Consider the following 53172-nt stretch of genomic DNA (forward strand, 5'->3'; position numbering starts at 1 on the left):
GGATTCATCGGCGCGCTCGTTTGGGCAAGCGCATTTGCGCCAATGAGCGAAATCAGGACGGACCACGATGCGAGGCGAATCAACCGGCAGAACGATTCTTTGGTGCGCTGGATATTCACTGTCTTACACCGTTCCTGACTATTGACTGACAATTTATCCGACCGGGTAACTATCTAGTTACTAGTAACCACAAATGGGTACTTTACTGCGACTGAGTATTCGACCGAGATTAGCGGAAGTTCCAGTGCTTCGCGTCTGCGTTGAGCGAAAACGACAGCATCAGCATCATGCGGATCGAGCTGTTGGTCGAATAGTTGATGTTCTGGACGTACTCGACCGATGAACGCGCGCGAACCTGGCCGAGCGTGCCGGTCAGCCAGTTCGCCTCGAACGGCAGTTGCATGAAATCGACCGCCCCGCCAAAGCCGTTCTCATTGTGGGTGCCGACGCTCGCGGGCACGAGTTCCGTCATCGAGCGGCGTTCGTAGAAAAACTCAGCGCCCAGCTTGTTGCGATAGTTGAACCAGCGGCCCACTTGCGCCGAGACGCGCCACGCGCCAGAGCCCAGCGAATCGCCCATCAGGGCGTTCTTGTTGGTCCAGTACAGCGAATCGTTATGCACCGAGTAGTTGGCATCGAGCACCGTGTATTCGGCGCGCGCGTCAGTGAGGCCGTCGGCGGTAAGTTGCGGAGCGTAGATACCGAAGGTGTACGAAGGCGATTTGAAGGGTGTCTTGACGGCGAAGCTCTTGCCGAACGGCTGGAAAAAATCCTCGCCCAGGATTTCGTAGTAGAGTTGGGTCCGTCTGAGCCGCGGGATAACTAATGATACGTACGCGCCGACCCGCGAGTTGGTGTTGGCGCCGTTGGAACTGCCGGTATTGAAGCCGGTCGCCCGCCCGAAAAAGCCCAGCGCGCTGTAGTTATCGTTGTGGGCGCCGCCAAACATGATCGTGTGGGTGATGCCGAATTCGAGCGCCGGCAGCGGCTTGAAACTGAATATCTGGCCGTCGATCCACGGGTGCGAGAAATAACGGGCGCCGCCGAGTTGGCCAAAGAATGCCTGGTAACGAAATTGGCCGAGGTACTTGAGAAAGCCCGGCAACAGTTGCGGATGGACATTCTGCACGCGGATCGCGGGAAACGGTTCCGCGTTGTTTCCCTGCGCCAGCAGGCTGAAGCGGCATGGTCCCCACGCCATCTGCTCTTCGCCAAACGAGATTGCCGTGTTGCCGAGATTGATTACCGCCGCGCCGCTGATCAGGCGCAGCCGATTGGTGTCGGGGATGCCGTGGGTCATCGGACCCGCCACCGCGCCTTCGCCGTAGAACGTCAGGATACTGCTGGCGCCAGCCCATCCGGCCATCCGCGCGACTTCGTTGGTGCCGGCCGCGGTCGGGATTCCATCGTTATAGGGGAGCAGCGGCGTGCCTTCCTGGGCGTGGAGGCCGCTGTTGGGCGACTGCGTCTGCCAATAGCGCCGATCACCAGACGAATACAGCGATTCGATCTCGATTCGCGTGAACGGATGAATCGTCGTCGGCCGGCCATTCTCGCGATTCTGTTCGAGCCAGTTGACTTCTTCGGCAAATTGATGACGGAGCGAGCTTATGATCGATTCGGCCAGCAGATTGGGTTGTTCGCTCTCGCGCGAGTTTTTCCCAGCTTCGAGAATCAGCCGGGCCGCCTCGACCCGGCTGATCGGCTTGATCTCATCCAGATAGGTGTTGAGCACGCCGAGGCCGGTCAGCGTCTCGAACTCGTCGTAGGCCGGGTCGTCGAGCGGAATGTAAACGACATAGGTTGAGGCGTGGGCCAGTTCGCCGGTCGCGAGCACGGCGAGGATCAGGATCGCCGCGGCCGTCTGGTGCGCCCGGATCGATTTGAGCGAGTGCTTCACCGCTGCGAGTTCTCCTGGCGCTCGAGCGCGAGTTTTCGCCGCTCGCCGATACTCGAGAGCTGATCCAGAATCTCGCGATCCGACACGCGCCGGGTCGTCGTCTGCCGTGCGCCGCGCGGGATTGCCGCCGCAGCCTCCGGCTTTGGTGTCTTCGGCGTCGCAGGCGGGTTCGACACCCGCTCGACGACCGGCCACGCCGGCGATGGCGTCCCGTCCAGCAGATAGTGCATCAGGACGTCCCGCACGTAGCGGCGCGTTTCGGCCGGCGCGCTGTCAACTCCACGATTGCCGGCGCCTTTTTCGCCCGCGTTATAGGCCGCCAGGATTGCGGGCAGCGCACTCAGCGCCGCGGTTTGCTGATGCCGCCGCAAGTAGTCGATATAGCGGGCCGCACCCAGCGTGTTCTGCACCGGGTCAAAGAGATCGTAGACGCCAAAGTCGGCGGCCGTCGGCGGCTCCAGTTGCATCAGGCCGATCGCGCCAGCGCTCGAGATCGCATTCGGATTGCCCGCCGATTCGACGCGCGCGATAGCGTTTAGGAGATGCGGATCGATGCTGTACATCGTGCCGACCACCGCAAACAGCGACTGGTAGTCGATGTCCTGGCGCGCCTGATAGCTGCCCACTTGTTGAGCGAACACCGGCAGGCCAAGGCTCAGCAGCGCCGGTGGCACGAGCGCTAGCATCATCAAGCAGATCGGCGATCGCATCTTTGCGTGGCGCGGCTTCATGGCTTGGGAAATGAAAGAGTAGCTCGGCGGGATCAATTGAATAGTCAGTCAGTCCGCGACCGGTGACTCGCGAACGCCGTTGGCCTGGTAGGCAATCGCGATACCGTCGGGCTGCGCGGTCATCTCTTCGGACATCAGCCGGAGCGATCGCACGACCAGGCCGTGAGCCTTGGCGAAATTCACGACCTGCAATCTCTCGTCGGCGTTGAGCGCACTGCCGAGCACCACCATTTCCTCGAAGCCCTGATGCGACAGGATCGTTTCGATCTCGCTCAGCGTGCCAAGCACTGGCACGCCGTGAATCCTTCTGCGCTGGAGGAATTCGTTGACGTCGACGAAGCCGACGATCCGCGCCGAGTTCCGGTAGCTCCGGCAGAAATAATCGATCAGAGGCAAATCATGCGCGCCCGAACTGATTCCGACGATCCGCCGCTCGGAACGAGCCAGGTTCGAGAGCATCCCGCTCAGCACACGAAACGAAAGCCGCGTCCCGATCAGCACGTAGGACGCCATCAGCCAGAAGAGCAGCGCGGTCGAGGCGTGCATATCGACCGCGATCATCGAGCGGCCGACCAGCAGCACCAGCGACGCGATCGCGGTCGCGCAGAAAACCCGCAGCGTGTCCTCGAGTCCGGTGTAGTGCCACATCGAGCGGTACACGCCGAACGCGCCGAGCGTGCAGAGCGTCACGACTGCGACCGACGGCGCACTGCGCACGATACCCAGTGGCGAGCCGGCCGCGAGTTCGAAATCGCGCGCAAACAGCACCGCCATCCCGTACGCCGCGACGATCGAAATTCCGTCGAGCACGACTTCGGCGATCCGGCGCTTGTAGCTGATAGTGAGCAGCAGCCGCCCGAGCCCATGCGAATTCACAAAAACATCGCCGGGCGAGACGTTGCGGAACGATTGATCGATCAGAAAGAAGGCCAGCACCAGGAAGATGACCGCGGTGATTGGCAGCACCTCATTGAAATACTGCGCCGGCAGCCTCGAGAGCGCGACTGCAATCGCGGCGGTGCTCGCCGACAGCGCGAACAGCAGCATCGCCGCCTGCCGATCGCTGAGCCCGAGCGCGACCAGCCGATGCGACGAGTGATCGCGCCCGCCGACGCTGATTCGACTGCCGAGCATCAGCCGGCTCGCCGTCACGGTGGTGGTATCGAGGATCGGCGTGAACGCGAGCAGCAGCGCCAGCGACGATCCCATCGGCAGCGAGGTGTTGTCGGAGCCGCCGGCGCGCATCGCCAGCGTCGCGAGCATCAGGCCGAGCGTGAGCGCGCCGCCGTCGCCCATGAAAATCGACGCGGGATTGAAATTGAAGACCAGGAATCCGGCGCACGCTCCCGCGACTGCCGCCGCCACTGCCGCGCTCGGATTGCCGTGCAGATAGAGCAGCACCGACGCGCCCAACGCGCCGAGCGCAGTGGTGCCGGCGCATACCCCGTCAAGATGGTCCAGCATATTGACCGCGTTCACCAGCCCGACGATCCAGAACATCACCACTATGAAGCTGAGCGTCGCGGGCAACTGCGGGAGCCGCCACGGCGACCACGACATCAGCAGCGCCACGATCATGATCTGGAGCACTAACTTGGTGCGCGGCGCGAGCGTGATCACGTCATCGACGAGTCCCACTGCGCACATCATGATGGCCGCGCTCGCGAGCGGCAGATCGAGCGAGCCGGTGATCGCGGATGCCGCGACAAAGCCGACCGTAATCGCGAGCCCGCCGAGCAGTGGAATCGAGCCGCGATGCCATCGGTCCTCGCGCGGGCGCGCCACCACGCCGAACCGCGTCGCGACGACGCGCACGATTGGAATCGCGGCCACCGTGAAGATGAACCCGAGCACGATTCCGAGGTAGCAATTGGTGAGGAGCACTTGCTTTCCAGGGCGGAGGACTAAGGTCGGTATTGAGAATGGTCTAGGACGTCAGCGGCATCCGCGACAGGGAGTCATCGGAATCCACCGATGCTCTACGAAAATGATCGGCGACCAGCTTGACGATCGCGTCGGGCCGGACCAGCGGCTGATGCCCCAGGAGCGACCGAATCTTGTCGAGGCACGGCACGCGCCGATGCATATCCTCGAAGCCGTCGCCGTAAACCTCGCGGTACGGCACGAATTGGATTGGCGAGTTGCTGCCAGTGATTTCACGAACCATCCGAGCGAGTTCCAGCACCGACATCTCGACGTCGTTGCCGACGTTGAACACCTGTCCGACCGCGCGCGGCTCGGCGCTCAGACGCGCCATCGCCTTGACGACGTCGCCGACGTAGCCGAAGCATCGCGTCTGCTTGCCGTCGCCATAAACCAGTATCGGCTGACCCGCGAGCGCCTGCTGAACGAAGCGCGGCAGCACCATCCCGTAGCGGCCGGTCTGGCGCGGCCCGACTGTATTGAAGAGCCGCACGATCGTGACCGGCAGGCCTTCCTCGCGGTAGTAAGCGATCGCGAGAAATTCATCGATCGCTTTCGAGCAGGCGTAGGCCCATCGGCTGCGCGTAGTGGGGCCCATCACGAGGTCGTCGTCCTCGCGGAACGGCAACTTCTCGGATTTTCCGTACACCTCGGAAGTGGACGCCAGCAGCAGCGGACGTTTGTTCGCCGCGGCCACTGACAGCACTAACTCGCTGCCTGCGACGTTGGTGACGATAGTGTGGACGGGCCGCTCGACGATCAATTGAACCCCGACCGCCGCGGCCAGGTGAAACACGAAATCGCATTCCTCGATCAGACCCTCGACCAGTTCGCGATCGAGCACGCTGCCGCGCACGATCCGAAAATTCGCATGCGCGCTTAGGTGCTCGATATTCGACTCGCGGCCGGTGGACAGGTTATCCAGCACGGTGACGCGCTCGCCTTGCAGCAGCAGATGCTCCGCGAGATGCGAGCCGATAAAACCCGCGCCTCCGGTAATCAGGTGATGAATTGCGCTTACGCTGGACATCGTCGATTTCGTTCCCCCTTCGTCGCCCAGGCCGGCTTGCCGCCCGGCCCGCAAATCACGAACTGGATCCAATCCCTCTATCAGCCGAGTGCGGCAACCCGGCGCGCAACTCGAGGATCGCGTCCTCCGTATTCACGCGCGGTTCCCATCCGAGTAGTCGTTTCGCTTGCGAACTATCGGCCAGGGTATGCCGCGCCTCTCCGATCCGGGCCGGCAGATTGACCACCGGACCGCCGATCAGTTGCGCGACCCGGTTGATACTCAAGCTTTGGCCGCGCCCGACGTTCAACGCTCTGCCGTCGGCAACTGCGGCGTCGGCCTCGAGCGCCAGCAGATTCGCCCGCACCACGTCCGAGACATGAGTGAAATCGCGAGTCTGCTCGCCGTCGCCGAAAACGGTCATCGGCAATCCCATCCGGCGCTGGCGCAGGAACAGGCTGATCACGGTGACATATGCGCCCTCGGTCGCCATGTTCGGACCAAAAACGTTGAAGTAGCGCAGCGTCAGCGCCGGCATCCCATAGTGGAGATGAAACAGCCGCACGTATTCTTCCGACGCGAGCTTTTGCAGTCCGTAGGGATTGAGCGGCGCGGTCGGCATGCCCTCCGACAGCGGCAGCCTCTCCTGGTTGCCGTACACCGACGACGATCCGGAATAGATGAAGCGGCGCGCGCCCGCGTCCCGCGCAGCCACCAGCACATTCAGCGTGCCGACCACGTTCACCATGTGCGTTTCGATCGGCTGCTCGATCGAGAGCGGCACCCGCGGCAACGCGGCCGCATGGAACACTGCCTCGACCCCGTCGAAAATCGCGCGGATGTCCGCCAGCGAGCGCAGATCGGCATAGAAAAACTCGGCGCGAGGATCGAGCCGGTCGCGGCTGCCGGTCGATAAGTTGTCGATCGTGCGAACGCGAAACGACGCGTCGAGCAACGCGCGCACCAGGTGCGACCCGATGAATCCGGCGCCGCCGGTTACCAGCACCAATCGATCGTTGCCGCGAGTGCTCGCGTTCATCGCTGCTCGATTCAAATCGGTCGATTGCAAATGGCTGGACACGCTTTGCGAGGGTGGCTACGCCTGCAGAATCGGGGCATCCGAATCCTTCCACGGCGCGGTGACGTTCCTCGTATCCACCACCAGCCGGGCATTTTTCACCAGCATCTCGTAATCGACGTTGCGATGATTGGTGAGCACCACCACGGCGTCGGCCTCGCGGATAATCTCCGCGGTCAGCGGAACCGATTTCATCTCGCGGGTGAGATGGCGCGAGCGCAGGATCGGTACGTGCGGATCGTGAAAGCTTACATTCGCGAGCCGCTCTTCGAGGATCCTGATGATCCGCAACGACGGCGATTCGCGGACGTCATCGACGTCGGCCTTGTACGCCACACCGAGCAGCAGGATTCGCGAGTCCTTCAGCGGCTTGCCGTGCAGATTCAATCCTTGCACCAGCCGATCCACGACGTAGGTGGGCATCACGCCGTTGATCTCGCCGGCCAGCTCGATAAACCGCGTCGGGAAATCATACTGGCGCGCCTTCCAGGTGAGATAGACCGGATCGATCGGGATGCAGTGTCCGCCAAGTCCGGGGCCCGGATAAAATGGCGTGAAGCCGAACGGCTTGGTCGCCGCCGCATCGATCACTTCCCAGATATCGATCCCCATCTTCTGAAACAGCACTTTCAGCTCGTTGACCATCGCGATGTTGACGCATCGATAGATGTTCTCGAGCAGCTTCGACGCCTCTGCCACGCGCGCCGACGAGACCGGCACGACTCGCTTGACCACTTCGCCGTATGCGGCCGCCGCGACGGCGAGGCAATCCTTGGTGACGCCGCCGACCAGCTTGGGAATCGTGCCGGTGTGGAAAGCGTGATTGGCCGGATCCTCGCGCTCCGGCGAGAACGCAAGGAAGTAATCTTTGCCGGGCTGCAGGCCGGTCTCGTCGAGGATGCCGCGCACGACTTCGTCCGTCGTTCCCGGATAGGTCGTGCTTTCGAGCACCACCAACTGCCCCGGATGCAATCGCTGCTTGATCTCGACAGTCGTATCGACAATGTGCCGCAGATCCGGCGATTTGCCTTCGCCGAGCGGCGTCGGCACGCAGATGATCGCCGCGTCGCAGCGCGCCAGTTGATCGAACGAGGTGGTCGCCTTCAAGGCCCCGCTGCTTACGATGCCTTGAATGCGCGCCGCCGGTATGTGTTCGATATAACTGTGTCCGGCGGCCAGCGCCTTGATTTTGGCCGGGTCAACGTCGAAGCCGACCGTTTCGAATCCCGCTTCCGCAAAGCAGCAGCAGAGCGGCAATCCGGCGTAACCCAGTCCGATGAGACCGATCACAGCTTGATGGGATTGAAACTTCTCAACTGCGCGCGCCGCTAGATCATTCATTCCTCGCCCCCCTGGAACGACTTGGCCGTAACACTTTCGGGTTAAGCGCGATGCTTTTGGAAATGCGTCCGCCCTCCCGTGGGAGACGGTCTCCCCGGGCTCGAGCAGCAGTCCCTTTTGCCCCGAGCTTCAAAATCCCTTGCGATCGAATTAACGAACATAGGACGTACCAACATCCCAACTCGACGGTCAAGGGCTGTTCACTCTTAGCCTCATTTTTGATCGGGTCTATGTGCACTATCTGATTATTGTCATCGAGGTGGCTATATCTCTCTATGCATTGCATTAGATAGCTATACTCGCAATGAAGTTATTTTCATGCGCTCGATTATTAACTCGTAGTTATTGGACGAAAATTGGTGCGACAACAAGCTGTCGGCCATCTTGCAGGCTTTAGTACGCTAGCTTCGCGTCTGATTGTCTAGCGAGTTTTTATTTGTCGACGTTGGGAGATGAGGCCGTGCAAAGGTGACACTCAAGAGAGCGTCCGCGAACTAACTTTTGACACGTGCGGAACAAAAATATTCGTTTTTCTGACGCCCGATCAAAAATTTGTGCTCGGTTAAATCGATTTTCATTCGCTCGCGCTTCGCTCGCGGCGCGGCTGACTCAAATACCGTGATTGATCTACACTGCCGATACTCGAAGGCTCGATAACTTTAGCCAGAGCCGTTGGACTGGCGTCGTCAGTTTTGACGAACGAAATGAAAACAAAACTCTTTCGATATTGACTCTGGACTATGGTCAAGGGTGTAGCCTGTGGCGCAGATGAGAATCGGTCGAGTGGCGGACGCGGCGGGCGTGAGCATTGACACCATGCGCTTCTATGAGCGCCAGGGGCTCATCGCGAAGCCGCGGCGGACAGTCGCAGGCTATAGGATTTACGCCGACGAGGTGCTCGATCGCTTGCGCTTTATCCAGGATGCGAAAGCGCTCGGATTCTCGCTCAAGGAAATCCGCGAACTGCTGTCGATGGGCGTAAAATCGACCGCGGAATGCGGACCGGTGACGCGCAAGGCGGAAGCCAAACTGGCCAAGATGAACGACGAAATCCGCCGGCTGCAGCGGATGCGCCGCACGCTCGAGAAGATGGTCCACGATTGCGGCGGATGCGCCGGCGCGCGATGCGCGAAGTGCCGCTCAGCGCGCGATTTCACGCCGCCCATCAAGCTTCACTGAGCGCGCGAAACCGCCCCGACTCGATCGTCATCAAAACAATTTAACGCGGGCTGCGGTAACGCCGCCCATCCAACGGTCCAGCGAGGAGTGAAACCCGCCATGGAAGTAGTGATCTATACCAATCTCGGATGCTCGGCTTGCCAGCAAGCGAAGGAATTCTTTCGCCGCGAACAAAATCGACTTTATCGAAAAGAGCATCGCCAACGATCCAGCCACGCGCGACGAACTGATCAACCTCGGCTACCGCGCGGTGCCGGTAATCAAAGTCGGCGGCGAAACGATGGTCGGATTCAGCGCACCCAAGCTGCGCAAGATGCTTGGGCTCGGCGCTTAAGCGCAGGAGATCGCGATGACCAATTCGGCGCCGTACCAGGTCGCATTCGAAAACGAATACGTGCGAATCGTTCACGTCAATCTAGCGGCGGGCCAGGATGCGCCGAAATATACGCCGGTTGCGATGCCGATGGTCCGGGTCGATCTCAACTCCGGCCAGACGCACTACCTCGAGCATTTGGCGGAAGTCCATGACGATGCGGGCAAGACCGCCGTGCGCGAGATTCGCGTCGAACTCAAATCGGCGCCGAAATCGGAGCCGCTCGAACTCGACGCCGTGCGGCTCGATCCGGCGCGATACACCGTCGATTTCCAAAACGATCGCGTGCGGATCGTGCGCCTCGGTTTCGCGCCGCACGAGCGAGGCCTGATGGTATCGCATCCGCCGCGCGTGCTGGTGACGCTCACTGACGTCGCGGTGAAGCTAAAATTTCTCGACGGACGCACCGACGAGCGCGGCGCGCCGGCGGGCCTCGCGGGATGGCTCGAAACCGAGACCCTGCAGACCGAGAATGCGCGCGATCAGCCCCTGCAAGTCGTGCTGGTGGAACCGAAAAGCGGCGCCTTCTAGCTTGCCGCCTATGCCTCTTAACCCGAGGCTGAAGGCCGCCGTCTTATACCCCCGCCCGTTATTTAGGAGGGGCGAGGGACGGAAGAACGAACGCGCCTGCCGCGATCTCGCGAGCAGGCGCGCTGCACTTTCAGATTCGAACAGTCGGAAGAGCCGTCAGGCGAGCCCTTCCTCTTTCAGCGCCGCCTGGACCTTCGGCCGCGCCGCGATCCGCTCCGAGTAGGCCTTGACCCTCGGCCACTTCGCGAGATCGATTCCGACGAATTTCGTCCACGTCGTCATCACGAACAGGTACGCGTCCGCGACCGTGAACTGCGCGCCCGTCAGGAACGGACCGAGCTTGCCAAGTTGCGCATCGACCAGCGCGAATTGCCTTCCGATCCCTTCAATCGCGATCTTCTTGTAATCGTCGGGGGTCGCCGGATTGAACAACGGCGCGAATCCCTTATGCAGTTCGCTGCTGATGAAGTTGAGCCATTCCTGGACCTTGTAGCGCTCTATCGTTCCCGCCGCAGGCACGAGCTTCGTCTCGGGCTTGCGATCGGCAAGATACTGCACGATCGCGGGGCCCTCGGTGAGCACCTCGCCGCTGTCGAGCACCAGCGTCGGCACCTGCCCCTTTGGATTGATCGCGGTGAAGTCGGCGCCGCTCTTGGTCTTCTTGGTTTTGAGATCGACGGCCTCGAGTTCGGCATTGATTCCTGCCTCTTGCAGCACGATATGCGGCGACAGCGAGCACGCGCCAGGAGAAAAATACAGCTTCATGGTTGAACTCCTTATGAACGGCTTGGGGTTGGGCGTTACAACTGAACTCGATAAGACGTTCGCCTAAGCGATGCAACCAGCGAATCGTGAATTGAAGCTTACGATGCGAAAGCGTCGAGGATTTTCGCGCGGTAATGATCCTGCTCGTCGGCGCTGGTCTGCGTCGAGGGCACCGCGAGGATCACCGTATCGAGCAGGCCTTCGCGCGCTTTCAGCCGCTCGCGAACCCGATCGATCGGGCCGACCGCCGCGAACGCATCGACCATCTCGCGCGGAATCTTGTCGAGCGCGTCGTCAGGTTTGCCGCTCTTCTGCAATGCGCGAACCTCTTCGAGCACGTTGCCAAATCCTTCTGCCGTCATGATGTCGTCGTAGATGCGCGCCCGGATCGAGAACAGGAACGTGCGCGCCGCGACTCGATACGCCGTCGCGAGATCGTTGTCGATCACGGTGAAGCATTGGCCGAGGATCTCGAATTCCGAGCGCCTGCGATTCGATATCGATAGTCCCGCCGCGACCGCCGGTACGACGTTTTCGCGCACGTGGCGCGGCGAAAACATCGGATTACCGATCAGCCCGTCGGCCAGCTCGCCGCTAAGTTGCGCCATCTTCGGTTTCACGCCCGCAACGTAAATCGGAAAGCGCGGACGCGGCTGCGGAGTTCTGCGCGGAGTAAAATCGCGCGCCCGCACGTGATAATACTCGCCCTGAAATTCGATCGGACCGCCGCCCGCCGACTTCTCCGTGATCAGCCGCATCAGTTGCAGATACTCGCGCATCTGGCTGACCGGTTTGCCGGCGTCGTGCCCACCGTACCAATTGTTATTGCGATTCGGATGGGCGACGCCGAGCCCGAGGATGAACCGTCCCTCGCTCAAATAGTCGAGATCGAGCGCCGCAAAAGTCAGCATCACGGGACTGTGCGTGAAGGCGAGCACCACGCCCGCGCCGAGCTTGATCTTCGAGGTGGACGGGGCGACGGCGGCGAGCGGAATCAGCGCGGAATTGACGAACTCGCCTTGCCATATCGAATCGAAGCCGGCTGACTCGATCTTGCGCGCCCATTCGATCATGCGCGGCGCCGGTCCCGACGGGAGAAACATCGCGTGCTTCAATTGCGCACCTCAATCAGCGAGCTTCAATTGCGAATCGTTCACGCCGGACGCACGACTCCCTTCACGACGAACACGGTGCCCGCGGCGACGATCGTGCCGCCCGGCCGCACGCGCTTCACCACGTTGGCGACCGCGCTTTTTGTCCGCAGGATGTCGTGCGTGAAGTGAAACAGGGCCGCATCGACGGTGCGCGGCGGCGACGTGCTCGGCGTTTGCCGCGTCGCTCTGGACCGGGATCGCGATTCCGCCGGCGCCGCGGATTTCGTTCACGACTTTGTTGATGACATCGGCGCTGCGCGCCACCAATGCGACCTTGTAACCTTCGGCGAAGCGGCGACCCAGCGCCGCGCCTAATCCTTCGCCGACTCCGACTACAACTGCGACTTTGCTTTTCGGATCAGACATGGTTTTGATACCTCAGTTGCATATTGCAACTAACGCAGCGGCGCCCGCGAGGCAATGGGCCTGCGCAACCGCGGCGCACGATTAGCCTCGACAGATAGGTGGGGCGCGGTTGTAGAATATCCTCACTTCGCATTAGGAGATTGCCATGAGCGGTGCAAAGGAAAACTGGCGGATCGAGGGCGAGTACTTCGAATCGTGCAACTGCGAGATGCTCTGTCCGTGTCTGCTATCAGGCTCGCAGGCGCGGCCGACCGACGGCCATTGCGACGTGGTGCTCGCGTTCCACGTGAATCGCGGCAGCTACGGCAAGACCGACATCTCGGGCCTTAATGCGGTGCAGGCGCTGACCACGCCGGGACCGATGGCCAAGGGCGGCGGCACGCTCGCGCTCTATATCGACAGCAAGGCGAACGCCGAGCAGCGTGCAGCGCTCGAAGCGATCTTCGACGGCTCGGCCGGAGGCCCGCCGGCGCTGTTCGGACCGATGATCGCGACGCGGCTGCCCACCAAGTCCGCGCCGATCACGTTCACCGCGAACGGCAACGTCAAAAAACTCAGTATCCCGAGCATCACCGAGGTGACGGTCGAGGGCGTCACCGGCGCGGGCAATAAGGTCGTATGGATCGACAATGTCGGCCATCCCGCATCGACGCGGCTCGCGATCGCGAAGGGCACCTCGAGCAGTTTCAAGGACCACAACCTGGTCTTTGAAAATTCGGGACGCAACGGGCACTTCGCGCCGATCAACTGGTCGAACGCTTAGCGCAATCGCGCGACGCGACCCTCGCGATGACGACTGCGAATCCGTCACTGCCTGCGCCGCCGCGATTGCCGGCGCGCGAGCGGATACTCACGCTGGCGGAACTCGGCGGGCTCACGATTCTCGCGTGGCTCTACCTGGTGCGGATGCCGATGACGCCCGCCGATCTCGGCGGTGTCGTCGCGCGACTCGCGTCGCCGATGCCGTCGCAATTGGTGGACGCGTGGCTCACCTTCATGATGTGGGCGGTGATGATGGTCGCGATGATGCTCCCCAGCGCGAGCCCGATGATCCTGATATACGCTCGAATCGCGCACGGGCGCGAGCGCGCTCCGGCGCAATGCACGCGGATGTTCGCGCTCGGCTACGTCGCGGTGTGGACGGCTTACAGCGTCGCGGCGACCGCACTCCAAATCGCGCTGCACGCAACGTCGATCATTTCCAACGCATCGATCGCGACGCCGATCGCAGGCGCCGTGATTCTGATCGCGACGGGAATATATCAACTCACGCCGTACAAGCAGGCGTGCCTCGGCCATTGCCAATCGCCGATCGCATTTTTCATGACGCGATGGCGTGACGGCGCAGCCGGCGCGTTCCGCCTTGGCCTCGAGCACGGCGCGTTCTGCGTCGGATGCTGCTGGATGCTGATGGCGTTGCTGTTCGTCGCGGGCGTGATGAACCTCGCGTGGGTAGCCGCGATCAGCGCGTTCGTGCTGCTGGAAAAGGTGACGCCCTACCCGCGCGCGATCGCGAATATTGCGGGCGCGATCATGCTCGCAGGCGGAATCATCCTCGGCCTGCGCACCGTGATTTCCTGATCGCTACGGGTGAGGACACGGCATGGATGCAAAACTGACGCGCGACGCGACGGCGCTTATCGTCGTCGATATGCAGAACGGATACTTGCATCCGAAAGGATCGTTCGCGCGACTCTACGGCAACGCCGCATCGCCGCAATTCGATCTCACGCTGCTGCGCCGCGCGATTCCCGGATGCGCCAAACTCATCGCCGCCGCGCGCCGGGCGAACGTGCCAGTCATCTATCTCAAATACGTGTATCGTCCCGACTACAAGGACGGCGGCGTGCTGATTCAGGAAATCAATCCCGCATTGAAGACCGTGCAGTACGTCGCGGACGGAACGTGGGACGCCGAAATCGTCGATGAACTCGCGCCGGAGCCCGGTGATTTCATCGTCAAGAAATCGCGCTACAGCGGCTTTCACGCAACGCGGCTCGAGACCGTTTTGCGGAGCCTGCAGGCGCGCTCGCTGGTTATTTGCGGAGTGACCACGCATTTCTGCGTCGAGTGCACGGCGCGCGACGCGCACATGCGCGACTACCGCGTGTTTATCGCCCGCGACGCCACCGACGAAGCGAATCCCGCGTGGAAGGAGATGGCGCTCGCGAGCTTTCAGGTCGGCTTCGGCTGGGTCTTCGACGTGGACGAAATCGCGCAGTCGTGGAGCGTCGCGGACGTGAGGTAGCGAGTAGCTACATCGTCACAACGATCTTGCCGATCTGCGCGTCGCTCAGCATGTATGCGTGCGCGGCGGCGAGCCGGCCGAGCGCAAAGGTCTTATCGACCACGGGCCTCAGCGCGCCAGTCGTGAAGTCGTCGAGAAAATCGGCGGCGAATCGCTCGCCGCATATGAACGATTCCTCCGGACTGCGCGTGCGAAACGTAACCCCGATGATGCTGACGCGCTTGCGCGCAACTTCGTCCAGGTTGCAGTCGCCGACGTTGCCGGCGTTGCGGCCGACGCTCACCAGTCGGCCTTTGATCGCGAGCACGCGGATGTTGCCCTCGAGCATCGGGCCGCCGACCGAATCGATAATCACGTCAACGCCGCGCTTGCCGGTCAGCGCGAGCACCGCGGCGGGCCATCCAGGCGCGCTCGCATCGATCACATCGGTCGCGCCGAGTTCGCGAAGCGCCGCGCTCTTCGACAGCGATCGAGTGGTGGCGATCACCGGCCTCGCTCCGATGCGCCGTGCGATCTGAATCGCCGCGATGCCGACGCCCGACGGCCCCGCGGTGATCACGATTGATTCATCGGGCCGAGTCGCGGCGTTGGTTACGATCGCGTCGTGCGCGGTGATGAAAACGATGGGAATCGACGCAGCCTCGGCGAACGGCATCGCGTCGGGGATTCGCATCAGCGCGCGCGGATGCGCGACCACGTACTCGGCGTAGGAACCCGGCGCGCGGCCCATCACGCGATCGCCAACGCGCCAACCGGAGACGCCATCGCCGAGCGATTCGATCACGCCGGCAAACTCGCCGCCCGCGCGCATCGGGCGCAGCGCCGGATTGTCGGAGCGCATCAGCGGACGCGCGATCAACTCGCCGCGATTCAAGCCGGCGGCGCGAATCGCGATCAGCACCTCGCCGGGTCCGGGACTCGGGCGCGGAACTTCGCGCGGCTCGAATACGCCCCCGTCGGGGCCTGGTACGACAAAAACTGCCTTCATCTGATCACCGCGTGATCGCCGCGCTGAACGGCGCGATCTTACTTCACGTACAAAAAAATTCCCTCGTAGATGAGCGCCGGCTTGTCATTGCCGACCACGTGCACGTTGGTCTCGACCGTCATCTGCGTGCCCTGCGGCTTCGGTTCGACCGCGATGATGCGATTGTGCCCGTGCACCGACGCGCCCGCCGGAACCGGCGAGATGAATCGCAGCTTGTTGGCGCCGTAATTCACCACGTTGCGAAAGCCGGTCACCTGCCAATCGTTCTCAATCTCGAGCGCTGCGACAAAGCCCAGCGTCAGGAATCCGTGTGCGACCGGACCGCCGAACGGACTCTCGCGCTTGCATCGCTCGACGTCGAGATGAATCCACTGATGATCGCCGGTGACGTCGGCGAACTGCTGGATCTTCTCCTGCGTCACCGCGATCGGCTTGCTCCACGCGCCGAAATCCTTGCTGATTTTCGAGCGCAGTTTTTCAACATCGTCAAAACGAATATTTTCCATGCGAACCTCCGGCGTTGATTATAAGATCGATGCGGCGTCGCTTTTTCTCATTCGATCGAGTCAAATTCATCGCGCGTGACGCTTCGCGGCTGGTGCGTCGATTGCTGATGGCTGGCGTGCGCCGAGCCGCCCGAGCGCCGCTGCTCCGCGCTTGCGCAACGCCGGCCCCGGTCGCGCAGTCATCTCGCGCGCGCGAATCGGCTCGTCGCATTCAGGACACTTGAACGCGGGTGCAATTTTCTTTCCACAGGTCCGATGAATCAACTCGACCGGCGGCCCGTCCGCTCCCGCCATCCAGCGGTCGCCCCAATTCAGCATCGACACGATCACCGGATAAAGGTCGATGCCCTTCTCCGTGAGCCGATACTCGAAACGGCGCGGCCGCAATTGATACTGCACGCGCGCGAGCACCTTCTGCGCGACCAGCTTGCGGAGCCGCTCGGACAGCCGATGCCGCGGCATCTGCAGGTCCCGCTCGAAATCCTCGAAGCGGCGCACGCCGAGGAACGCATCGCGCAGGATGAGCATCGTCCAGCGGTCGCCGATCACCGAGAGCGTCCGCGCGAGCGAGCAAGTCATCTGATCGATATCGTTCCAGCGCACAGTTCTTCTCTCTCCGATTACTACTCGATGCCTTGACTCGATAATAAGTTCCAAAATAGAACTTAGTCAAGTTGGCGGGCCGAGTGGATAGTCCGGTTCAAGCAAGGGAGTAATCACATGAACGACCAATGGCACAAAACGGCGTGCATACTCTGCAGCGTGAATTGCGGAGTCGAGGTCAAGCTCGAAGGACGGCACATCACGCGCGTGCGCGGCAATCGCGAGCACGTCGCGTCGCACGGCTACGCCTGCGAGAAAGCGCAGCGCCTCGACTACTATCAAAACGCCAAGGACCGGATTGATTCGCCATTGCGGCGCCGCGCCGACGGCACGTTCGAGAAAATCGACTGGGACACCGCGATCCGCGAGATCGCCGAGCGCCTGGTGCGGGTCCGCGATACCCACGGCGGCGCGAGCATCTTCTATTACGGCGGCGGTGGCCAGGGTAATCATCTGTGCGGCGCATACAGCGTCGCGACGCGGCGCGCGCTCGGCATGGTTTATTCCTCTAATGCGCTCGCGCAGGAAAAGACCGGCGAGTTCTGGGTCGATGCGCGCCTCTATGGCGGACGTCCGGCGCCGGATTTCGAGCACGCCGAAGTTGCGATGTTCGTCGGCAAGAATCCGTGGCAGTCGCATGGCTTCCAGACTGCGCGGCCGATATTGAAGTCGATCGCCGCCGATCCCAATCGTGCGCTGATCGTGATCGATCCGCGCCGCAGCGAGACCGCGGAGATGGCCGATTATCATCTGCAGGTGCGTCCCGGCGCCGACGCCTTCTGCCTGAGCGCGATTCTCGCCACGCTGGTGCAGGAGGATATCGTCAATCACGATTTTCTGCGCGAACACGCGAGCGGTGGCGCGCTGCTGTTCGACGTATTGCGCAACATCCCGATCGCTGAATACTCCGCACGGGCCGGCGTCGCCGAGAATTTAGTGCGGGAAGTCGCGCGCCGAATCGCCCGCGCCGCGAGCGTCTCGATCCTCGAGGATCTCGGAATCGAGATGTCGCCGCATAGCACGCTCAATTCGTACCTGGAAAAATTACTGTTCGTCCTCAGCGGAAATTTCGGCCGCAAGGGCGGCATGAACCTGCACACCAGCATGGGCAAACTGGTTGGCAAAGTGATCGGCAATCGGCGAAGCCCGGTCGGCGGCCATCTGATTATCGGCGGGATGATCCCGTGCAACGTGATCCCCGACGAGATTCTGACCGACCATCCGAGGCGCTTCCGCGCGATGATCGTCGAAAGCGCCAATCCGATTCATTCGCTCGCCGACAGCAAGCGGATGCGCGAGGCCCTCGACGCGCTCGACACCGTCGTCGTGATCGATGTTGCGATGACCGAGACCGCGCGCCACGCGCATTACGTGCTGCCGGCGTCGTCGCAGTTCGAAAAATGGGAGACCACTTTTTTCGCGGGCGAGTTCCCGAGCAATTATTTTTGCTTGCGCGCGCCGATTATCGAGCCGATGCCGGGCACCCTGCCCGAAGCCGAGATTCACGCGCGCCTGGTTCGCGCGATCGGCGCATTGAAGGACGTCGATTTGTCACCGCTGCACGAGGCCGCAGCGATTGGACGCCTCGAATACGCGATCGCGTTTCAGCGCCTGATGTCCTCGCACCCTAAGCTCGGCGCGCTCGCGCCAATCGTGCTGTATGAAACGCTCGGGCCCACGCTCGGCAAGAACAACGAAGTCGCCGCGATCCTGTGGGGTGCGGCGCAGAACTGTGCGACGACTTACGCCGATTCGATCCGCCGCGCCGGGTTCAAGGGCGAAGGGCCCGCGCTCGGCAACGCGCTCTTCGACGCGATCTTCAAGAGCCGCGACGGCGTGACTTTCTCGATCGACGACTATGAAGAAACGTTTCGGCGCATCGAAACTCCGGAAGGCCGAATCCAGATCGACATCCCCGAACTGATCGACGAATTGAAGACGCTGCCGAAGGACAAGCTCGAACGCGATCCCGCATTCCCCTTTATCCTCGCGGCGGGCGAGCGCCGTTCGACCACCGCCAACACCATCATGCGCAATCCCGAGTGGCGGCCCAAGGACCGCGCCGGCTCGCTTAGAATGAGCCCGCGCGACGCGGAGTCGCTCGGCCTCAAGACCGGCGGACGCGTACGTATCACGACTCGGCGCGGCAGCGCGGAGGCCGTCGTCGAGCTGAGCGATCGCTTGCAACCGGGACACGTAACGTTGCCGAATGGCGCCGGCCTGTCTTATCCCGACGCCAATGGCCGCTCAGTTCTGCATGGTGTGGCGCCGAACGAACTCACCGCGTCGGATTATCGCGATTGGCTCGCGGGCACGCCGTTTCATAAGCACGTGCCGGCGCGAATCGAGGCCGTCTGACGCGCTAGCGATGCGGCGATGATCGCTCGATGCTTGGCATCGCGGCGGCGGTCAGGTTTGATAGCAGCAGCGGCGATGCTCGCCAGTGCGTCGCACTTGCCAAATGTATCCGCGCTTCGCTAGACCGATGCTCATGTCGCAAGAGAAATCCATCGAACCGCCGCCGGCCGCCGCCACCTCATCCGAAACGACCTCCTACGACTGGAAGGCCATCATCGACGACCTCAACGCGCTGCTGCGGCTTCGCACCACGCCCATCGGCATGAAGATGTTCCCGACTGTCGAGGAGATGGAGGCGATCCCCAAAATTCGGCGGCCCAAGTCGATTCACACCACCGACCAAATCGTCGCGCAGGCCGCGCGGCTGGGATGGACCGTCGGGATCACGATGAAGGACCTGGCGGGCGCGCAGTGCGGCGCAGTCATCGGGCTTCATCCGCGCGACGAGGACTGGCTCTCCGGCAAGGCGATGGCGGGCGTGTGGTACTCGACGCTGGCCGATTCCTCGGCGCATCAGCATGCGATGGACACCGCGCCGCACGGTCGCTACCTCGCGATGGCGGTGTCTCCGCTCGCCTCGGCGCGCCTCAATCCTCCCGACATCTGCCTCATCTACGGAACGCCGGGTCAGATGATCATCTTCATCAATGGGCTTCAGTGGGCGGGCTACAAGAAGTTCCAATGGAGCGTCGTCGGCGAGTCGGCATGCGCAGATTCATGGGGCCGCGCGCTCAAGTCGGGAGAGCCAAGCCTCTCGATACCGTGCTATGCAGAGCGACGCTACGGCGGCGTGCTCGACGAGGAGATGCTGATGGCGATACCGCCGCACTTCCTGCCGAAGACTATCGAGGGGATGAAGCGGCTGGCGGCGAATGGGCTGCGCTATCCGATCGCGCAATATGGAATCCAATCGGATGCGCGGGCGGGGCTCTCGGTCAGCTATGGATCGAGAGAGAAGTAACCGCTCACCTGTCCCTACCGAATGTTCTCACAGCAGGCCTACTTCGCTGTATATCTGTGCGAACAGCGGCGAGAGTTCCTTGAGTTCCACCTCAGCCAGCGCCTTGATCAGCTTGATCGGATGGTTGGCCAGAACCCGCTGCTCAGCGTTCACCAAGGTCAGCCTCGTGGTCTGCGCGCCACCATGAGCCTCGCGCGGATGCTCGCCGCGCAGAATCGCCGCGACGATGCGCGCGCCGCGCTCGCGCCGATCTATGCCTGGTTCACCGAAGGCTTCGCCTCTCCAGACCTGCTCGCGGCCAAATCGCTCCTCGACGGAGATCTATCCGCATGACTCACGACGCCAAAACCGTACTCGCTTCCGCGCGCGATCTCGCGCCCACCATCAGCGCGCGCGCCGCCGAGATCGAGTCGAATCGCCGCTTGCCGCCCGACTTGCTAGCTCAACTGACTGCCGCCGGATTGTTCCGGATGTTCGTGCCGAAAAGCCACGGCGGCCTCGACCTCGATTACCCCACCAGCATGGAAATCATAGAGGCGCTCGCGACCGCCGACGGCGCCACCGGCTGGGTCGTGATGATCGGATGCGAAACTCCGATGCTGCTCGCGCTGATGCCGCCGCGGCGATTCGATCAACTGTACGCCGACACGCCCGACGTGATCATCGCCGGCGGCTTTGCTCCGCGCGGCGCCGCCGAACCTCAGAGCGATCGCAGCTATCGCGTCAACGGCCGCTGGGCGTTCGCCAGTGGATGCCAGCATAGCAGTTGGCTGCTCGGCAATTGCGTCGTCACTGAAAATGGCAAGCCGCGGCCCGGCCTGATCCCCGGCACTCCCGAGGTCCGCGCGATGCTGTTCAAGGCGGAACGCGCGACGATTCTCGACACCTGGCACGTCGCCGGAATGCGCGGCACCGGCAGCCACGATATCGCGGTCAAGGATATCATCGTGCCGCCCGACGACACCTTCGACATCTTTCTCGGCCGGCCGACGATTCCCGGCCCCGGCCTGTCGGAACCGCTGCTCTACGCGGCGATGCATATCGGCGCGGTCGGAGTTGGAATCGCGGAGCGCGCGCTAAGTGAAATGATCAAGCTCGCGGGCACCGACAAGCAGCGCCTCTATGCGCAGTCGTCGATCGCGGCGTCGCCGCTGTTTCAGTATCGCCTCGGACACGCCGCGACCAGTCTCCGCGCCGCGCGCGGAATCCTGCGCAGCGAGGCCGACGCCGTGTGGGCGATCGCGGTCGCCGAACGCGTCGCGACGCCCGCCGATCGATCGCGCGTGATGGGCACGGTCACGTGGGTCGCGCACACGGCGGCGTCGGTCGTCGATGCCTGCTACACCGCGGGCGGCGGCACTTCGCCGTACGACGCGTCGCCGCTGCAGCGATGCCTCCGCGATATCCATACGCTGACGCAGCACGCCGCAGTCGCCGAATCGTGGCTGAGCGGTGCAGGCGCATCGGTCCTCGGCGCCGATTCCGGTTTCGCGCTCTAAAAACCTCTTCGCCGGCCTTTTTTTGATTTGGATCGAACGCCAAACTTGCGGTATGCAGGTGATCGCACGATCTCACACAAGGCAGGTGATTCCGATGGGCGCATCCGAAAACAAGCAAGCGATCAAGACCATGTTCGCCGAACTCGCCAAAGGCAACGCGCAGGCTTTCCTCGGCGCGATGACCGACGATGTCCGCTTCACTCTCATCGGCACGACCAAATACTCGCGCGTCTTCAATGGCAAGCAGGAGTTGCTCGAAAAACTGCTCGGGCCGCTGAACGCGGAACTGGTCGATGGCATCACGATCACGCCCGACAATCTGATCGCCGACGGCGATTACGTCGCGATGCAGGCGCACGGCAAAGCGATGGGCAAAAACGGCAAGCCGTACAACAACACTTATTGCCAGGTGTTCAAATTCACCAATGGCAAAATTTGCGAAGTGACCGAATATCTCGACACCGAGCTGGTGACTACTGTCTTCGGCAGATAACAGCGACCGCCGAGCAATTTTCGCCACGGGTGCCTGATCGAAAAAGGATTACCTAGTTCACGCGGGCGTCGAAAACTGCGGTCTCGATTCGGCCGCCGCGCTTGAACTGAAAGAAGATTCGGTACAAGCCCGGCTTCGGAAATCCATACGGCATCGAGATGTTCGGCGCGATCGCGACGCTCGCCGGCGCCATCTCGCGCATCGCCATCCCGGCCGGCATCTTCATCGCGCCGATCGCGCCCGGAGCCTTCGCGGCATCGGCGCTCGCCATCATCAACGCAGCCATCGGCACCGATCCCGACGGATGGATATGCGCGAACACGCTCAGATCGCTCGCGACGATTTCCGCATGCGCCGCCATTCCCATGTACGGCTCGAGGTCGCGCGCCGGCTCACCATTTTTGTCCTGCACGATGAACTGTAGCAGCATCGGGATTTTCGCTCGCAGCGGTTCATGCCGCCAGAGCACGCGCGTCCCGTCGGCAAGCACATCGGTCGCGATGCCCGACTCACTGACCTTGGCGATCGGGCCCGACGAATTCGCCGCGAGCGCCTCCGCCCTTCCTGACGAATCGTCGCCGCTCAGCGGCGCGCCAGAAATCTGCGGCAGATCGATCGCGCCGACGAGCGTCCACGGAAAACCGGATTTGTCCACCACGTCGGCGAACACCTGGTAATGCCCCGCCTCGATCGACGGCAGGTTCTCCGCGAACGCGCCCTCCTTGTCGATCGCCTCGGGATGCAGATGCCACATCCGATCGAGTCCCGGCGCCCGCACCATGAACAGATGCATCAGATGGCCGTGGTCCGGGATCAACTGCGGCATCACCTTCTCGCGTATAACGGGCTCGTTCGAATCGGCGGCCCGAATCGCCAGATGATTTGCGCCGTCGAGCATCAGCGCCAGTTTGGGCGGTTTGAACAGCCGCGTGATGCGCGCGAATTGCGCGTCGTCGGCGCCCCACCACACAAAGGCGAAGTAGTACACCATCGATACGATCACCGCCGCAACGAGCATCGCGCGACGTCCGCTGCGCCGCGCCTCGGCCGTGACCGGCGAGCCCTTCGGCAGTTTCGAGTCGCGCGCCGCCGCGCCAATTATCGAGATCGCGCCAAGCGCGAGTCCCGTAACCAGCGCCAGCAGCAGCGCGCCAAGCCAGCGCGGCATCGGCAGCATCTGGCGAGCGAACGACGGCACCGGCACCGACATCTCTGCGCCGCCGCGCGCGCCGCTCACCGCGAGCCGCACCCGCATCGAGCCGTACTCCATCAGCCACAAACTCGACGTGAACAGATGCGGATCGATCGGCGAGCGCAGTGCGAGGTCCGGCACCGGCGTCAGATTTGAACCCGGTCCGCTGAGCCTCGTCACCGACGTGCTGATCGATTTGACGTCGTTGGACTGCGACCGAACCTGCACCTCGGCGACGCCCGGAATCACCTGCGGCACCACCACCGTCACAATAAGATGGTACGGGCCCGCATCGCCCTCGTAGAAAACGTCGGCACTGCCGACATGCGCGAGCGCGGCCGTTGGCGCCGCAAGCGGGATCGCGGTGAAGAGGACGACGAGCGCGATCCGAAGGGCATTTCGCGCGGTCATGATCATATCGCGCAGACGGGCATCACGCGTCGTGTCAGCGCTGGACCTTGCGCATCCAGTTCCCGAGCGCGATTCCGATCGAACAAAAGATGATCGAGACGAACACGGCCATCAGGAGTCCCTGCACCAGCGCGGCCCGCGTCGGATCGAGACGCGCAAAAGTGTACGGATCGTACAGCAGGTTCGCCGGATCGCTGTAACCGAAGTAGATCGTGCCGAAGATTCGGTTGCGCGCCGCCGGCGATAGCAGGAAATTCGCGAACGGCCACTGCGCCGCGATAAACGCTGCCATGAACACCACGCCCGCGTTGATCGCCGACTGCCATCCTCCCCATCGCGCGCCCATCCTCTGCCGCAGCAGATCGAGCGCGAACGCCGGCACGATCAGCAGCACCGGAAACCACAGCGGCACCATGCCCGTCACGTTCTGATAGACCGGCCCCAGCTTGGGCGCCGCCGGGAACAGCGGAAAGATCCACAACGCCGCCAGGAACAGCGCGGTGTAGATCGCGGCCATCGTCGTGGCCGGCCATCGCGATGACGACACCAGCGATATCGACAGCAGCACGATCGGAAATGCCTTCGCCACCGCCAGATAAAACGACGAACTATGCATGAACTCCATCGGCGTCGATTCGAGGATAAATAGCGCCGCGCCGAACACCTCGATCCCGCCGATATACAGCAACAAGCGATCGAGCTTGTCGCGGTACGCCCCCGACGCGCGATTCAGATGCGCGCATACCAGCAGCATCGCGCCCAGCGTGATCATCCCCTCGCCGAACGCGAGGATCGAATGCGGCAGGCTCACGATCTTCACGTCGAGCCCGTAGGCCGCGTGCCACCAATTGTCGAACGGCGCCGAGGTGAGCATCGCGATTCCGCCCCACGCTGCGATAAAGCATCCGAGCGGTCCGCGAAATCCCCACACCGACACGGAACTCTCGCGCGCTTCATCCGACGCGCTGTAGGTCGTCGCGAGAATCGTATAGCCGCTTGCGATCCCGGCGAGCGTGCCCGCGAGATAAACCGCCATGTGCGCCGGCGTCCAGAAGGTGTCGCGCCCGATCGAGATATGCCACGAGATATCCCAGTAGCCGCCTAGCGCGTCGAAGGTTACCGCCGCCGCAAGGCACCAGATGTACCACGGGATCGAGGCGACCCGCGTCGCGGCGACCGTCCGATCGGCTACCCGCGCTGCGCTCTCAAATGCAATATCCGGATACGCAGCATTCCCCATATTAACTACCTGCGCGCAATTCTAGTCGCCGTCGGCGCGCGATCGTAGCCCCAAAATCGCTCAACTCTGCGTGATGCCCAGACGAAACTGCGCGCTCTGCTCCTTGATTCGCTTGCTGACCTCGGGATCGCCGAGGCCCGTCTGTCCGAGGTCGGGCCGCACGATTTCGATCGGGTCGCGCAAGTCATCCACGTATCCGAGCGCATACGCGCCGCGCCGATATCCGATCAGGCGCAGCAACTCGACCGGCAGCGTCTTCGCAATCTCGAGCGGCACCGCGAGATACTGATTCTCCTCCTGCCGGAGCCACGAAAGATTGTACGTGATGTTGATCCCCGCCCGCATCGCGTTCGATCGATTGGCGCCCCCGCCATGATACAAGCTCCCCGAATAGAGCAGCACCGATCCCTTCGTCATCTCCGCCGGCTCGGTGTCCTTCAGCTCGAATTTCAGCTTGTCGTCGAAATGATTGCTCCCCGGGATCACGCGCGTCGCGCCGTTTTCCTCGGTGAAATCCGTCATCGCCCACAGCGTGTTGCACTGCACCTCGTAGCCTTTCGGAAACGTGAAAAAATCGAACGCCCACTGATCGCGATGTATCGGCTGCGCCGGCTCGCCCGGCCCGATCGCGATCACCTGCGTCAGATGCAACTGGTAGCTGGTCGCGTGACTCAAGAATTTCCCGCACGTCGCAAGCACGGTCGGATTCATCACCAGGTCGCGGCAACGCTGCGATCGCGCAACCAGGCCGCCGGTCCGCCGCGTGCGCCTGCCGGCGAAATCATCGGGACCGAAGGCCGTCGCGTCGAGCCACGGCCGCAACTCCTCGGCAACCGAATCCATCTCGGCAGCGCTGATCAGGTTATCGACCACGACTGCGCCGTCTTCGCTCAGAATCGCCGCGACTTGCTCGCCAGACGCGGTGGCCGGCAGATGCTGGATGCTCATCGATTTGTCCTCCGGGGTTCTGTTCTGCGCGAGATTTCCCGGCTCCCGCGTCTCGGCCGTGCAAATTTCGGAATCTGGATTTGAGCGGCGCTCATCGAGGCGACCGCCGGTTGGCGTTTTCCGACCAGCGCGCCGATCACCACGCTCAAGCGATAGCGAAGATCGTCGATCGGATCGGACGGACGCGCGAGACGCTCGAGCTCGAAGCCGCGCACCAGCTCGATTATCGTGCGCGCCGCCGCGATCGGCCGCGGCGCGCCGAGCGCTTCGAGAATCGCCCCCAGGCGCGCTTCGAGCCCGCGTTCCCACGCGACAAACTCGCGCGACACCACCTCGTCCCGCGCGGCGTAGAGGATCATCTCGTACTCCGCACGCAGCATCGCCGGCTCCATGAACTCCCGCCGCGTCATCTCGATTATCAGCTCGACCAGGTCATCGGCGCTGCCCGGCGGAATCTCGGTCTCGAGTGCGATCAGAAGTTCGCTGCTGCGCTGCAAATAATAGCGAAACGCTTCGCGCACCAAATCGTCGCGCGACTCGAAGTAGTAGGTCAGCGATCCGAGCCCCACGCCCGCTTCCGCCGCGACCCGCCGATGCGTAATCGCGTCGGGGCCGCCGGCGCCGATCACGCGCACCGCCGCCGCCAGGATTTCGCGCCGCCGCCCTTCCGCCGAAGTCACCGCTCGTTCTTCCGTTTCGAATCGCATTTGTACGTTTGTACAAATGATGCGTTCATATGTCAACAAGCAACGCGCGGCACTTCGCTCATCGCAACAAAGGGAGCGCCGCTGCCACCCTTGACCATCGCGATTTCCGCGCCCGACGTCTTCACCGTGCTATCACGCCATTCCGGGTCGTACACACCCATCAGCGATGAAGTCACCTGGCCGGTGAAGGACAGGATTATCGCCGAGAAACTCGCGAGCCAGAACGGAATCCGCAGCAGCGGATTCACGGACGACGACGCCAGTTGCATCAGCGTGTACGCGGCGTTTCGCGACCGTGATCGACTTCATTATCCCGCTAAGCAGGATTGTGCTTTCGTGGCCGTGCTCGCGGATTCGATCGCGCATGTCCGCGATCGTGATCGGCGGCGCGCTAACCGGGGTTTCTTGCTCTTTCAGATGCTCTCCTTCCCGATGGACTCGTCGTCCGCGACATCCATGCCTACCCGTGCTACAAGAACAGCGACATTATGCGAAGAGGTTCGCGAAGTGAACATCAACCCAAAAGCAGCCGGCCTGTCGCCGCTACGCCTCGAGACGCTCGATCGTTTCATCCAGGCGCGATACATCGATGAAGGCAAGATCGCCGGCGCGTTGACCGTAATCGCGCGCCGCGGAGAGGTCGGGCATTTCAGCCCGCTCGGCCTCGCCGACGTCGAGCGCAAGACTCCCGTGCGCGAGGACACCATATTTCGCCTCTACTCGATGACCAAGCCACTCACCAGCGTCGCATTCATGACGCTGGTCGAACAAGGCATGGTTGCGCTCGACGATCCCGTGCATCGCGTGATCCCGGAGTGGAGGAACCTCGGCGTCTATCGGGGCGGCTTCATGGAGACGTTTCGCACCGTCCGTCCTGAGCGCCCGATGCTCATGATCGATCTGCTTCGCCACACTTCGGGTCTGACCTACGGCTTTCAGCAGACGACCAACGTCGATGCAGCCTATCGCAAGCTGCAAGTGGGCGAACGTACACGGGATAGCACTCTCGATGACATGGTTCGACAGCTATCCACGCTACCGCTGGAGTTTTCACCTGGCACGGCATGGAACTACTCGGTCTCGACCGACGTGCTGGGATACCTGGTCGGTAAAATCTCCGGACAGCCATTCGACCAATACCTGCATTCGCGCATTCTGCAACCGCTCGGCATGAACGACACCGCCTTTTATGTCCCTGCCAGCAAGCAGTCGCGACTTGGTTCTTGCTACTCAGCTACTCCCAAGGGTGGGATGGCGCTCTTCGACGATTGTGCGAAGAGCACCTACTTGCAGGAACCGAGCTTACTGTCGGGTGGAGGAGGTTTGGCTTCAACTGCCGGAGACTACCTTCGCTTTTGCCGGATGCTGCTGAATGGCGGCACGCTCGACGGCGTACAGATTCTAAGTCCTAAGACCATCCAGTTGATGACTCTTAACCACCTTCCAGGCGGCAAGGACTTGCCAGCGCTGTCCCGCTCGCTATTTAGCGAGGTGACTTACAACGGTGTTGGTTTCGGGATGGGATTCGCGATTACGCTCGACAATACCTTTACCATGCTGCCCGGCAGCGTCGGCGACTATTCATGGGGCGGCGCCGCCTCCACTTACTTCTGGATCGATCCTAAGGAAGACCTGATTACTATCTTCATGGCCCAACTACTGCCATCAACCACCTATCCGATTCGCCGCGAACTTAGGACCTTGGTCTACTCTGCCTTTGCCGAATCGAATAGCTAGCAGCTATGGAACCATCTAATAGCTTCTCCAATCGCTTGGCTGAGAAGATCTCGGCGCGGCTTCGATTGCCGTTGATCGCCGCGCCGATGCTATCAGTCTCCGGACCCGACCTTGTCATTGCTGCATCGCGCGCCGGAGTGATCGGCTCCTTTCCGCTTGCTAATGCGCGCACGCCTGAACAACTCGAGGAATGGCTGACTCGTATCGAGACCGCGCTCGACGCTGATACTAACTCGGGCAAAGCACCGGCGCCCTTTTGCCCCAACTTGATCATCAAGCGTCCTCAGATGCGCGCCGAGCTTGCCGCGTTGGTGAAGCATCGAGTCGAGATGGTGATCACCAGCGTCGGTTCTCCCGTTGAGGCGATAGGTCCGCTGCATGACGCCGGATGTATCGTCTTCGCCGACGTCGCCAGCGTGCATCATGCTGAGCGCGCGATCGCGGCCGGCGTCGATGGATTGGTACTTCTCACCGCGGGCGCCGGCGGCCAGACCGGATGGCTCAATCCGCTCGCGTTCATCCGCGCAGTGCGCGCGTTTTACGACGGTCCGATCGTGCTGGCCGGCGGCATCTCGGACGGCGCCGCGCTGTTCGCCGCGCAGGTGCTCGGATGCGATCTCGCTTACATGGGCACCAAGTTCATCGCGACGCACGAAAGCATGGCCGCGCCTGAATACAAGCAGATGCTGGTCGATTCAGGCATGGACGACGTGATGCTCACGCAGGCCTTCACCGGCCTCGACACCAACATGCTGAAGCCGTCGATGATTCGCGCTGGACTCGATCCGCAGACGTTGCCCCCGCGCGTCTCGATCGAGGAAGCGGCGCGCCGATTCAGCAGCAAGGGCGAGTCTGCAATCGACAGTGCGCGCCGCTACAAGGACATCTGGAGCGCAGGACATTCCATTTCGGGAGTGACGCGCATTCAAAGCGCCGCAGAACTCGTCGAGCAGACCTTTATCGAGTTTCAGGCCGCGCGGCGCGCCGTCGCCCGCGCTTTGACTGCGAGCGGCGCTTTCACTGAATGAGCGCGGCGGCCAATTTCAAGGCTTGGCGATTACGTCGTTGGCGATTTTCTCGAGCCCGGCGCCCAGTTCGTCCGCCACCATCGACGGCGGCCGCATTCCGCTGAAACACCCTCACTTTCGCGCGAATGCACCGATGCGAACTCACGCCGCCTTCGCGATGCGATTCACTTCCGCTTCCACCGCAGTGCCTTTGAAAAAATCCGGATTGGTCGAAGTCCAGAATTGCACCGGCGTCGCAAACACGAAGTCGCGCAACTCGTCTGATGTCATCAGGCCGTGCTCGACCAGTTCGTACGCCTCGTCGAGTATCAGCCGCATGTCGGGCACGTCCCAGTGCCCGATATCCGAGCCGTAAAACGCGCGCAGTCGCGAATTGAAGCGGGTGCCCATCGGGCGGAACGCCATCATAGTGAGCGGGTCGTCGCCCTCACAGCCAAAATAAAAACGCTCGGTGAAAATGTCGCGGATGTCCTCGGCGCTGCGGACGCCGCTCTGCGCCCATTCGTCGATCTGCGCCGGATCAGTGTTGGCGACGATCGAATCGATCGACGCCGCAATCTGCTCAGCGTCCGCCGTCATCGACTTTGCGCCGTAGCGCCGAATCAAATCGGCCATCATTTTGCGATCGATGTTTGCCGGGTTGTAATTCTGCACGGATTTGCCGTTGCGCTTCTCCCAGTGCGAGATCAATTCGCAGTAGAGAATTCGCGCCCACGCCGCGCCGCCTTCCAGAAAGCCGAATCGAAGCCGCGGGAATCGCATCGGCACGCCGCCCATGAACAGCGATTTGCATACGGCTTCCGCGCTCGCCGCAAAATTTCCGATGTGATTATAGATGTAGTTCGAAATCGAGCGCCGGCTGCCCCATCCATAACCTACCGAATGGAAGGTTGGAGCGATTCCGAGCTCGACGCATTTCGCCCAGAACGGATCGTAGTCGTATTCGCTATCCAGCCCGAAGGTGTCCATCCAGTAGGTGTAGCGCGCCGCTTCCGGAAATTCGCGCGCGACCCGCGGAATCGGCCGCCGCACGTAACTCGCCACCATCGCCGTCTTGAGTCCCAGCTTGACCGCGAATTCCAGCTCCGCGATCGCTTCCTCCGGCGTATGCATCGGGATCGTCGCCGCCGCCGTCAGCCGATCGGAAAACTCGCCGAACAAGTCGGCTTTCATCGTATTGATCGCACGCGCGCAGGCCTGGCGCATCTCCGCGTCTTCGATCGCGATCGTCGCGAGCCCTATGGTTGGATACACCACCGAAAAATCGAGCCCCAACTCGCCGAGCCGCTCGTGCATCAATTTCGGCAATACCGCCGTCGCGAGGTCGCGCGTGTTCGCCGCGTTGGCCCACCACACCGGTTTCATCCCGCGCTGGTAGCGCCGCTCCTCGTTCGAAAAACTGGTCCATCGCGGATCGATAATCGTGTCGTAAAAGACGGTGCGGAATTTTTCGACCAGGCCGGCGCCGCCAACCGATTTGAGATATTCGAGAAACACCGGGATCGACTCGATACTGTGTCCGTCCGAATCGATTACAGGATGTCCGAGGCGCGCCCGGATTTTCGCCGACTGCGATTCCTTTTTTGCGTCCATTGGCTGCCCTCCCCGATTGCTCCCTTGATATTCCACCAATCCGCGCGAATCGCAAAAGGCTGCCCGCGCGATAGGACTTTTCTGATGGCGCCGGCGACCTTTCCCTCATGAGTCAGCCGCGGGATGCGACAAGCGCTGATACGCCTGATCTTTTTCGCGCGTCATCACCACAGCTTGAAGGATCATCCCGGCCGCCATCGCGATCACGAATACAAACACCGGCGCCTGACCCGACGCCATCGACGTAATCGCCGGTCCCGGACAAAATCCCCCGAGTCCCCAGCCGATGCCGAATAGCGCTGCGCCTGCAATCAGACGTCCATCCAGATTGGATTGCGCCGGAATCGCGAACGAGGTGCTTAGCAGTGGCGCACCCATCCTCCTGCTGGCTTGATACGCGATCGCGTAAACGCCCATCGCGCCCGCCATCACCAGTCCCAGGCTGGGATCCCAATCTCCGGCGAAATCGAGAAAGCCGATTACCTTGCTCGGCCGCGTCATGCCCGAAATTCCAAGTCCCAGCGCGAACACCACTCCTGAGGCGAGCGACACCAAATATTTTTTCATCGTGGCCCCCCGAGGACGTGGTCGGTTATGAAGACCGTCGCGGCGCCGCAGGCCATGAAAGTCGCGGTCGCAAAGATCGAACGCGCGGACAGCCGGCTGACGCCGCAGACGCCGTGCCCGCTGGTGCATCCATTGCCGAGCCGCGTCCCGAAGCCCACCAGCAAGCCGGCCGCCGCGAGCACCGCGCTCGATTTCAGCGCGCCGAAATCGAACGCCGCCGGAATCCAGAATCGAAGCATCGCGCCGCCCGCGAGCAGTCCGGCGACGAAGCACGCTCGCCAGAGCGTCTCGTTCCTGGCCGGCATCAGGAGGCCCGCGCAAATTCCGCTGACTCCGGCGATTTTTCCGTTGAGCAGAAGCATCGCGGCAGACGCGAGACCTATGAGTATGCCGCCGGCGAGGGACGCCACAGGGGTAAAATTCTGCATTTGATCCGCTTCCTCGAAAGCCTCTTTTTTGGCCGGTCTTGCCTTCAGTCGCATATAACCATATGATTATATCCAGATGAATTCAACCACCTTCAAGGAGTCCAGCGCCACGATGCCGCCCGAGGCATTGGAGATGGTCGCCGCGCGCTTCCGCGCCCTCGGCGAGCCGATCCGTTTGCGCATCCTGCAAACTCTCGAGCGCGGCGAACTGAGCGTCACGCGGCTGACGGCCGCGATCGGCTCGACTCAGCCCAACGTCAGCAGGCATCTGCGGGTCCTGCAGGAGTGCGGCCTGGTCAAGCGCCGCCACGAAGGCAGCACCGCAAACTATTCGATCGCGGACCAGATGGTTTTTGAGCTGTGTGAGCTGGTTTGCTCCGGAATCCGCGCGCGGCTCGCGGGGCAGGCCGGGGCGCTGAACATGACCACGCCGCTCAGCCGCCGCGCCCGCGCGCTCCGGCAAACCGCGGGTCCGCGCACAGCGATTGGCTCGGTATCATCTCCGGCTCAGCCGAAAAAACGGGCTGCACGCGAATTACCGGTCTTTCACGGGAGGACAATGTAAATAGCGTTCGAGGTTCTGATCCTGTTCGCGATTGGAGCTGCCGCCGGCATCCTGGGCGGATTTTTCGGCCTTGCCGGCGGAATTTTGATCGTGCCCGCACTGGTGCTGCTCCTCGCGATGCCGCAGCAGACCGCGGTCGGCACCACGCTGGCCGCGCTCCTGCCGCCGGTCGGACTGCTGGGTGCGATCGAGTACAATCGCCACGGGCAGGTCAATTTCACTTATGCGATGATCATTGCGGCCGGCTTGCTGGTCGGCGCATACTTCGGCGCGTTTGCAGCAGTCAGAATTTCGAGCGAGATATTGCGCCGCGCGTTCGCGATTTTCCTCGCGCTGCTGTCAGTTCAGCTTTTCATGAAATAGGCGCAGCACCATTTCGAGTGAGGCCGGTATGAATCGACGACTTTCAGCCGCGATAGTTCTCGCGATAGCGCTAATCAGCTCACTTCTCGTGACCGACGGCGCAGCGCGCTCTGAAACCTCCAGGCGCGACGTCGACGCGCTCGCCAAGGCTGAACTCATCTACGTCGCGACGGTTCGCAAGGACGGCAACCAAAGCACCGCCGCTCCAGTCTGGTTCACCGTCACGCCCGATCACCTGGTCCTCATCCAGACCGGGCCGAATACCTGGAAGTCGAAACGCATTCGGCGCGGCAGCCCGGTCCTCGTCTGGATCGACGACGAAAAAGGGCCCGCGTTTATCGGCAAGGCCGAGATCACCAGCGATGCCGCCGCACGGAGCCAGATCATCGAGGACTTTCCGAAAAAGTACCTGCAGGCGCGCATCGGATTGCACAAGCCCTCGCAGGAATCGTTCGACAAGGGCGATCGCGTCGCGATAAAAATCACCCCGGTCCGCGATCTGCCCGACGGATTCGCCTCCAGGCCTGGCACTCCCCCACCCGCGCTTGACGTGCAACACTAGGGCGCCTGGACGTATCGCGACATTTACCCCGACGATCGCGATTCTCGATAGCCGCGGCCACGTCGTTTACGATCGCGCCGGCGAGACCGCCTCGCGGCGTGGCGACACTTCGAAGCTCGAGGCACTCATAAATTCCGCTAATAAACTTTTTTGCGTCGTTAGAGGTTTTCTGCCGCTCGACGCGCGTCGATTTGACTTGCGCGGCGGCGCGCCGAACTGCAACCGCACGAGGACGCGGTGCGCGCGCTTCCATCAACTCGCCTCGCGCGACCAGCGTGGTCCAGAGGCTTTTCGGATCGCTGAAAACCAGTTCCGACTTGGCCGGCACGGCGTACCACGCTCCCGCGACGATCTCGGAATGAAGCTGCTCCTTGAGCCATTGCGCGCGGCCGAGGATCAGCCGCATCTCGCCGCCGTCGCGGCTTTTCAGCAGCCGCGCGATCGCGTCGGTATCCGTGGTCAGGTAGATATCGTCGATCAACGAACTGCTTTTCTCCGGCGGAGTCGCCGCGCGCAGAATCAACGAAGGAGTATCCGTTTCCACCGGCCCGCCAAAGAAAGCCGTTTCGCTCTTGCTCCTCGCCGCGTCCTGATAAAGCTTCACCAGCGGTACTTGCGTCGGCTGATTGATTATGACGCCAGCGACCAGCGGCACTTGCGGCGAGGGAATCATCAGAATCACGGTACGCCGGAACATCGCGTCGGGCATATCGCGAGTCGCCACCAGGAAGGTTGCAGTCATGTCTGCGCTGCGAGCGTCGCGCGCGGCGGCAAACAACACGATCAAAATCGCAAATGAAGCGATGATGCTCGTTTTCAATCGCGCGTTTACTTTGCGGAGATGTCCGCGCATGTCCTTTTATGAATCCAAACGGCGCCGCGAATCCAAAGTCGCCTCCGCGCTCAGGCGCTTCAAAATTGCGCGATCGAGAGACGCCGCCGCTCGGTGGATTCCCGCAACTCGTTCCAGATTGCAACTTCGACCCGGCGCGCCTCGGCCGATTCCTTCGACTCGACGCAGACGTGCAACTCGATCAACGCCGCACGAAGCGCGCTGTTGTTCGACGTCAGCGCCGAAATCCGCAGATCGTCGTCGCGCGTTTCGATCAGCGCCTCCAGCTTTTCGCGTAGCTCGCCGTGTGTGACCGGCAAGCTCTCGCGGAACAATTCGCGCAGACGCCGGTTCTCCTCGACGCGCCAACTGGCTGCGCGATCCCATTCCTCGCCCGCTATCGCGAGCATCGTGGCGATCATCCCGATCGTCCCCTGATGATAAGCCGGCGCGATCGCAGGCGCGACTCGCATCACGAGGTCAGCGGCGAAAGTCGCAAACACGCTGGGAATTTCCGGCCTCATTGCAATCGTCCCATCAGTTCCAGCGCCGCGCGATCCTGGCTGTTCATCAGGCTCCACGAACTCAGCACCAGGATCGGATCCTTGTTCTCGCCCGTCTCCCATGCATGCGCGCTCGAGACCCAGATCCCCTGCCCCTTCACCGTCGCGAACAATTCCCACCAATGAATCGCCGCCGGGTCGGCCTTGAGCCCGCTCGCCCGCTCCCAGATTGCGATCGCATCTTCACGGGGGATCAGACCGCCGCGGCGATCGTCGTGCGCCCAGCACCACACGCGATTCAGGCTCCATCCCAGGTCCTCGAGCGGGTCGCCGAGATGCGACATCTCCCAATCGAGAATCGCGTGGATACGTCCGCTTTCGTCGAAAAGAAAATTCCCCGTGCGATAGTCGCCATGCACGACGCTGATCTTTTGCGCCGGCGGCGGCGGATTGCGCCGGAGCCATCGAATCGCCGCGCGCATGATCGGCTGCGGAATCAGTTCGTCGGAATCGAGAACGCCTTCCCAATAATCGAGTTCGCGCTTCCACGATTGATCTCGCTCAACCCATTCCATCGTTCCGACGAGACCGAGTTGAGTTGGATCTTGTTTCGCGATTTCGCCCAGAATCGACCATTTCTGCTCGGCGATTTTCCTGTGATGAGACGCGTAGGGCTCCATCAGGATTTTTGCCGGCGCGGCCTGCAAGCCGGTCAGTTCGACGCCAATAAAAAACGGGCTGCCCAGATGCCGCGGGTCGTCCTCGAGCCACAAGACTTCGGGAACCGGCACCGGCGTGTTGAAGAAGGCCCGATACGCCGCAAATTCGATCTTGCGATCGGTATCGATCAGGCTGGCCGCCGGATCGCGCCGCAGTATCAGATTACGTTCACGCTCCGCGCCGCCCTCGCGATACCGCAGGCGAAAGCGATAGGTCTGGCGCGACGCGCCGCCGGAAATCTGCTCGAGTCGGTCGATGCGGGTATCGCCCGCCGCCAGCACTTTCAGCCTAACGTAGTCGGCTAACTGTTCTTCCAATGATGTCATCGTCGGTCGTCGCACTCATCGTCAAGGGCGATGCGCACCTCGTCGCCGATAGCCCATATCTGTCTTTTACGCGACCCCGCGAGGATAGCAAGCGACTCTTCGGATCGCGTCCGCGTGGCGCGTCGGCATACCGGCTCTAACCTGCATCGATAGACTACCTGCAAAGCCTCATCCAGCATTTGCGCGCGGATGCGATCGTCGGCGGCAGTCACGAAAGTACTTAACTCGCCGAAGTAGTCCATGCCGAGTCCGGCGCGCCTTGCGCATGTGAGCGCGCCGCCAATCGCTCGCGTTGCTTCGGCCTGGTGAATCAGCGAGCGACTGTGCTTAGTCGGCGGACAGCGTCGATGCTGCCGGCGTCTCGGCCGGTACTGGAACTTCGGCCTTCGCGAACCTCGCACTGACGCTTTGCATCGCGATGAAAAACACCGGCACAAACGGTATCGCGAGCAGCGACGACGCGAGCATCCCGCCGAAGACCACCGTGCCCAACGCCTGCTGGCTCGCCGAGCCGGCGCCTTTCGCCGTCATCAGTGGCACCACGCTCAGGATGAATGCGATCGACGTCATCACGATAGGTCGAAAGCGCCGTCGCGTCGCCTCGACCGCGGCGTCGATCGATGACATCCCGCTCGCTTTGAGTTCGCGCGCAAATTCTACAATCAGGATCGCGTTTTTGGCTGCTAGCGCGATCATGAGAACCAAGCCTATCTGGGTGTAGAGGTCACTGGGAAATTTGCGAATAAATAGTGCTATCACGATCCCTACTAACGCCATTGGCACCGTCAGCACCACCGCCGCCGGGTCGGTCCAGCTTTCGTATTGTGCCGCCAGCACCAGGAACACCAGCGTGATCGAAAGCGCGAAGATATAGAACGCCTGGTTGCCGATCAGCTTTTCCTGGTATGAAAGCCCGGTCCATTCGTAGTCCATGCCCTGCGGCAGCGTGTCATCCGCGATTTGTTGCATCAGTGTAAGAGCTTGTCCCGAACTGAATCCCGGATTTGGGATGCCGGTAATAGAAGCGGCCGGATAAAGGTTGTAGCGCGTTACCAGTTCCGACCCCAGTGTGCGCTGGATATGCAGCAACGCACCTAGCGGAACCATTTGAGCCTCGTGATTGGCTACGTACAGATTTCCTATGTCGTCCATCTGGCGCCGATAGTCGGATGCTGCCTGCACGCGTACCTGGAAGCTTTGATTGAACTTGTTGAACAGATTGATATAGCTAGAGCCGAGATAGGTTTGCAGCGTCATGAATACGTCGTTGACAGCGACGCCAAGCGACTTTGCCTGGGTACGATCGATGTCGAGGTAAAGTTGCGGACTGCTAGCGCTGAAGGTGGTAAAGCCGGTGCGCAAGAATCCCTTCTCAGCGTTGGCCTTGCGCAGTATCTCCTGCACCGCCCTCTGCAATTGGCCAAGCCCCAGATCGCCGCGCGTCTCAACCATCATCTGAAAGCCAAAAGCACTCCCAAGACCCGGTATCGGCGACGGAGGCAGCACTGCAAACTGCGCCTTGGGTACTGCTCTGAATTTGCTGATTAGCTCGCCGATTATCTGCGGCTGCGAGAATCCCGGCGGCCGCTTGTCCCAATCGTCATACATTACGAAAGTAGTGATGACATTCGACAACTTGGCAGTGTCAAGCGCCGAATAACCACCGATAGTCACCCATCCCTTAAGCCCTTTCGTAGCTCCAAGGACCTTGTCGATATCTGCCGCAACTCCGCGCACTCGCGGCTGCGAGGAGCCCGGCGGCAATTGCGCCGACACTATGCAATATCCCTGGTCCTCCAGCGGCAGCAATGCCGTCGGATACACCGCAAAGAATGATCCCGCCGCGCCGACCACCACGAAAAAGATGGATATCATCAGCTTAGGATGATGCGCCATGCGAGCTACCAGTCCGATGTAGCTATTTTCGACAGCAAGGTACCCGCGATTGAAGCCGCGATAGAACCAATTGACCTTTTTATCCTTGGGCTGCTGCTTCAGGTAGAGCGCGCACTGCGTCGGTTTCAAAGTCAGCGCATTGAGCGCACTTATGATCGCCGTCGCAGCTATAACCAGCGCAAATTGCCGAAACATCTGCCCGGTTATTCCGGGCAAAAAAGAAGCCGGCACAAATACCGAGGTCAGCACCAGCGTGATCCCGAGTATCGGACCGGTAAGCTCGCTCATCGCCTTGATCGCCGCGTCCTTGGGCGTCAGTCCTTGCTCGATATAATGCGAGGCGTTCTCGACGATTACGATCGCGTCGTCCACGACAATGCCGATAGCCAGAATCAAAGCGAACAGCGTCATCAGGTTCACGGTGAATCCAAGCAACGCCATCGCGGCGAACGCGCCGATAATCGTCACCGGCACGGTCGTCGCCGGCACCAGCATCGCGCGAAAATTCTGCAGGAACAGCATGATCACGATCAGCACCAGGATTCCTGCTTCGATCAGCGCCGAGTACACTCCTGAGATCGACTGGTTGATAAAGATGGTCGTGTCGTAGAGAGTCGTGAATTTGAGCCCCTGCGGAAACGACTTGCTCATCTGCTTCATAAGCAGCCGCGTATCTTCCGCGACCTGCAAGGCATTCGCTCCGGGAAGCGCATAGACCGCAACATGCGCCGTCTTCTTTCCGCTAAGACCCGAGAACACCGTGAACACCTGCTGGCTCAGTTGAACCTTCGCGACGTCCTTGATTCGCACCAGCTCGGCTGTCGGGTTCGTCTGTATCGTTTGTGTCGGCCGATTCGAAGCGGGATTGCTTTTGACGATAATGTTTTCGAACTGCTCGACCTTTGACAGACGTCCGAGCGTGTTGACCGTAAACTGGTAAAGCTGGTTCGCCGGCGCCGGCGCTCCTCCAATCTGCCCCGCAGCCACCTGGATGTTCTGTGCCTGGATCGCATTCTGAACGTCGCTTACCGTCAATCCGTATGCCTTGAGCTTGTCCGGATCGAGCCAGATACGCATGCCATAGGGGCCTGCGCCAAGAACGTTGACCTGCCCGACGCCTGGCAGGCGAGCGATAGGGTTCTGAAGGTTGATGATCGCGTAGTTGGCAAGGAATACTTCGTCGAAATGGTCGTCGTCCGAGTAAAGGCTTTCGATTAGAAGGATGTTCGTGCTTACTTTCTTGACGTTGACGCCTTGCGACCGCACCTGCTGCGGCAACTGCGGCAATGCGGTGTTGACGGCATTCTGCACCAATGACAGCGACGTCGTCAGATCAGTGCCTACCGCAAACGTGACTGTCAGGGTGTAGCTGCCGTCGCTGCCGCTCGTCGATTGCATGTAGATCGAGTTCTCGACCCCATTTACAGCCTGCTCGATCGGAATACCAACCGTGTTAGCAACCACTTCGGCATTGGCGCCAGTGTAAGTGGTGGTCACCTGTATGGTAGGTGGTACGATCTGCGGGTACTGCGAGACTGGTAGAGTGTAAAGGCAGACGGCGCCAAGCAAAACCGTAATGATCGCGATTACGTTCGCGAGAATCGGTCGCTCGATGAAAAACTTGGACATCCCGGCTGGTCTTCTTTAGTCCGCCGGTTGCGATGCTGCTTCGCAACTGACCGGTACTACGCCTCGCCGCCGCATGCCCCACTCCGAAACATCCTGCATCAGGATGTAAAAGACCGGCACAAACGGTATCGCGACCAATGTCGAAGCGACCATTCCGCCGAACACGACCGTGCCCAATGCTTGCTGACTGGCGGCGCCGGCGCCGGTGGCCGTGAGCAATGGGACGACGCTTAGTATGAATGCAATCGATGTCATCACTATCGGACGGAAGCGCCGCCGCGTCGCTTCGACCGCCGCGTCGACCGTCGCCATCCCCTCTGCTTTAAGCTCGCGCGCGAACTCAACTACCAGGATCGCGTTCTTAGCTGCCAGCGCAATCATCAGCACGAGGCCGATTTGCGTATAAAGGTCGGTGGGAAAGCCGCGCACGATCAACGCAATGATGACGCCAGCCAGCGCCATCGGCACGCTAAGCACGACCGCCGCCGGATCGGTCCAACTCTCGTACTGCGCCGCCAGCACCAGGAAGACGAGCGTTATCGACAACGCAAAGATGAAGTAGGATTGATTGCTGATCAGCTTCTGCTGGTAGGAAAGGCCCGTCCAGTCGTAACCCATGCCCAAAGGCAGATCGTCTTGCGCCACCCTTTCCATCACGTCAAGCGCCTGGCCCGAACTATAACCAGGCGCCGGACTCCCTATAACCGACGCCGCCGGATACATGTTGTAACGGGTCAGCAGTTCCGACCCTAGCACGCGCCGTACGTGCAGCAGCGCCCCGAGCGGGACCATCTCTCCGGCCTTGTTGGCGACGTATAGGTTTCCGATGTCAGCGAGTTGCGTGCGATAGTCGGCTCCCGCCTGCAAGCGGACCTGGAAACTCTGATTGAACTTAGTAAATAAATTAACGTACGTCGAGCCAAGGTACGTCTGTAGCGTCTGAAACACATCGCTGATGGTGACTCCTAGCGATTCCACCATCGTTCTGTTGATCTCAAGCTCGAGCTGAGGACTCTTGGCGCTGAAGGTGGTTGTTACGTTCCGGAGCGCCTTCTCGTTGCTTGCCTTGCTGATGATCTCCTGGACGCCCTTCTGCAACTCATTCAGGCCTACACCGACCCTGTCCTCGACCATCATCTGAAAGCCGCCAGCCTGACCGAGGCCCGGTATCGGCGGCGGGATCAACACGTCGAATCGAGCTTTGCGAATCGGCTCGAGACGCTCGCGCAAGCTGGCAACAATGGCCGCTTGAGTAAGGTCGTCAGGCCGCTTGCCCCAGTCTTCGTACATCACGTACTCGGTTACCACGTTGGCTAGATTCGCCGCATCAAGTGCGGATACCCCGCCGCTCGTGACCCAACCTTTAATACCCGGCGTCTGTTTCAGCACCTTATCGATATCCGCGGAGACCTCGCGCACGCGGGCTTGCGAGGCTCCGGGCGGAAGCTCGGCTGACACGAGGCAATATCCTTGATCTTCGATAGGAAGAAACGCCGTAGGATGCATCCCGAACAGCAACCCTGCGACCGTAACCACCGCGAAGAACACTACTGCCATCCGGCCCGGTTGCTGAGCCATCCTGTGAACCAGTCCGACATAACCATCTTCAACCGCGGTGTAGACCCGGTTGAATGTCTGATAGAAGCGGTTGACCTTGCGATCCTTGGGGATCGGCTTGATGTAGAGTGCGCATTGCGTGGGATTGAGGGTCAACGCATTCAGCGCACTTATGATCGCGGTGGCAGCTATAACCAGCGCAAACTGCCGAAACATTTGGCCGGTAATGCCTGGCAGGAACGAAGCCGGCAGAAAGACCGAAGTAAGCACCAGCGTGATGCCTAATATCGGGCCGGTCAGCTCGCCCATCGCCTTGATCGACGCGTCCTTGGGCGTCATACCTTCCTCGATATAGTGAGAAGTGTTCTCGACTATGACAATCGCATCGTCTACGACGATGCCGATCGCGAGGATCAACGCAAAGAGCGTCATCAGATTTACCGTGAACCCTAGCACCGCCATCGCCGCAAAGGCGCCGATTATCGTAACTGGCACCGTCGTGGCCGGCACCAGCATCGCGCGAAAGTTTTGCAAGAACAGCATGATGACGATCAGCACCAGGATGCCCGCCTCGATCAATGCCGCATACACGCCGTGTATCGAGTCCTGGATGAACAGCGAACTATCCAGCAGCGACGTGTACTTGAGCCCTAGGGGAAACTTCTGGCTCATCTGCGCCATCAAGGCTTTCACTTCCTGCGACACCTTGAGCGCGTTGGCCCCCGGCAGCGTGTACACGTTCATCTGCGCCGCCTTCTTCCCATTCAGACCGGAAAAATTCGAATAAGCCTCCTGGCTGAGCTGTACCTTCGCGACGTCCTTCATCCGAACTATAGCTGCGGTCTGAGCAATGTCACCGGGCTCTGGCGGCTTCCCGCCTTGATCGGTCGCCGGAGGATGCGTCTTGATTATAATATTCTCGAACTGCTTCACGTCCGACAGCCGGCCTAGTGTATTGACCGTAAACTGGAACACCTGATCGGATGGCACGGGCGGCCCACCTAGCTGGCCCGCAGCAACCTGGATATTCTGATTCTTGATCGCCTCCTGGACTTCCAGGACGGTCAGGCCGTAGGCCTTCAGCTTGATGGGGTCGAGCCAGATTCGCATGCTGTACGGACCAGCGCCAAGAATCTGCACCTGTCCGACACCTGGCAGCCGCGCGATCGGGTTCTGCAGATTGATGATCGCGTAGTTGCTGAGAAAAGTCTCATCAAAGCGGTTGTCGTCCGAATACAGGCTACCTATCAGCAGGATGTTGGTGCTGACCTTCTGCACCGTGACGCCTTGTGTCTGAACTTCCTGCGGAAGCTGCGACAGTGCGCCATTGACGGCGTTCTGCACCAAGGCAATCGCAGCGTTGAGATCGGTGCCGACCGAGAATGTCACCGTCAGCGTGTAGGTGCCGTCGCTGCCGCTGGTCGATTGCATGTAGATCGAGTCTTCGACGCCATTGACGCCCTGTTCGATCGGAATGCCGACGGTAGTTGCGACGACTTCCGCGCTAGCGCCCGGATAGTTGGTGCTGACCTGGATCGTCGGCGGCACGACTTCCGGATACTGCGCCACCGGTAAGTTGAACAAGCAGACGAAGCCGAGCAAAACCGTGATGATTGCAATCACGTTGGCGAGAATCGGCCGTTCGATAAAGAACTTGGACACGCCGGACCTCTTCCTGTTTCAGCTCGACTCTAGGAAACTCGGATTCTAGGATTTGGAACCCGCTTGCGAACCAGTCTGCGCTCGTTGTGGATTCACTTCACGTCCCGGAATAGCCTGTAGCAGCCCTTCTACAATCACATTGTCGTCAGGCTTAAGACCGCTTTCGATAGTCATCATATCGCCTACCTGAAAGCCCGTCTTCACTCCGCGCCGCTCTACAACATTCTTGTTATTGACGAGCAGCACGTACTCGCCCTGCTGATCGAAACTAACCGCATCGCCGGGGACCAGCAACGCCGCGCGCTTCTCAGGATCGGGCACCCGCACCCGTACGAACAATCCCGGCAATACGCTTAGATCCTTGTTGGGAAAGATGCCACGCAATTGCAAGGTGCCGGTTGTAGGAGTGACGCTAATCGAGGCAAAGTCGAGACGCCCCTCATGCGGAAACCCCTCCTCGTTCGCCAAACCAAAGAATACTGGCAGCGGCCTCGGATTACCGCGCTTACCCGCGTCGCGCTGCCCCGCCATCACGCGCAGCAAATCTCTCTCATTGATAGTGAAGTAGGCATAGATCGGATCGATCTGATCGATTTCCGCCAGCGCCGTCTGCTTTCCCAGCGAACCAACTAGGTTGCCCGGATTAACCAGATGCCTGCCTATTCGCCCGTTGAACGGCGCTCTTACCAGCGTGTAGCCGAGATTCAACTGAGCTATCTGAACCTGCGCTTGCGCCGCCAGGAGCCCCGCAGCAGCGCTGTCCCTCTCATAGTGCCAGTGATCCACTTCAACTTGAGAAGTAGCATCTTCCTTGAGCAAGCCGGAATAACGTGCGAATTCGGTCTTGGCGTGAAACAAGGCCGCTTGCTGCGCCTTAACCTGAGCCTCTGCCTGCTGTAATTGCGCCTGGTACTGACTCTGCTGAATCGTAAATAACGAATCGCCTTTTTTCACCCGCGCGCCGTCGGTGAAATGGATCTTCTCGAGAAATCCTTCGACGCGTGCTACCAGCGTGACAGAGTCGATCGCGACCGTGTTGCCGGTAAAGTCCATGTGGTCATTGACCAGCTTTGAAACTGGCTTGGCGACAGCAACGATCGGCGCGACCGATGCGGGCGCATTCTTGTTGCCGCAGCCGCTGGCAGAAACCAGTAGCGCAAGAGCAGCTAAAGCGATCGCCGATCGCAACAACCTTTTCATCGTGGACTACTCCCTGTCCGCGAAGCTGACTGCTTCACCTTGATCTGCTCTCCCGGCAAAAGCACTGCCGCAAACCTCACCATTCCGGAAGCCCCGGGTTCGGCGATACATCCTTGGATGCCGGCAGTCCAGGCGCTTTAGGTCGCAGCTCCTTGTCCGGCGAAAGCAAGCCGCCCCAGTAAGTGCGCTTCGCCATCGTGTCCCTGGTTTGCGCCGGTACAAAATCATTGCCTTGCCGAATCTGCCATCCACCACCTAAGGCTCGATAGCTAGCGATCAATCCCAGCGGGATGTTGCCACGAGCCACGGCGAGGCTGTTCTGCGCCTGATATAGATTCTGTTCAGCGGTAAGTACCGTGGTGAAATCCAGGATGCCTTGCCGATACTGTATCGTCGCGATTCTGAGTGCGCCTTCTGCCGCCTTCACGCTCTCCTGCAGGAAGACAACCTGGTTGCGCGATTCCACGAACACTACCAGACCGTTCTCGACTTCCTGCTGAGCCTGCAGCACCGCGTTCTGATAAGTGATCTGGAGTTCCTGAAACCTGGCATCCTGCACACGCACGTTGTTGGTTATCTGCCCGTAGTTAAAAATGTTCCACTGCAAGGTTGGACCGACGCTGTAGAGCAGGCTCTTGGCCGTAAACACGTCAGACAGACTAGCCGAGCCAACGTTGCTCGATAAAGTTCCCACGTTGCCAATCAAACTAAAGGTAGGGAGCAGATCGGCTTTCGCAAACCCAATCTGCGCGCATTGCGCCTCCGCCTCAAGTTCCGCCTTCCTTAAATCCGGTCGCCGCAGGAGCAGGTCCGATGGAATTCCGGCAGCGACCTCGGTCGGCGCCGTAGGAATATCGGACGAACCCGCCAGCAGTTGACTCAGATTCCCTGGCGGCATCCCGAGCAGCACTGAAAGCGCGTTCTCGGCCTGTGCAAGCTGGATACTAAGTTGCGGAATCGTCGCCTCGGTAGCGCCAAGCACGTTCTGCGCCTGATATACGTCGCGCTTGCTGACCGCTCCGCCTTGAAACTTGGCAACCGTGATCTTGTAGGCCTGGCGCTGCCGCACGACGTTGTCGCGGGCTATCTTGATCTGAGTTTGCAGAGTCCGTATCTGCACGTAAGTACTGGCTACGTCTCCCGTGAGCGTAACCAGCACGTCATCGTAGTTCGCGACCGATGCCAAAAATGCGCTGTCAGCCGATTCGATACCGCGCCGCAGCTTGCCCCAGATATCGAGTTCCCATGATGCCTGTGCGCCGAACTGGTCCGCCCAGTAGGTGTTGTTGACTATGTTGTAAGGCAACGAGATTGGAATTCGATTGTAGCTTACCTGAGCATTTAGCAGTTGTTGCTGCGGAAAAAATTCGCCGATCGCGATACCTAGTTGCGCGCGTGCTTCCAGTACCCGCACGCCGGCGGTCAGCAATGTGAGATTCTGCTGGTAGGCTCGCTGGATCAAGCCGGTCAAGACCGGGTCCTTGAAGAGAGTCCACCAGTCCCGATAGTCCTGCCGGTCCGGCGCGACCGCGACATTGCCAGCCTCGTTCCACTTCACCGCGATCGGCGCTGGCGGACGCTTATAGTCTGGGCCAAGCATGCATCCAGCGATCAGCAGCGCGATTGCCGCGAGCGGTAGATCAAACTTCCTGCCCAATGACATCAGCTATCCCGCCCTATGCGCCCCCAAGTACGACTCTCTATAGCGGGATTGCTTCCGTCGCGACGAGCGGAACTCACCTCGCAGCCATCGCAGCGCCCCCCACATTGAACGCGGAATGCGATCCGCCGAAGAGCGCGGTATTGCCTCATCAACCAGTAGATTCATGCTCTCGGCCGCGCCACTCGATTGCTCGCACGCATTGCGCGCGCCTTGCGATCATTGAGCACGCTGCCAGCTTCCATCCGGATCGTAGCTCGTCATCGAGCTCACCAGATCCTTGGTCTCATCGCCCAGGTCTTTTTGCAGAATGAGCCCGTCAGCGTTCGCCATAAAAGTCATCACGCCTGATTGCCGATAGCTTGCCGGATAAGCCAGCACCGCGAATCCGCCGCTCATCTTGCCGTCAACGAGATACTCCTTGGCGCCGCCCGGTGCGGCCTTGCCTTGCCTGGTAAGTATCTTGAAGATGTAACCATGTATCGGCACTGGTTTCCCTTCAGGATTTGCGCGATAACCTTCCTCTGACGCCGTCGCTACCAGCGGCCCGATTGGACTCTCCTGTTCGCCTGCGCTGACTTTCCAGAAGAGACCGTTACGCTTGCCCGGATCGCTCAAAAACTTCTGCGCGTACTGATTGGTGATATCGTCGTCGTGCGACTGCCCAAAGTATTCATGCTCCCCGACTACTATGGCATTGAGAATTCTGATTGCGCTGGACTCATTCTCGCCGATCCGCCGGTATAGAAGCTCCTGCTTCGCTGACGGCGTATCGAAATACCATCCTGAAGAGTTCTTTGCGACCGGTATCGGCGCCGGCCAGTTTTCCGCACCTACCAACAGCACCAGCTTGACATCGGACCCGCCGCTGAATCGATGCATCTGGTCGTAAGCTTTGAGAAAGTTCGCGATTGCGTTTTTGTCAGCTACCGGATCGCCCGAGTCAAGCAGCCCTTTGCCTTCGTCACCGAAGATAACCAGCAGCGCGTCCCGATTGTCGGCTCTAAGCGCATCGACCATCGCCTTGGCGGCTTCCTCGGGAGTGCCGAACGTCTTCGGCTCTGCTGCAAGTGCGATCCCGCCAAGTAGTTGCGTCGCGATAGCTGCCGCCAACAATCTGACGCCCCAATCCTTTGCCAGCTTTGATAGCCACTGCCCGATAGTTCGGCTTCGATGGTAATTCATGCTAGTCCCTTTCATCGCCGTCGACCTCCACCACCGCCGAAACTACGTCCTCCGCCGCCGCCAAAACCGCGACCGCCGCCTCCGCCGCCGCCGCCCCAACTCGACTTACCGCGATCGCTGCTGGCCCATGCGTCGCCACCGGATTTATACCCGCCGAACGCATTCGATTGCCCTCCGCCTTTGTTGCCGCCGTAGCCGCGATCGCTCCGATTGACGTTGCCGCCGTTCTTATTGTAATTGCTCTTTGCCTGGCTATTGTTCCAGTTGTTCTGCGCTTGATTCTTGTTGTAGTCGTTCTTCGCCTGATTCTTGTTCCAATTGTTGTTGTTCCAGTTATTGTTCTTATTCCAGCTGTTCCAATTGTTGTTGTGATAGATATTGTTGTTGGAGACGTACACGTTCTTGTTGTAACTTACGTTGCCGCCATGCCAGTTACTGTTCCAGTTGTTGTATCCCCACCCATCGCTGGAAGATACCAACGCCCCCACCGCAACGCCGGCCCCGAATGCGAGCACTCCGGTGAGCGCCAGGTCAGCGCCCGAATAGCCCGGATAAGTAGCTACTGGCGCCCCATATACTACGGTCGGATTGTATGCTGGTACGTACACGACCTCCGGGCTCGCAGGCTGGATGATGATAGTCGATCCCTCCTGCACTACCGTTTGCTGCGCGTTCGATTGCAGCGTACCAGCCGCTTTCGCCTGCGCCCGCATTGTCTGGATCGTCTTCATGACGTCCTGCGGGTAGGTGTAGTAGGCCTCTCCCAGCGCCGAGGTCCACGACAGGTTGCTATTCATGTTGTTAAGGACCGATGGAAATGCGGTCAGCGACTTGACGCTCGGGTCCCACGGTTGATTGTTAGCTGCTTGTGCGAGCGCCGCCCCTGTCAGGCTTGAGTTCTGTTGAAGCCACCTTGCCGCCTCAACTATGTCCGTCGGATGAGTCGAAGCTGCGACAATCTGCGCGACCAGCGCGTCGGGGTACAGCGCGATCGGCGCGACTAGCTGCTCCATCTCCTGCCTGGTCGGCTTCGGCAGAGCCGCCGCTTGTTGCGCTTCGAGTTGTGCGAATGCCGGCATAGCGAACCACGGCGCCGACGCGACGATCTGGGCGCAGGTCAGCGCTAATGCTATCGCCCGCTTGAGTCCTCTCATGCGTACCCTCCAAAATCGGTGTGCAGGGCCATTCTTTACCCTCGCGATTTTCATTTGTCCCCCGCGGCTACCGTTCGATGCCTACTCGCCATCCGCCAGATTATCGAGTGTACCGGACAGTTTTCGGGCCGAATCTGCTACAGCGTTCTTACACGATTCGTTTCGTTTTCGATAGAGATTCGCACGCATTCGGCGGCCGAAAGTACCGTTCACGGCTGTATTGGCCTGGGTGTGGCATCCCGCAAATATCTTGCCGAAGCCCGTCGAGTAAGAGTCTTAGTTGTTCAAGGCAGAATCAGCCGGGGAGCCGAGCAAAAAACCTTTCGCGACGCTCCGATCACATCGAGCGCAAACGGCCTAGAATGTCATCGGAAAACATTTCCGCCGGCATCACTTCCGGCCCCAGGAACGTCGTCGCCCCGATATCCGGCAGAGCGCTCTGCCCGCGCAGTTCGCGAACCTTGATTCGCCGATTGAGCGCCCGCTTACCGAACTCTGCATTCAGGATCGACAATGTCGACGCGGTCAGCCGCAGCCGCCGCATCCGTTCGCGGCGCTCCTCGGCATACGGCTGAAAAATCGACGACCGCCACTCGCGATTCTCGAGCATCAGATCGCGCACGATCCGCACATCGCGATACGTGATCGATAGCCCCTGCCCGATTATCGGATCGTTGTGGCCCGCCGCATCGCCGATCAGCACGACCCCGTCGGCGTATGGCGCGTCCGTCCAGCTATCCTCATTGCCGTACGAAAAGCATGGCCCCGCGGGCGTACCGCTCGCCAGGTACTGGCTGCCCGGCACCGTCGAGAGCCGAAACGCCTCGAGAAACCGCGCCTGGTTGTCTTCGCCGACGAAGCGGCGCTTGTCCTCCAGCCCGTAACAGATGTACAGCCGCACCCGACTCGCCGATTGTGGAAACGCGAGATAGTTGATGCTGCCTTCGGTGCCGAAAATTTGCAGGTCCTCCGGCCACCCGTTGGTGTCATCGACCAGCATCCCAGCCATCAGGTGATGCGTGGGATCGCGATGCTGCTCGATGCGCGCCTGCCCGCGCACGATCGAATTGCGGCCATCCGCGCCGATCACGATACGCGGCCGCAATCTATGCTCGCGTCCTTCGTGGCGGAATCGCACCTCCGGCGCGACACCCGGCGTGACTTCCACGTCCGCGACTCCTCGGATCAATTCGACGCCGCTCTTGATCGCCTCGGCGTTCAGGACGTCGCACATGTGCGGATGCCGCATGCAGAGCGGCGGCTTCAGTCCCGCTCCTTCGAACGCGCATAGATCGAGTGTTTGCGCCGCCGCCTGTATCGTGTCGATATCGTCGCCGAACGAAATGTGCCGCTTCAGATGATGACCACCGGCCGCGATCAGCGTGTCGTACAAGCCGAGGCGCTCGGTCTCCTTGACGCCCCACGGCGCGATCCACTCGCCGCGCACGTGATCGACGTGCTCCGTCGATTTCTCGAGAATCGTGATCGCAAAGCCCTCGCGCGCCAGCACCGCCGCCAATGCGCTGCCGCCGACTCCTCCGCCGATCACGACGATATCCGGATTGATCGTCTCTGCCATGTCGAGCAGCTTAGCCACGACGGTCAGGAAAACCCAAGATTCGTATTGACGGCGACAACGCGCACTCGATCTATAAAAATGTAGATGTCCGAAAATGGCGAGCTTCCGCGCCGCGTCGATCTTATAATCCTCGCATGATGCTCGAGCCCGACACCTGTTATCGTGCCGCCAAGGCGCACGACCCCCGCTTCGACGGCCGCTTTTTCATCGGCGTCTCGTCCACCGGCATCTACTGTCGTCCGATCTGCACCGTCAAAATGCCCAAGCGCGAGAACTGCACTTTTTTTCCGAGCGCCGCCGCCGCCGAATCCGAAGGTTACCGCCCCTGTCTGCGATGCCGCCCCGAGCTCGCCCCCGGCAACGCCAGCGTCGATTCCAGCCACCGCATCGCGCAGGCCGCCGCCAGCTTAATCGAAGATGGCACGCTCTCCGAAAACAGCCTCGATACTCTCGCCGCGCGCCTCGGCGTCACCGATCGCCATCTGCGCCGCGTGTTCCAGGGCGAATTCGGTGTATGCCCGGTCGCCTTCGCGCAAACGCAGCGCCTGCTGCTCGCCAAGCGCCTTCTCACCGACACCGATTCCGCGTTGACCGACATCGCGTTCGCCAGCGGCTTCGGCAGCCTGCGTCGATTCAATGCGCTGTTCAAGGATCGTTATCGTCTGAGTCCGAAACAATTGCGCAAGACTCCGCGGCCAGCCGCTGCGCCCGATACCCTGACCTTCGAGCTAAGCTTCCGCCCGCCCTACGATTGGGCATCGATGCTCGCGTTTCTCCGCGCCCGCTGCGTCACGGGAGTCGAAGAGGTCGGCGACGCCTCGTACCGGCGAATCGTTCGAATCGCGCACGGCGGCGAGCAACACGTCGGATGGCTCGAGGTCGCGATGTCGCCGAAAAAACCCGCGCTCCGAATCCTAATCAGCGCATCGTTGATGAAAGTGCTCCCCGCAGTTCTCGCGCGCATCAAGCATCTGATGGACTTGTCAGCCAACCCTTCCGAGATCGCCGAAACCCTGGGCGATCTCGCCGCGCGAAATCCGGGACTCCGCGTCCCAGGCGCCTTCGACGGATTCGAGATCGCGGTCCGCGCAATTCTCGGTCAGCAGATCACCGTCGCCGCGGCGCGCACGCTCGCGAGCCGATTCGCCAAAGCTTTCGGATGTCCCGTCGAATCGCCGTTCCCCGCGCTCTCGATCGCATTTCCGTCACCGGAACGAATCGCACAATTGAGCCTCAACGATGTCGCGAGCCTCGGCGTGATCGCGTCGCGCGCCCGCGCCATCATCCAGATGGCTGGATTGATCACGGAGCGAGATCTCTCACTCACGCCCGGCGTGAACGTTGACTCGACCCTGCAAAAGCTCCGCTCGATTCCGGGCGTCGGCGAATGGACCGTGCAGTACCTCGCGATGCGCACGCTCGCATGGCCCGACGCGTTCCTCCACACCGATCTCATCGTGATGAGAGCGCTCGCCGAAAAAAATCCGCGCCGCGTGCTCGCGCGCAGCGAGGCGTGGCGGCCGTGGCGCGCCTACGCCGTGATGCATCTATGGGCCGCCGAAAAATCACGCCGCGCCAAACTGGAGACCGCCAATGGAACTGTTTATTGATCGAATCCCGTCGCCAATCGGCACCGTTTTGATCGTGTCCGACGGCACCGCGCTGAATGGCCTCGACTTCGGCGATCACGAAGATCGCATGATGCGATTGATGCGCTTGCACTACGGCGCATGCACGCTCAAACCGATGCGCAATCCCGCCGGCTTGCGCGATCGCATCGAGGCCTATTTCGCGCGCGACTTCGCCGCACTCGACGACATCATCGTCCAAACGGGCGGCACGCCGTTCCAAAAAGAAGTGTGGGCCGAGCTGCGCCGGATTCCGCTCGGCGCCACGACCACCTACGGCGAACTGGCTGCAAAGATCGGCCGGCCGAAATCCAGCCGCGCAGTCGGGATGGCCAACGGATCGAATCCCGTCGGAATCGTCGTGCCGTGCCATCGCGTGATTGGCGCGGGCGGCGCGCTCACCGGCTACGGCGGCGGCATCGATCGCAAACGCTGGCTCCTCGAGCACGAGGGCGCGCATCTGCGCCTGCACTCTCCCCCCGCCCCGATCGCCGAGCATCTGATCTGCAATCTACGTCAGACCGAAGAACTGTGTACTTTCCCTAACCCCGATCTTTCAGACCCGTTGAGTAAAGATCTGACCCATGAGCAATGATCACCCGCACGTGTTTAGCTACCTTCTTCGGGAGTATTACGCCAAGTTACGTCGGCACGAAACTCGGAACACTAGCGGCCGACTGGACGACTCACGCGCGCAGGTGCTCGAATGAGAACAGCCCCAACCGAGCTGTTGGGGCCTCTTTTCAGCAGACGATTCTAGTCACTCCAACCGTAGGTCGGGGTCGACTCGAATCTCAATTCTGTGAGTGTGGGAAGGAAGATCGGACTCATCGAAGTAAGTGACCAACTCAATCTCTCCGACGTCAACTACGTCCAATGGCGCGAACACTATCATCACGTTGGCGCGCTTGACGTCGGGATTGTAATGCTCAAGATCTCGCGCGCCGTGTGCAACGAAGGACCCCGAGAGCGCACTGCCGCGCAATAGCACTCTCGCCTTCTGCGGCTGGTCTGACCCGCTCCAGCGCTGGTACATGCAAAGCTTAGCTAACCTGGCGGGCACTCTTTTGAAGATGATCGCCTCATCGTACATGCCCATTAGGCTCAGTTTCCGACCTATCTCCTGGCGGATGTCTTCACAGATAATTGTGAAATCGTGCTGCATTGTCTGCGGGGTCCTGATTTCCAAAGTCTTTTGAACTCGGTTTGTTCGCGGTACTTTCGGAATTGACCCGCTCAATAGCCTGAATATCCGAGGCGGCCCAGACCGTCGCCGCAAAACTGCTGACCACGCGGTTGTTCGTCGCGGTCGCTTCGGCGGAAGCCGTCGCATCAATCATTGACATCAATTGCGGGTCAGATGCAGCACTGGAGGCCTGGAGTTCGACTTCGCTGGTGATGTCCCCAAAAAACTGCATTACCTTTAGACCAAAAGCCGTGGCTCTATGAAAACCACCACCGCTTCTCACAACTCCAACGTCTGAAAGTTGCCGAAGAATCTCCACGATGAGTATCGGTTCTCTGCGAAGTAGACCCGCAAGTCTCCCAATGTTCAAAGGCTCCGATGACGTGGCAATATTGTGGAAGACGATGAATGCGTCGCGGTCTGCCAGCAATTTGCCAATTCGGCGAAAATCGGCCTCGCGAAAGAAATATAGATGACGATCCTTCATGCTTAAGAGGCTCCACGCGTCGGCGCCATCTCGTTGAGACGCTTACGTTCTTCTTCTATCGCATAAATGTTCATTCGAATCTGCTCGACCCATTCGGCAGAGGCTGCGGCGATCACACAGGAGCCCAAATCTCGGTCTTCGAACATGATTGGCGCGAGACGCGCCTGTCGTAGTTGTTGCGCCAATCCGCTATCTGTATAAGTGCCGCGAGCTCTACTGCTAATCCACAGCAGAAATTCTTTTGCCTGCTTACCAAATTCCTGAGCTTCCTGCATCGGTCCGAAATCTGAAGCTAGGCATATGACTGCGTCCATCTCGCCGACCTGCACGCGCTCTTGTAGATTGGCAGGAACCTTGTAGGTTTTGTCGAAGATTAGGTCCTCGCTAAAAAAAACATGATGACCGAGTTTATCGAGCGACTTACGGACTTCCTTCCTCTTCTTGGCAACCGGACTATCCGAAGTCGGATCCGGACCCCAAACTAGTGGCCTGTAACAGTGACATTGGTATCGGGTTAGTGTATCGTAAGGGATGCTTGATGGAGAGCTTGGATTGGCCCCGAGGGAGCGCAAGGAACTGAGGGATAGAGTGCGCTCGCGCACCCTGCCAGCCGAGGATGTG

Annotated in this window: 53 protein-coding genes and 1 pseudogene; 19 read left to right on the forward strand and 35 right to left on the reverse strand. The window is 60.8% G+C overall.

From position 1 onward, the window contains the following. Positions 1 to 229: 229 nt before the first annotated feature. The 6 genes from Q7S58_RS10325 to Q7S58_RS10350 form a co-directional block, all read right to left on the reverse strand. Positions 230 to 1900: a capsule assembly Wzi family protein gene (locus Q7S58_RS10325; RefSeq protein WP_304824582.1), complete on the reverse strand. Its 1671-nt coding sequence runs from the start codon at positions 1898 to 1900 to the stop codon at positions 230 to 232. Beyond that, positions 1897 to 2589 carry a lytic transglycosylase domain-containing protein gene (locus Q7S58_RS10330; protein ID WP_304824585.1) on the reverse strand — a complete coding sequence of 231 codons (693 nt, stop codon included), beginning with the start codon at positions 2587 to 2589 and terminating at the stop codon, positions 1897 to 1899. The genes Q7S58_RS10325 and Q7S58_RS10330 overlap by 4 nt, the downstream gene beginning before the upstream one ends. 90 nt (positions 2590 to 2679) lie before the next feature. Continuing rightward, positions 2680 to 4515, reverse strand: a complete 1836-nt coding sequence (locus Q7S58_RS10335; RefSeq protein WP_304824588.1) for a hypothetical protein — start codon at positions 4513 to 4515, stop codon at positions 2680 to 2682. A 43-nt stretch (positions 4516 to 4558) separates the two neighbouring features. Next, positions 4559 to 5584: an NAD-dependent epimerase/dehydratase family protein gene (locus Q7S58_RS10340; protein ID WP_304824591.1), complete on the reverse strand. Its 1026-nt coding sequence runs from the start codon at positions 5582 to 5584 to the stop codon at positions 4559 to 4561. A gap of 55 nt (positions 5585 to 5639) precedes the next feature. Next, positions 5640 to 6602, reverse strand: coding sequence for an NAD-dependent epimerase/dehydratase family protein (locus Q7S58_RS10345; RefSeq protein ID WP_304824594.1), 963 nt, complete (start codon positions 6600 to 6602; stop codon positions 5640 to 5642). A 57-nt stretch (positions 6603 to 6659) separates the two neighbouring features. Further along, positions 6660 to 7982: a nucleotide sugar dehydrogenase gene (locus Q7S58_RS10350; protein WP_304824597.1), complete on the reverse strand. Its 1323-nt coding sequence runs from the start codon at positions 7980 to 7982 to the stop codon at positions 6660 to 6662. A 768-nt stretch (positions 7983 to 8750) separates the two neighbouring features. Between Q7S58_RS10350 and Q7S58_RS10355 the strand changes: the two genes are divergently transcribed. From Q7S58_RS10355 to Q7S58_RS10360, 3 genes are all read left to right on the forward strand, one after another. Then, positions 8751 to 9161 (forward strand): heavy metal-responsive transcriptional regulator, encoded by a 411-nt coding sequence (locus Q7S58_RS10355; RefSeq protein WP_304824748.1) that lies wholly within the window; start codon positions 8751 to 8753, stop codon positions 9159 to 9161. A 121-nt stretch (positions 9162 to 9282) separates the two neighbouring features. Next, a complete protein-coding gene (locus tag Q7S58_RS22150) occupies positions 9283 to 9495 on the forward strand; it encodes a glutaredoxin family protein (protein ID WP_370655498.1) in 213 nt (70 codons plus the stop codon). A gap of 15 nt (positions 9496 to 9510) precedes the next feature. Then, on the forward strand, positions 9511 to 10065 hold the full coding sequence (locus tag Q7S58_RS10360) for a hypothetical protein (RefSeq protein WP_304824607.1): 555 nt from the start codon (positions 9511 to 9513) through the stop codon (positions 10063 to 10065). 156 nt (positions 10066 to 10221) lie between these two features. Here the strand turns inward: Q7S58_RS10360 and gstA are convergent, their stop codons facing one another. Further along, on the reverse strand, positions 10222 to 10830 hold the full coding sequence (gstA, locus tag Q7S58_RS10365; RefSeq protein ID WP_304824612.1) for a glutathione transferase GstA: 609 nt from the start codon (positions 10828 to 10830) through the stop codon (positions 10222 to 10224). Positions 10831 to 10928: 98 nt separating this feature from the next. Beyond that, positions 10929 to 11945, reverse strand: coding sequence for an LLM class flavin-dependent oxidoreductase (locus Q7S58_RS10370; RefSeq protein WP_304824615.1), 1017 nt, complete (start codon positions 11943 to 11945; stop codon positions 10929 to 10931). Between Q7S58_RS10370 and Q7S58_RS10375 the strand changes: the two genes are divergently transcribed. Further along, complete coding sequence (locus Q7S58_RS10375; protein ID WP_304824618.1) at positions 11937 to 12113, forward strand: hypothetical protein; 177 nt, start codon at positions 11937 to 11939, stop codon at positions 12111 to 12113. The genes Q7S58_RS10370 and Q7S58_RS10375 overlap by 9 nt on opposite strands. 72 nt (positions 12114 to 12185) lie before the next feature. On the opposite strand, the pseudogene Q7S58_RS22155 reads toward Q7S58_RS10375, so the two are convergent. Next, positions 12186 to 12350, reverse strand: a pseudogene (locus Q7S58_RS22155) (short-chain dehydrogenase); the annotation flags it as partial. Between the two features lie 145 nt (positions 12351 to 12495). On the opposite strand from Q7S58_RS22155, the gene Q7S58_RS10385 reads away from it, so the two are divergent. Genes Q7S58_RS10385 through Q7S58_RS10395 form a run of 3 tightly spaced genes read left to right on the forward strand, consistent with a single transcriptional unit; the run spans position 12496 to position 14598 of the window. Beyond that, positions 12496 to 13113: a DUF1326 domain-containing protein gene (locus Q7S58_RS10385; RefSeq protein ID WP_304824625.1), complete on the forward strand. Its 618-nt coding sequence runs from the start codon at positions 12496 to 12498 to the stop codon at positions 13111 to 13113. A 26-nt stretch (positions 13114 to 13139) separates the two neighbouring features. Next, positions 13140 to 13931: a DUF2182 domain-containing protein gene (locus Q7S58_RS10390; protein WP_304824628.1), complete on the forward strand. Its 792-nt coding sequence runs from the start codon at positions 13140 to 13142 to the stop codon at positions 13929 to 13931. A gap of 22 nt (positions 13932 to 13953) precedes the next feature. Next, positions 13954 to 14598 carry a cysteine hydrolase family protein gene (locus Q7S58_RS10395; protein ID WP_304824631.1) on the forward strand — a complete coding sequence of 215 codons (645 nt, stop codon included), beginning with the start codon at positions 13954 to 13956 and terminating at the stop codon, positions 14596 to 14598. A gap of 7 nt (positions 14599 to 14605) precedes the next feature. Here the strand turns inward: Q7S58_RS10395 and Q7S58_RS10400 are convergent, their stop codons facing one another. The 3 genes from Q7S58_RS10400 to Q7S58_RS10410 form a co-directional block, all read right to left on the reverse strand. Next, positions 14606 to 15586 (reverse strand): zinc-binding dehydrogenase, encoded by a 981-nt coding sequence (locus Q7S58_RS10400; protein WP_304824635.1) that lies wholly within the window; start codon positions 15584 to 15586, stop codon positions 14606 to 14608. Positions 15587 to 15624: 38 nt separating this feature from the next. Then, positions 15625 to 16092, reverse strand: coding sequence for a MaoC family dehydratase (locus tag Q7S58_RS10405; protein ID WP_304824638.1), 468 nt, complete (start codon positions 16090 to 16092; stop codon positions 15625 to 15627). Between the two features lie 66 nt (positions 16093 to 16158). Beyond that, positions 16159 to 16695, reverse strand: coding sequence for a helix-turn-helix domain-containing protein (locus tag Q7S58_RS10410; RefSeq protein ID WP_304824641.1), 537 nt, complete (start codon positions 16693 to 16695; stop codon positions 16159 to 16161). 117 nt (positions 16696 to 16812) lie between these two features. On the opposite strand from Q7S58_RS10410, the gene Q7S58_RS10415 reads away from it, so the two are divergent. Together Q7S58_RS10415 and Q7S58_RS10420 are read left to right on the forward strand one after the other, a co-directional pair. After that, positions 16813 to 19053, forward strand: coding sequence for a molybdopterin-dependent oxidoreductase (locus tag Q7S58_RS10415; RefSeq protein WP_304824644.1), 2241 nt, complete (start codon positions 16813 to 16815; stop codon positions 19051 to 19053). Positions 19054 to 19180: 127 nt separating this feature from the next. Next, on the forward strand, positions 19181 to 20014 hold the full coding sequence (locus Q7S58_RS10420; RefSeq protein ID WP_304824648.1) for a DUF169 domain-containing protein: 834 nt from the start codon (positions 19181 to 19183) through the stop codon (positions 20012 to 20014). Positions 20015 to 20041: 27 nt separating this feature from the next. On the opposite strand, the gene Q7S58_RS10425 is transcribed toward Q7S58_RS10420, so the two are convergent. Continuing rightward, the gene (locus tag Q7S58_RS10425; RefSeq protein WP_304824652.1) at positions 20042 to 20167 is read right to left on the reverse strand and encodes a hypothetical protein; all 126 of its coding nucleotides are present in this window, start codon (positions 20165 to 20167) and stop codon (positions 20042 to 20044) included. A gap of 30 nt (positions 20168 to 20197) precedes the next feature. On the opposite strand from Q7S58_RS10425, the gene Q7S58_RS10430 reads away from it, so the two are divergent. From Q7S58_RS10430 to Q7S58_RS10440, 3 genes are all read left to right on the forward strand, one after another. Then, positions 20198 to 20347: a hypothetical protein gene (locus tag Q7S58_RS10430; protein ID WP_304824655.1), complete on the forward strand. Its 150-nt coding sequence runs from the start codon at positions 20198 to 20200 to the stop codon at positions 20345 to 20347. Further along, positions 20344 to 21513 carry an acyl-CoA dehydrogenase family protein gene (locus tag Q7S58_RS10435; RefSeq protein ID WP_304824658.1) on the forward strand — a complete coding sequence of 390 codons (1170 nt, stop codon included), beginning with the start codon at positions 20344 to 20346 and terminating at the stop codon, positions 21511 to 21513. Before Q7S58_RS10430 ends, Q7S58_RS10435 begins: the two co-directional genes overlap by 4 nt. Before the next feature lie 94 nt (positions 21514 to 21607). Beyond that, the gene (locus tag Q7S58_RS10440; RefSeq protein WP_304824661.1) at positions 21608 to 22006 is read left to right on the forward strand and encodes a nuclear transport factor 2 family protein; all 399 of its coding nucleotides are present in this window, start codon (positions 21608 to 21610) and stop codon (positions 22004 to 22006) included. Positions 22007 to 22058: 52 nt separating this feature from the next. On the opposite strand, the gene Q7S58_RS10445 is transcribed toward Q7S58_RS10440, so the two are convergent. Genes Q7S58_RS10445 through Q7S58_RS10465 form a run of 5 tightly spaced genes read right to left on the reverse strand, consistent with a single transcriptional unit; the run spans position 22059 to position 26773 of the window. Beyond that, positions 22059 to 23609: a hypothetical protein gene (locus tag Q7S58_RS10445; RefSeq protein ID WP_304824664.1), complete on the reverse strand. Its 1551-nt coding sequence runs from the start codon at positions 23607 to 23609 to the stop codon at positions 22059 to 22061. Between the two features lie 34 nt (positions 23610 to 23643). After that, entirely contained in the window at positions 23644 to 24849 is a 1206-nt protein-coding gene (locus Q7S58_RS10450; RefSeq protein WP_304824667.1) for a hypothetical protein, read from the reverse strand. Positions 24850 to 24909: 60 nt separating this feature from the next. Beyond that, positions 24910 to 25797: a phytanoyl-CoA dioxygenase family protein gene (locus Q7S58_RS10455; RefSeq protein WP_304824670.1), complete on the reverse strand. Its 888-nt coding sequence runs from the start codon at positions 25795 to 25797 to the stop codon at positions 24910 to 24912. Next, entirely contained in the window at positions 25794 to 26504 is a 711-nt protein-coding gene (locus tag Q7S58_RS10460) for a TetR/AcrR family transcriptional regulator (protein WP_304824673.1), read from the reverse strand. The genes Q7S58_RS10455 and Q7S58_RS10460 overlap by 4 nt, the downstream gene beginning before the upstream one ends. A gap of 32 nt (positions 26505 to 26536) precedes the next feature. After that, positions 26537 to 26773, reverse strand: coding sequence for a hypothetical protein (locus Q7S58_RS10465; protein WP_304824676.1), 237 nt, complete (start codon positions 26771 to 26773; stop codon positions 26537 to 26539). Between the two features lie 238 nt (positions 26774 to 27011). On the opposite strand from Q7S58_RS10465, the gene Q7S58_RS10470 reads away from it, so the two are divergent. Further along, on the forward strand, positions 27012 to 28241 hold the full coding sequence (locus Q7S58_RS10470; RefSeq protein ID WP_304824680.1) for a serine hydrolase: 1230 nt from the start codon (positions 27012 to 27014) through the stop codon (positions 28239 to 28241). A 5-nt stretch (positions 28242 to 28246) separates the two neighbouring features. Continuing rightward, positions 28247 to 29269 (forward strand): NAD(P)H-dependent flavin oxidoreductase, encoded by a 1023-nt coding sequence (locus tag Q7S58_RS10475; RefSeq protein ID WP_370655497.1) that lies wholly within the window; start codon positions 28247 to 28249, stop codon positions 29267 to 29269. A gap of 141 nt (positions 29270 to 29410) precedes the next feature. Here the strand turns inward: Q7S58_RS10475 and Q7S58_RS10480 are convergent, their stop codons facing one another. The 3 genes from Q7S58_RS10480 to Q7S58_RS10490 all read right to left on the reverse strand — a co-directional run bounded on the left by Q7S58_RS10480 (position 29411) and on the right by Q7S58_RS10490 (position 31857). Next, positions 29411 to 30862, reverse strand: coding sequence for an amidohydrolase family protein (locus tag Q7S58_RS10480; RefSeq protein ID WP_304824686.1), 1452 nt, complete (start codon positions 30860 to 30862; stop codon positions 29411 to 29413). Between the two features lie 105 nt (positions 30863 to 30967). Continuing rightward, on the reverse strand, positions 30968 to 31429 hold the full coding sequence (locus Q7S58_RS10485; RefSeq protein ID WP_304824689.1) for a YeeE/YedE family protein: 462 nt from the start codon (positions 31427 to 31429) through the stop codon (positions 30968 to 30970). Continuing rightward, a complete protein-coding gene (locus tag Q7S58_RS10490; RefSeq protein WP_304824692.1) occupies positions 31426 to 31857 on the reverse strand; it encodes a YeeE/YedE family protein in 432 nt (143 codons plus the stop codon). The genes Q7S58_RS10485 and Q7S58_RS10490 overlap by 4 nt, the downstream gene beginning before the upstream one ends. 76 nt (positions 31858 to 31933) lie before the next feature. On the opposite strand from Q7S58_RS10490, the gene Q7S58_RS10495 reads away from it, so the two are divergent. From Q7S58_RS10495 to Q7S58_RS10505, 3 genes are read left to right on the forward strand one after another with little or no spacing between them, the layout of a single operon-like run. Continuing rightward, positions 31934 to 32422 carry a helix-turn-helix transcriptional regulator gene (locus tag Q7S58_RS10495; protein ID WP_304824695.1) on the forward strand — a complete coding sequence of 163 codons (489 nt, stop codon included), beginning with the start codon at positions 31934 to 31936 and terminating at the stop codon, positions 32420 to 32422. 21 nt (positions 32423 to 32443) lie between these two features. Then, positions 32444 to 32785: a sulfite exporter TauE/SafE family protein gene (locus Q7S58_RS10500; protein WP_304824751.1), complete on the forward strand. Its 342-nt coding sequence runs from the start codon at positions 32444 to 32446 to the stop codon at positions 32783 to 32785. Positions 32786 to 32813: 28 nt separating this feature from the next. Further along, positions 32814 to 33347 carry a pyridoxamine 5'-phosphate oxidase family protein gene (locus Q7S58_RS10505; RefSeq protein WP_304824698.1) on the forward strand — a complete coding sequence of 178 codons (534 nt, stop codon included), beginning with the start codon at positions 32814 to 32816 and terminating at the stop codon, positions 33345 to 33347. Here Q7S58_RS10505 and Q7S58_RS10510 read toward each other — a convergent pair. The 11 genes from Q7S58_RS10510 to Q7S58_RS10560 all read right to left on the reverse strand — a co-directional run bounded on the left by Q7S58_RS10510 (position 33268) and on the right by Q7S58_RS10560 (position 49268). Continuing rightward, positions 33268 to 34200, reverse strand: coding sequence for a YqgE/AlgH family protein (locus Q7S58_RS10510; protein WP_304824701.1), 933 nt, complete (start codon positions 34198 to 34200; stop codon positions 33268 to 33270). The two genes, Q7S58_RS10505 and Q7S58_RS10510, sit on opposite strands and share 80 nt — an antisense overlap. 59 nt (positions 34201 to 34259) lie before the next feature. After that, positions 34260 to 34703, reverse strand: a complete 444-nt coding sequence (locus Q7S58_RS10515; protein ID WP_304824704.1) for a hypothetical protein — start codon at positions 34701 to 34703, stop codon at positions 34260 to 34262. Next, positions 34700 to 35719 (reverse strand): phosphotransferase family protein, encoded by a 1020-nt coding sequence (locus Q7S58_RS10520; protein WP_304824707.1) that lies wholly within the window; start codon positions 35717 to 35719, stop codon positions 34700 to 34702. The genes Q7S58_RS10515 and Q7S58_RS10520 overlap by 4 nt, the downstream gene beginning before the upstream one ends. A gap of 5 nt (positions 35720 to 35724) precedes the next feature. After that, entirely contained in the window at positions 35725 to 35970 is a 246-nt protein-coding gene (locus Q7S58_RS10525) for a hypothetical protein (protein ID WP_304824709.1), read from the reverse strand. Between the two features lie 85 nt (positions 35971 to 36055). Further along, complete coding sequence (locus tag Q7S58_RS10530) at positions 36056 to 39253, reverse strand: efflux RND transporter permease subunit (protein ID WP_304824712.1); 3198 nt, start codon at positions 39251 to 39253, stop codon at positions 36056 to 36058. 15 nt (positions 39254 to 39268) lie between these two features. Next, the gene (locus tag Q7S58_RS10535) at positions 39269 to 42472 is read right to left on the reverse strand and encodes an efflux RND transporter permease subunit (protein ID WP_304824715.1); all 3204 of its coding nucleotides are present in this window, start codon (positions 42470 to 42472) and stop codon (positions 39269 to 39271) included. A 45-nt stretch (positions 42473 to 42517) separates the two neighbouring features. Further along, positions 42518 to 43672 (reverse strand): efflux RND transporter periplasmic adaptor subunit, encoded by a 1155-nt coding sequence (locus Q7S58_RS10540; protein WP_304824718.1) that lies wholly within the window; start codon positions 43670 to 43672, stop codon positions 42518 to 42520. Positions 43673 to 43748: 76 nt separating this feature from the next. Continuing rightward, positions 43749 to 45335, reverse strand: a complete 1587-nt coding sequence (locus Q7S58_RS10545; RefSeq protein ID WP_304824721.1) for an efflux transporter outer membrane subunit — start codon at positions 45333 to 45335, stop codon at positions 43749 to 43751. A gap of 216 nt (positions 45336 to 45551) precedes the next feature. Further along, positions 45552 to 46532, reverse strand: coding sequence for a DUF2950 domain-containing protein (locus Q7S58_RS10550; RefSeq protein WP_304824724.1), 981 nt, complete (start codon positions 46530 to 46532; stop codon positions 45552 to 45554). Further along, entirely contained in the window at positions 46529 to 47671 is a 1143-nt protein-coding gene (locus Q7S58_RS10555) for a DUF3300 domain-containing protein (protein WP_304824727.1), read from the reverse strand. Before Q7S58_RS10555 ends, Q7S58_RS10550 begins: the two co-directional genes overlap by 4 nt. A gap of 337 nt (positions 47672 to 48008) precedes the next feature. After that, positions 48009 to 49268, reverse strand: a complete 1260-nt coding sequence (locus tag Q7S58_RS10560) for an NAD(P)/FAD-dependent oxidoreductase (protein WP_304824730.1) — start codon at positions 49266 to 49268, stop codon at positions 48009 to 48011. A 116-nt stretch (positions 49269 to 49384) separates the two neighbouring features. On the opposite strand from Q7S58_RS10560, the gene alkA reads away from it, so the two are divergent. Further along, the gene (gene alkA, locus Q7S58_RS10565; protein ID WP_304824733.1) at positions 49385 to 50860 is read left to right on the forward strand and encodes a DNA-3-methyladenine glycosylase 2; all 1476 of its coding nucleotides are present in this window, start codon (positions 49385 to 49387) and stop codon (positions 50858 to 50860) included. Further along, on the forward strand, positions 50844 to 51473 hold the full coding sequence (locus tag Q7S58_RS10570) for a methylated-DNA--[protein]-cysteine S-methyltransferase (protein ID WP_304824736.1): 630 nt from the start codon (positions 50844 to 50846) through the stop codon (positions 51471 to 51473). Before alkA ends, Q7S58_RS10570 begins: the two co-directional genes overlap by 17 nt. Before the next feature lie 165 nt (positions 51474 to 51638). On the opposite strand, the gene Q7S58_RS10575 is transcribed toward Q7S58_RS10570, so the two are convergent. From Q7S58_RS10575 to Q7S58_RS10585, 3 genes are all read right to left on the reverse strand, one after another. Then, positions 51639 to 52043 carry a hypothetical protein gene (locus Q7S58_RS10575; protein ID WP_304824739.1) on the reverse strand — a complete coding sequence of 135 codons (405 nt, stop codon included), beginning with the start codon at positions 52041 to 52043 and terminating at the stop codon, positions 51639 to 51641. Further along, complete coding sequence (locus tag Q7S58_RS10580; RefSeq protein ID WP_304824742.1) at positions 52015 to 52551, reverse strand: hypothetical protein; 537 nt, start codon at positions 52549 to 52551, stop codon at positions 52015 to 52017. Before Q7S58_RS10580 ends, Q7S58_RS10575 begins: the two co-directional genes overlap by 29 nt. A gap of 2 nt (positions 52552 to 52553) precedes the next feature. Next, positions 52554 to 53172: hypothetical protein (locus tag Q7S58_RS10585; RefSeq protein WP_304824745.1), on the reverse strand; the 619-nt coding region annotated here is incomplete at its 5' end.

The sequence above is a fragment of the Candidatus Binatus sp. genome (assembly GCF_030646925.1).
Lineage (GTDB): Bacteria > Desulfobacterota > Binatia > Binatales > Binataceae > Binatus.

Coding starts and splice junctions, on each gene's coding strand:
- Q7S58_RS10330 (WP_304824585.1), bottom strand. CDS start 2,589: ATGATGCTAGCGCTCGTGCCACCGGCGCTGCTGAGCCTTGGCCTGCCG.
- Q7S58_RS10340 (WP_304824591.1), bottom strand. CDS start 5,584: ATGTCCAGCGTAAGCGCAATTCATCACCTGATTACCGGAGGCGCGGGT.
- Q7S58_RS10345 (WP_304824594.1), bottom strand. CDS start 6,602: ATGAACGCGAGCACTCGCGGCAACGATCGATTGGTGCTGGTAACCGGC.
- Q7S58_RS10350 (WP_304824597.1), bottom strand. CDS start 7,982: ATGAATGATCTAGCGGCGCGCGCAGTTGAGAAGTTTCAATCCCATCAA.
- Q7S58_RS10355 (WP_304824748.1), top strand. CDS start 8,751: ATGAGAATCGGTCGAGTGGCGGACGCGGCGGGCGTGAGCATTGACACC.
- Q7S58_RS10360 (WP_304824607.1), top strand. CDS start 9,511: ATGACCAATTCGGCGCCGTACCAGGTCGCATTCGAAAACGAATACGTG.
- gstA (WP_304824612.1), bottom strand. CDS start 10,830: ATGAAGCTGTATTTTTCTCCTGGCGCGTGCTCGCTGTCGCCGCATATC.
- Q7S58_RS10385 (WP_304824625.1), top strand. CDS start 12,496: ATGAGCGGTGCAAAGGAAAACTGGCGGATCGAGGGCGAGTACTTCGAA.
- Q7S58_RS10390 (WP_304824628.1), top strand. CDS start 13,140: ATGACGACTGCGAATCCGTCACTGCCTGCGCCGCCGCGATTGCCGGCG.
- Q7S58_RS10395 (WP_304824631.1), top strand. CDS start 13,954: ATGGATGCAAAACTGACGCGCGACGCGACGGCGCTTATCGTCGTCGAT.
- Q7S58_RS10400 (WP_304824635.1), bottom strand. CDS start 15,586: ATGAAGGCAGTTTTTGTCGTACCAGGCCCCGACGGGGGCGTATTCGAG.
- Q7S58_RS10405 (WP_304824638.1), bottom strand. CDS start 16,092: ATGGAAAATATTCGTTTTGACGATGTTGAAAAACTGCGCTCGAAAATC.
- Q7S58_RS10415 (WP_304824644.1), top strand. CDS start 16,813: ATGAACGACCAATGGCACAAAACGGCGTGCATACTCTGCAGCGTGAAT.
- Q7S58_RS10420 (WP_304824648.1), top strand. CDS start 19,181: ATGCTCATGTCGCAAGAGAAATCCATCGAACCGCCGCCGGCCGCCGCC.
- Q7S58_RS10430 (WP_304824655.1), top strand. CDS start 20,198: ATGAGCCTCGCGCGGATGCTCGCCGCGCAGAATCGCCGCGACGATGCG.
- Q7S58_RS10435 (WP_304824658.1), top strand. CDS start 20,344: ATGACTCACGACGCCAAAACCGTACTCGCTTCCGCGCGCGATCTCGCG.
- Q7S58_RS10440 (WP_304824661.1), top strand. CDS start 21,608: ATGGGCGCATCCGAAAACAAGCAAGCGATCAAGACCATGTTCGCCGAA.
- Q7S58_RS10445 (WP_304824664.1), bottom strand. CDS start 23,609: ATGACCGCGCGAAATGCCCTTCGGATCGCGCTCGTCGTCCTCTTCACC.
- Q7S58_RS10450 (WP_304824667.1), bottom strand. CDS start 24,849: ATGGGGAATGCTGCGTATCCGGATATTGCATTTGAGAGCGCAGCGCGG.
- Q7S58_RS10455 (WP_304824670.1), bottom strand. CDS start 25,797: ATGAGCATCCAGCATCTGCCGGCCACCGCGTCTGGCGAGCAAGTCGCG.
- Q7S58_RS10460 (WP_304824673.1), bottom strand. CDS start 26,504: ATGCGATTCGAAACGGAAGAACGAGCGGTGACTTCGGCGGAAGGGCGG.
- Q7S58_RS10465 (WP_304824676.1), bottom strand. CDS start 26,773: ATGCAACTGGCGTCGTCGTCCGTGAATCCGCTGCTGCGGATTCCGTTC.
- Q7S58_RS10475 (WP_370655497.1), top strand. CDS start 28,247: ATGGAACCATCTAATAGCTTCTCCAATCGCTTGGCTGAGAAGATCTCG.
- Q7S58_RS10480 (WP_304824686.1), bottom strand. CDS start 30,862: ATGGACGCAAAAAAGGAATCGCAGTCGGCGAAAATCCGGGCGCGCCTC.
- Q7S58_RS10485 (WP_304824689.1), bottom strand. CDS start 31,429: ATGAAAAAATATTTGGTGTCGCTCGCCTCAGGAGTGGTGTTCGCGCTG.
- Q7S58_RS10490 (WP_304824692.1), bottom strand. CDS start 31,857: ATGCAGAATTTTACCCCTGTGGCGTCCCTCGCCGGCGGCATACTCATA.
- Q7S58_RS10495 (WP_304824695.1), top strand. CDS start 31,934: ATGAATTCAACCACCTTCAAGGAGTCCAGCGCCACGATGCCGCCCGAG.
- Q7S58_RS10505 (WP_304824698.1), top strand. CDS start 32,814: ATGAATCGACGACTTTCAGCCGCGATAGTTCTCGCGATAGCGCTAATC.
- Q7S58_RS10510 (WP_304824701.1), bottom strand. CDS start 34,200: ATGCGCGGACATCTCCGCAAAGTAAACGCGCGATTGAAAACGAGCATC.
- Q7S58_RS10515 (WP_304824704.1), bottom strand. CDS start 34,703: ATGAGGCCGGAAATTCCCAGCGTGTTTGCGACTTTCGCCGCTGACCTC.
- Q7S58_RS10525 (WP_304824709.1), bottom strand. CDS start 35,970: ATGGACTACTTCGGCGAGTTAAGTACTTTCGTGACTGCCGCCGACGAT.
- Q7S58_RS10530 (WP_304824712.1), bottom strand. CDS start 39,253: ATGTCCAAGTTTTTCATCGAGCGACCGATTCTCGCGAACGTAATCGCG.
- Q7S58_RS10540 (WP_304824718.1), bottom strand. CDS start 43,672: ATGAAAAGGTTGTTGCGATCGGCGATCGCTTTAGCTGCTCTTGCGCTA.
- Q7S58_RS10545 (WP_304824721.1), bottom strand. CDS start 45,335: ATGTCATTGGGCAGGAAGTTTGATCTACCGCTCGCGGCAATCGCGCTG.
- Q7S58_RS10550 (WP_304824724.1), bottom strand. CDS start 46,532: ATGAAAGGGACTAGCATGAATTACCATCGAAGCCGAACTATCGGGCAG.
- Q7S58_RS10555 (WP_304824727.1), bottom strand. CDS start 47,671: ATGAGAGGACTCAAGCGGGCGATAGCATTAGCGCTGACCTGCGCCCAG.
- alkA (WP_304824733.1), top strand. CDS start 49,385: ATGATGCTCGAGCCCGACACCTGTTATCGTGCCGCCAAGGCGCACGAC.
- Q7S58_RS10570 (WP_304824736.1), top strand. CDS start 50,844: ATGGAACTGTTTATTGATCGAATCCCGTCGCCAATCGGCACCGTTTTG.
- Q7S58_RS10575 (WP_304824739.1), bottom strand. CDS start 52,043: ATGCAGCACGATTTCACAATTATCTGTGAAGACATCCGCCAGGAGATA.
- Q7S58_RS10580 (WP_304824742.1), bottom strand. CDS start 52,551: ATGAAGGATCGTCATCTATATTTCTTTCGCGAGGCCGATTTTCGCCGA.